This is a genomic window from Sphingobacterium multivorum (assembly GCF_900457465.1).
Lineage (GTDB): Bacteria > Bacteroidota > Bacteroidia > Sphingobacteriales > Sphingobacteriaceae > Sphingobacterium > Sphingobacterium multivorum.
Genome location: NZ_UAUU01000009.1, coordinates 519,041 through 576,711, shown reverse-complemented (window position 1 = coordinate 576,711; position 57,671 = coordinate 519,041). Strand labels below are relative to the sequence as shown.

The following is a 57,671-nucleotide window of genomic DNA, read 5'->3' as shown; positions in this document are numbered from 1 at the left end:
ACGTTATGCTTGATGGCGCTCTAAAGGGTGTGAATCTTACTTCACTGCAGATCAGTCCGGCCATTTCACCTCTGCGGCCTTGTAGTAAAGCCTCTACCGCTGCAACTCCAAGCCTGCTGGCCAATACGCGGTCCATGCAAGTAGGGCTTCCGCCACGCTGAATATGTCCTAAAATAGATAATCTAACGTCGTAATGCGGGAAATTTTCCTTGATTTTTTCCGATACCACCATACCGCCTTCTTTGTCGGCCTTCAGCAACAATAATAATGCGGGATGATTTATTTTTACGGGCTTTTGTCAAGTCTTTTCATAATCGCATCATAGTCTACCTCGAACTCAGGAACCAGAACTGCCTCAGCACCGGTACTGATACCAGAACGGACGGCGATAAGACCAGAGTCGCGGGCCATCACTTCGATCACAAAAAGTCTATCGTGAGACTCGGCGGTGTCGCGAATTTTGTCTACGGCTTGGATAACTGTATTAATGGCTGTATCATAGCCAATAGTGAAGTCTGTGCCGGCCAATCGTTATCGATTGTGCCCGGAAGACCGATGATAGGAAAATCGAATTCTTCGATAAATTTGGATGCGCCGGTAAATGTACCATCGCCACCGATAACAACCATGGCATCAATACCGTGGCTGCGTAAATTTTCATAAGCCTGCTTACGTCCTTCAATTGTTTTGAAAGCCTCGCTGCGGGCTGTTTTTAGGATAGTACCACCACGTTGTATGATATTGGCTACAGATTTAGCATCCATAGGGATAATCTCACCATTAACTAGACCATCATAACCTCTGCGTACCCCAAATACTTCAAGATTATTGTAGATCCCCGCTCTAACAACAGCGCGGATACCAGCATTCATTCCTGGAGCATCTCCTCCAGATGTCAAAACAGCAATTTTTTTAATGTTACTCATACGTACTCAAACTTAGCTATTTTTAAGCGTATATACAATTATATTTCCGTTATTAGAAGTCGCCAATATCGCTATTAAGAACAAGCAATCGCTTTATTAACTGCAATTCATCTAAGTGTGAGCTAAAGATAATGCAAATTTAATAATTGCTTGTTCTCTGCTGTTAATCTCGACGGATACCTTCTGCTGTATACAGGCTATTTTTTTGCCTTAAATGCATCAATTCCGCTCTGTAAAAACGCTTTATATTGTTCAATATTTCTATTTGCACCAGACTGAGGTACCAATACCTTTCCAGTGTCGTCTACAATAACATATAACGGTTGTGAATTGCTATTGAACGTCGATGCTTGGAAATCACTGTTTTTATTTCCTATCGTTTTAATCTTTTTGCCACTGTATTTTGATACGAATTGTTCGTTTGCAGGTAATTCTGTTTTATCATCGACAAACAATTCGGCCATAACAAATTCTTCCTTCAATAGTTTGGCAACCGCAGGATCAGTCCAGACATTTGCTTCCATCTCCCGACAGTTAACACAGTTCCAACCTGTAAAATCTATCAATACAGGTTTATTCAGTTCTTTTGCTGTTTCCAAGGCCTGATCATAATCATAATATGGATCAAATCCTTTTGGTGTACCGCGTTCGTGAAAAATCTCCGCGTATTTTTTGACTTTACCATCACTGTGTGCGGGAGCGGCTGCTATTCCTGCCGACAGGTCAAAGTCCTGTGTTGCCGAGGGTGGCAAGAAAGCTGAAATTGATTTTAGGGGAGCTCCCCATAGCCCCGGTACCATATAGATAACGAAGGAGAATACAATGATAGCGAGAATAGTTCTCGGTACGGAGAGGAATTTTAATTCACTGTCATGTGAAAATTTAATCTTTCCAATAAGATATAAGCCCATCATACTAAAGATGGCAATCCATAGCGATAAGAACACCTCCCGATCCAGCCAATTCCAATGGTAGGCCAAATCTACATTTGATAAGAATTTCAGTGCCAGTGCAAGCTCTAAGAAGCCGAGTACAACCTTCACCGAATTTAACCAGCCACCAGATTTTGGCAGGGATTTTAACATCGAAGGGAACATCGCAAATAAGCCAAAAGGAATTGCAAGTGCTATAGAAAAGCCAAGCATACCGATTGCGGGACCTAGGCGTTCTCCTTTTGAGGCCGCTTCGACCAATAAGGTGCCAATAATGGGGCCAGTACAGGAGAAGGAGACCAGTGAAAGGCTGAATGCCATAAAGAAAAGCCCTACGAGACCGCCTTTGTCGGATTTGGCATCCATTTTATTGACAAAAGAACTCGGTAACGTGATTTCAAAAGCACCAAAAAAGGATGCGGCGAAAACAACTAATAAGAGGAAGAATAGGAAGTTAAATACCCCATTTGTGGATAAAGCATTCAATGCATCCGAACCAAAGGAAATGGTAATAATCATTCCTAAAGCGACATAGATCACAATAATAAAGAGACCGTAGAGGAGTGCCTTGCTGATACCGCTTGCGCGGCTTCCAGCCTGTTTTGTAAAATAACTTACGGTAAGTGGGAGCATTGGAAATATACATGGCATGAGTAGCGCTGCGAAGCCGCCAACTAATCCTGCGATAAAGATACTCCAAAGTGATTTTTTACTTGATTCTTGCCCGGAGGGAGCGTTTGCCTTAACAGGAGCTATTTTGCTGCTGTCCTGACTAACCATTGTGTCAGGTGAAGCTGTAAAATTTAGATCCTCAGGTACCGCTTCAACAGCGGTAGCTGTATCCGGTGATGATTCAAATTGAAGTCCTTCTGTACTTGTTAAACTATCTTGTGCGGAGGCAAAAGTTGCTGTCGTTAAAGAAAGACTGAAAAAAGCAATTAAAAGTAGAATGAATGTGTTTTTTAACATGCGTATGAATTTCTGATGTTATGGTCAAAAATAAAAAAAGGCGATGAGAATCGCCTTATTAATTTATCCGTGTAGAATCATTTTTACTATTTGATTGTCACAGCAAAAGCATATTCGTCTGGAGGAAGACATTGTGATGCATCACATGCTTGCCATTCAACAGTGCCTTTAACGGTGGCAGTTCCTTTGTTTAAAGTTACTTTTTGTTGGAAAATTACCTCGTTTGTAAAATAACCAACATCCATCTTAAATACATCCTCGTGTTTTACTTTTGGTTTCGGCTCTGCAGTTTTACCTACCAATGTATAATCTGCCGCTTTAGCAAAGTTGAAAGAAGTTGGAATTGGGCCACCATCTTTCACATTTTGTGAATATATGTGCCATCCATTTTGGATTGTAGCTTTTACATAAACTACAGCTTCTTTGTTATTTAACTTTTTGCTCGCCACAGTCCATTTTACCGGTTTGTGAATCTGAGCGAATGCTCCCGTAACTGCAAAAATTACCACAGTCATTAACAGTATTAACTTTTTCATCAGAATTTAATTTGTTCTTTCCTTTTTCACTACAATGATTGCAGTGTGTTCTTGTTCTTTGATACTTCGGGTGAATAAAGGTTTAATCACGCTGTTGACAAATTTAGAACAAAGGTTTGACAATCCTAAAATGGGTTATCCTTTTTTTGTAAAGATTAAGTAATAAGATGTGTAATTTCTTTGATATCAAATTCGCGCAAGGTGTCTTCCAAAAGAACCAGTAGCTTCCCGTCATTAGACACCTGTTGAATAATGCCAGTTTTTTTGATGCCGTCGACTAGGAATGGTCTTTCTTCACCTCTCCAAAACAATAACGCGTTGTAGCGGTTTAACTGATATTGAGCCCCCTCCTTATACAGGTTCAGGTACTCCTGTTGGATCACTTGGAATAACTCCTGTGCCAGTTCCTTGATGTTGTAATCCTGTCGATCGGTCAGGCAGGCGAGCGAGGTTATTGTTGTTGCTGTGTCAAAATTAATTTGATTAATATTTACACCAATGCCAATAATTGCGTGGTCTATTTTACTGCCTTTTAATTTATTTTCTATTAAAATGCCTGTTATTTTCTTTGAATTGACGTAAATATCATTGGGCCATTTCACGGCTACAGGCTGCTCGGTTTTGCTTTTCAGCCAATTGACGGTTGCAATGGCGATTGTGGCGGAAAGCGCAAATTGTTCCGCTATGGGCAGGAAATGAGGCTTTAAGAGGATCGATGTTGTTAGATTTTTCCCTGGTTCACTGACCCAGGAGCTTCCACGCTGCCCCTTGCCCTGAAATTGTTCTTCTGCTAAAATGGCAGTCCCCTCAGCTAGTGGCTTGAAATTTGACAATAATTCCCTGAGATAATCGTTTGTAGAGGCGACTTTGTCAAGATATATTGTATTTTGACCGATGATAAGTCCCGAAATATTGTTATTTTGCAAACTGAAAGTATTAAATAAATATTAAGTCAAAACTATCACATTTTTTAATGAGTAAAAATAAAAGTTCAGAATTGTCCCAACGTCTATCAGAAATTATCGTTTATGGTATGCAAGAAAAGAAAGCAAACGAGATCGTTCGCTTGGATTTAAGAGATCTTCACAGTTCTGTTTCCGATTATTTTGTGATTTGTCATGCCGATTCTAACATTCAGGTGAATGCGATAGCAAAGAGTGTCGAAGAAGAAGTCTATAAGGCATTTGGTCAAGAACCCCAATATAAAGAAGGACAATCCAATGGTGAATGGTTGATTTTGGATTTTGTGGATGTGGTTGTACATATCTTTAAGACCGAAAAAAGAGCGCATTATGGTATCGAGGATTTATGGGGAGATGCAGAAGTACAGCATTTCCAAAGCGCTTAATTGTCCTCAACGAAAAAATTTATAAAGAAAATATAATTACGATATAATGAAAAAAATCCCGAGTAGTAAGGTAAGCCCGAAACCGCCAAAATTCAATTTTGTGTGGCTTATGATTGCCATGTTTTTAGGTTTTTTTGCCTTACAGTACGTTTTTGGAGAAAGCCCAGCTAAGGAAGTTAGCTATAGTGATTTTGAGACACGTATGTTGAATACAGGCGCTGTAGAGCGTCTCGTCGCCTATAAAAAGAATGATCTTGTCGAAGTGGAGGTCTATCTAAAAAAGGGCTGGAAAGATAACCCAAGTTTTAAAGACGCTACAAAAGCTGCTGATCCGCTTCCAAGTCTATCAGGACAGGAAGACAAGGGTCCACAATATATTTTTAAGGATGCCTCTCCCGATGTTTTAGAAAAGAAATTAGCTGCATCGCAAGCGGAATTAACGCCAGGTACACCAAAGGTCCAGTTGACTTATGATGATCGTTCCAACCCTTGGGCAAGCTGGTTTATCACGTTTATGTTGCCGTTGTTGGTATTGGCTGCAATCTGGATCTTCTTGATGCGTCGTATGGGCGGTGGTGCTGGCGGCGGTGGCGGTGCGATCTTTAATATAGGTAAATCCAAGGCGACGTTGTTTGATAAAGAATCGCAGATCAATATCACATTTAATGATGTTGCTGGTCTTGAAGAAGCGAAACAAGAAGTTATGGAGATTGTGGATTTCTTAAAAAATCCACGTAAGTATACCAATCTAGGGGGTAAAATTCCGAAAGGCGCTTTGCTTGTAGGGCCTCCAGGAACAGGTAAGACTTTATTGGCTAAAGCTGTAGCCGGAGAGGCTCAAGTGCCATTTTTCTCGCTATCCGGATCTGACTTTGTCGAAATGTTTGTGGGTGTAGGTGCATCGCGTGTTCGCGATTTGTTTAAGCAAGCGAAAGAGAAAGCGCCATGTATCATTTTTATCGATGAGATTGACGCTATAGGTCGTGCTCGTGGTAAAAACTCGATGATGGGCGGTAATGACGAGCGTGAAAATACATTGAACCAATTATTGGTGGAGATGGATGGTTTCGGTACGGATTCAGGCGTTATTATTTTAGCGGCTACTAACCGTATCGATGTACTGGATACAGCATTGTTGCGTCCAGGACGTTTTGACCGTCAAATTTCTATTGATAAACCGGATTTGATTGGCCGTGAGCAAATTTTCAAAGTGCATCTAAAGCCGTTGAAATTATCGGCTGAGGTCGATGCAAAAAAATTATCGGCGCAGACACCTGGTTTTGCGGGAGCTGAAATTGCCAACGTGTGTAACGAAGCAGCCCTTATTGCTGCCCGTAAAAATAAACCCGAGATTGATATGCAGGATTTTCAGGATGCCGTTGATCGTGTGATCGGTGGTCTTGAGAAGAAAAACAAAATCATCTCTCCGGAAGAGAAACGTATTGTTGCTTATCATGAGGCTGGGCACGCTATTGCGGGCTGGTTTTTAGAGCACGCCGATCCTTTGGTAAAAGTGTCTATTGTACCACGTGGTGTCGCTGCTTTGGGTTATGCACAGTATCTTCCCCGTGAGCAGTTCCTATATACGACAGAACAGCTTATAGACAGTTTATGTATGACTATGGGTGGTCGTGTCGCTGAAGATATTACTTTTGGAAGAATTTCAACAGGTGCTCAAAATGACTTAGAGCGTATCACGCAACTTTCTTATGCGATGATTGCAATCTACGGTATGAATGATAAAGTTGGAAATGTTTCCTTCCGAGATAGTTCTGAGGCATCTTTCCAAAAGCCGTATTCTGACAAAACGGCAGAGCTGATTGATGCAGAGGTACGTAACTTAATTAATGACGTCTATGCACGTACCAAACAGTTATTGCTGGATAAACGTGAGGGTTTGATTAAAATAGCAGAAAAGCTATTGGAAAAAGAGATTCTTTTTCAGTCGGACTTGGAAGAGATATTAGGTAAACGTCCATTTGAAACCAAGACTACTTACGAGGAGTTTGTGAATGGTGCTGATGGTGGTGGAGTTCCACAGACAGATTTACCGTTGGATGTTCATCCGGACGAAGCGCGATCTAACGAAGGGCAGAGTTCAGAAACACCCTCCAATAATTTGAATTAATTTGAATGCTGCAGCGCTAGAGTGATCTAGCGCTGCATTTATATATATTTGCGCCATGAACGTGAAGAACGCAACAGCGAAAGAGATAATGTTAAAACGGGTACGTCAGGCATTACTACAGAAAAACGATAATCCACATCCCAATTTCAAAGAAACGCCGCTTTATAAAGAAGAGGATGAGTTGGTGGATATTGTTTTTGTTCGCGAATTGACTGCTGCGGGAGGCAAGTTTCTGTATTGTGATGGCGAGATCGGTCTGATTGAAAATCTGATTTTATTGACCGAGGAGAATAATATCAAAAATATATACGCTTGGGAACAAGGTGTTCAAAATTTACTCAGTCCATATGGTTTCCCTTTTTTAAAAACAGCGGAAGATTTTGAATCAGCAAATGCGAGCATTACCTCATGTGAAGCATTGGTTGCACGTAATGGAAGTGTTATGGTGAGTAATGCAAATGCTTCAGGACGCAGGTTGAGTATATATCCTCCAATTCATATTGTCATTGCCAAAGCTTCGCAATTGGTTTGGGATCTAAAGGATGCTTTAGCCTATATGCAGAAGCGTTACGGTCAGGAAATACCGACAATGATTTCGACAATTACCGGCCCCTCCAGGACGGCTGATATTGAGAAAAGATTGGTTTTGGGTGCACACGGACCAAAAGAACTTTACGTTTTACTTTTAGAGGATCGATTCTAGGAATTACTATGCTATTATATTATCTAACAGAAATGCCTATTGCGAGTATTATTTTCTTTTTTACGCTCGCTACCAGTATCTATACGTTTTCACATGAACAACTTTACGGTAAACTGATGTTGCATCCGTATAGTATCGCACGTAATCGAAAATGGTATACCATCCTTACCAGTGGCTTTGTGCATAAAGATTGGGGGCATCTGCTGTTTAATATGCTTACCTTCTATTATTTTGCATTTGGTTTGGAGCGCATACTTGCAGAAGCAAGTCCATACGGTCATATTTTATTTGCCGTAATCTATGTCGGTAGTTTGATCTTGAGCGATATTCCAACAATCATCCAGCAAAAAAATAACCCCGGTTACTATAGTTTAGGCGCTTCAGGTGCGATTTGTGCGGTTCTGTTTAGCTACATTCTTTTCGATCCGAAAATTACCATTGGTGTGATGATGATTATACCGATGCCGGCTTATCTGTTTGCATTTTTGTTTTTAGGTTACTGTGTGTGGGCGTCAAAAAAAGCGCAAGATGGTATAAATCACGATGCTCATTTCTTTGGCGCATTGTCGGGTCTGATCTTGACGATTATCTGTTTCCCTTGGGTTATTAAGCATTGTTTGGCTCAGTTTTAAAATTTTCCACCCCAGGTTTCCCGATCTAAATTTCTATACTGGATCGCTTCGGCGAGATGATGATTTTCGATCATTTTACTTTGCTCCATATCAGCGATTGTTCGAGCAACTTTGAGTATTCTATCGTATGCTCTTGCAGATAGGCTCAGACGTTCAATAGCCGTTTTAAGTAACTTCCTTCCGGGCTCATCAATCTGACATATTTCTCGGGTCAATTGTGTACTCATCTGGGCATTACAATGGATGTCTGGGAAGGATTTAAAACGTTCTTTCTGGATTTCGCGTGTCTGAATGACCCGACGGCGTACCGTGCGGCTATCATCTATAGAACGTGTTGTATTCAATTCATCAAATAGCACGGGGGTGACTTCGATGTGGAGGTCTATACGGTCTAAAAGTGGTCCTGATATTTTGCTTAGATAACGCTGAACGGTGTTAGTGCCGCAGATGCATTCTTTCTCGGGGTGATTGAAATAACCACAGGGGCAGGGATTCATGGCAGCAATGAGCATAAAACTTGCGGGGTACTCGACGGTAAGTTTAGCTCTTGATATCGTAATTTGACGCGATTCAAGTGGCTGACGCATGACTTCGAGGACGCTCCGTTTGAATTCTGGCAATTCGTCAAGGAATAATACGCCATGGTGGGATAAAGAAATTTCACCCGGCAATGGATTTGAGCCGCCCCCTACCATGGCCACATCGGATATTGTATGATGTGGAGAACGAAAGGGCCGTGCAGTGACGAGGGAGTCTTTCGCCTTTAGATTTCCAGACACAGAGTGTATTTTGGTCGTTTCCAGCGATTCGGTCATATTGAGTGGGGGAAGGATCGTTGGTAGTCTTTTTGCCAACATGGTTTTTCCTGCTCCTGGTGGACCTATTAAAATAAGGTTATGTCCACCAGATGCTGCGATTTCCAGCGCTCGTTTGATATTCTCCTGTCCTTGTACATCAGAGAAATCGACGTCATAAATGGCCGTATCATCCTGAAAAAATGTTTGTATGTTAACTTTTGTAGGCTCGATTGTTACAGTATGATTGAGAAATTCCACTACTTGGGTCAGATTTTCTACACCAATAACATCGATTTCAGTGACGATAGCTGCCTCTTTTGCATTGGCTTTAGGTAATATTATTCCTTTAAACCCTTCTTTGCGCGCCTGTAATGCAATTGGTAGAACACCACGTATGGGCTTAATACTTCCGTCTAATGATAGCTCGCCTAAAATAAGATAGTCTTCCAGACGGATATTTGTGATTTGGCCGGAAGATGCTAATATGCCTATTGCAATTGATAGGTCGTAACTTGAACCTTCTTTACGAATATCTGCGGGTGCCAAGTTGACAACGATCTTTTGGCGTGGCATGTGAAGTTGACAGGAATTAATGGCACTTTCGATACGTCTTAAGCTTTCTTTAACGGCATTGTCAGGCAGGCCAACGATATAATAATGGAGGCCAGTAGATACGATTACCTCGACGGTAATAGTGCAGGCATTTATCCCATAGACGGCGCTGCAATAGGTTTTATTTAGCATAATTTTCATAATCGACTGATTTAAAGATACTAAAAAATTGAGTAAGTTAATAATTGTCGGGTGAAATATTGATGGAGGATCTAAGATTACCGAAAAAAATGATTATATTGTTAATATAGTTCCTTATTAATAAAGGATAAAAAGCATTGTTTGGCAAACGATTTGCTTTGTTAATTGTATTATTAACGAGGACTAGATTCTTCGTAATAGATTTAGAACTTTAAAAGAAAAAGAAATGAATGACACAAGTAAAGTAGCTTTGGCGTTATTAGCCGGTCTTGCCGCGGGTGCAGCTTTGGGAGTTTTATTTGCTCCAGACAAAGGGTCGGATACAAGAGATAAAATAAATGATTCATTAAGCGATTTGAGTGATGCTATTCGGGAAAGAGCAGAGGAGCAATTTGATCAGTTGAATGATTTCAAAGAGAAGATTGTTTCTACGTTAAAAGGGAAGTTAAATCAGGCAGAAGAAGTGCTGGATGATGATATCATCGAACATGCATAGTTCGCAGATTATTCAAAAGAATAATTGGTGTAGAGTACATATTATCAGGCTATTTCGCGAGATAGTTGTTTTTACGATAGCTGCGCGCTCTTCATGGGTATAGAGTAGTGCTGTGTTGCGGTTATAAGATACAGCGTTTTCGTTTTTTTAGTTATGGGCTGAAATAGCCTGAATAAATTTTAGATGCATGGAAGAAGAAAAATTTTCACTAAGTGGTACGTTTCAAAAGACCAAGGAGTATATTGACTCCCAATTTAAACTTGTTAAATTAAAAACAATTGAACGATCATCTCGTTTAATTGCAAGCTTAGTGGTAGATGCAACTAAGCTTATTTTTACTTTATTTGTTCTGTTTTTCTTATGCTTAGCACTAGGTTTTTGGCTGGGAGAGTTATTGGGTAGTTATTCATTAGGTTTTTTGGCAACAGCAGGTATCTTCTTAGTGATCATTATCCTAATCCGCGTTTTTGAGCCTATGCTGGAATCAAAATTTATGGATCTCTCCATTCGACGTTTTTTGGCTAAATGGAACGATGAAATTGAGGAAGAAGAGGAAGAACTGCATAAAGAAAAACTTGATAGAGAAAGGGCTACAAATGAACAATAAACAGACCAAAATACGTAATTTACAGGAACTTAAAGCTGAAATATTGCGCTTAAAGACATTAAAGAATGAGCAGGAGCTATATCTAAAGGCTCAATTTACATTGCTTAACAATAAAATAGAGGCCCCCATCCGTTTTTTTAATTCCTTAAAAAATAATATCCCGGGTGCGAATATTATACAGCAGATGTTTGCCAAAAGTAATAATCCAGATTCTGATTGGTTAACGAAGATCTTACGTATTGGGGTTCCCTTTGTTATGAATAGGTTGTTCCTAAAAAATACGGGCGTTTTAAAGAAAGCGCTGATGTTGCTGTTATCAGAGCGTGCTGTCGGCCAGATCAATCAAGATAAAATCACCGGCCTCATCGGTAAATTAACGAGCTTTATTCGTCCCAAGAAAAAGAAGAAAAATAAAGCTGCGGAAGCTGAAAATGCAGTGATCAAGGATGAGGTTAACGAGTACGGAATTCCTTCCTATAGCGAGACCTACTAATGCGATCGCGTTGGATTTATTCAAAAGCATTTGCTTCTTTCTTCAAAAAATCCGCATAAGCTAGTTGAATGCCTTCCCGAAGGTTAACTCGATGTTTCCAGCCCAGCGCATGTAGTTTTGAGACATCCATGAGTTTTCGCGGTGTTCCGTCAGGTTTGGAACTGTCGAAGGAAATAGTTCCCTGGTAACCAATGACGTCTTTAATCAATTCGGCAAGTTCCTTAATGCTTAAATCTTCGCCAATGCCAATGTTGACAAATTGTTTCTCGTCGTAATTATTCATTAAGAAAACGCAGGCATCTGCCAGGTCATCGGAAAAAAGAAATTCCCGTAAGGGGGTCCCTGTTCCCCAGATCATAACTTCAGGGAGCTGATTGATTTTAGCTTCATGAAATCTTCTGATCAAGGCCGGTAAGACATGTGAATTTTGCGGATGGTAATTGTCGTTAATTCCGTAAAGATTTGTTGGCATAACGGAGATATAATTGCATCCATACTGATCCCTGAAAGCTTCCGCCATTTTTATTCCCGCGATTTTAGCAATTGCGTAAGGCTCATTTGTAGGCTCCAGAGTACCCGTGAGTAGCATGTCTTCATTCAAAGGCTGCGGAGCCATTTTTGGATAGATACAGCTTGAGCCTAAGAACATTAATTTTTTAACCTTATTATCGTAGGAAGATTTGATGACGTTATTCTGTATAGCCATATTCTCGTAGATAAAATCAGCGCGATAGGTGTTGTTCGCCATGATCCCGCCAACTTTGGCTGCGGCTAAGAAAACATAGTCCGGTTTTTCCTGATCGAAAAAATCAGCCACTGCTTGCTGATTGCGCAGATCTAATTCGGAAGATGTGCGTGTGACAATGTTGTTGTACCCAAGCTCCGATAGTTTGCGATGAATTGCCGATCCGACCATTCCACGATGGCCTGCTATATAAATTTTAGCGTCTTTCTCCACGATAAGTTATTGATTCCTGCAAACTTAGATAAATTGCTTTTTATATGCAATATAATTCGCCCGTGTGGATGCAATTTATGCATTCCTGTGTCTGCTACAGGACTTCAGATTGTTCTGTAATTACCGGTATTCGTGCTGTCTCTCAGATTTATTTTTTTTAGCGGGAATATAAGGTTATTTTTGCGGGATATTTATTAAAAAATGGGAAAGGACAAACTACGTAAATTTGCTGAAGTTGCTACTTTTGAAAATGTAATCCAACTCGACGCAGGCAAAGAATATAAAGGAAAATGGGCTGAGAAGCAATTTGGTAACAATAATCCAGTTGTTTTGGAGCTTGCTTGTGGTAAAGGTGAGTATACTGTTAATCTAGCGAGATTGTTTCCGGAGAAAAATTTCATCGGTATCGATTTTAAAGGTAATCGTATTTGGCGAGGAGCCAAAACAGCTTTGGAGGATGGAATTCGGAATGTTGCTTTTCTTCGGATACAAATTGAGACTATCCTTGAACATTTTGCTGAAAATGAAATTGATGAGATCTGGATTACCTTTCCGGATCCGCAACCGCAAGATAGCCGAGAAAAGAAACGATTGACCGGGCCAAAGTTTTTGGAACGTTATAAAATCATTATGAAGCCTGAAGGAATGATGAATCTGAAAACAGACAATGACGGTTTTTATGCTTACACACTAGAGCAGATCGATTTACAGGGTTTGAAAAAATATAAGGAAACGACAGATCTTTACCATTCAGACTTGGTTGATAACGTTTTATCCATTAAAACATATTACGAACGGAAGTATTTGGCGCATGACAAGAACATTAACTATGTGAAGTGGAGTTTCGAGAAGGCTTAAGCCTTAACGCTTCTATTGTAATAAAGAGCCCAACGAAAGTTTGGGCTCTTTTTGTTTTCTTCAGTATTGCGGATACTGAAGCTTTGATCACCCACTTTTTACCCCAGTTGGCAGCTGTGTCTACGGTTATTTACTCTTGTCGTAGTTTTACATGAAAGTTACCGTATACTTCCAGTATAGTTACGGTATTGTTTTAGCATGGATATAGTAGTTATGTAAAATACTAAATAGCTACTTAAAGGGGGGAGTAAATTTACTTAAAACATCCTAGAATCCTCCTTTCGGGCCCTTTCCGACGGTCTTATAATTCCTAAAAGACTAAGTAATTCTTGTTTTTTTTATTTTAATATGGGCTTTTAAATAATTTCGATTTATTTCGTTTTTTAAATATTATTAATTATTTTCGATTTGTAAATATAAAATAACCAAAGAAAGATCGCTTAAAAGCGTGCCTAATGCATGATAATCCCTTCAGGGTGAACTTCAAAGCATTTTATTAAAACGGTAATAGTATGATAAAAGGAAATGCTATTCGAAACAATTGTTAACAAAAAGAAAACATTAAGTTAAAACAAACTTTTTGTTAAGAATATATTTTTGTGCCAAATTGAAAATTAACAATTTACACCAATAACTATGTTTAGTATTAACCCTATCCAAATTAATCTAAGGCACTCCTCCTCGAAAGTGCTATTTGTGGCATTAGCAATTGCCTGTAATATGGATTTTACAGCAATGGCGGCTCCACTAGGATCTGATCAAGCTGTGCATGCAGTTAAGCAGACCAAGATTAGAGTAAAAGGGCAAGTTGTCGATAATCAGACGAAAGAACCTTTGGCATCCGTATCAATCCTTGCAGCGGGTGTAGTTAAAGGAGCGACGGACAGAAATGGTAATTTCGATATTGAAGTAGAATCAGGGACAGCAATCCGTTTTCAGCTAATCGGTTACGAAGCGGAAACGCAAACTTTTTCGTCAGCCCAATTGAATGCTAAAATTTTTTTAAGTTCGAGATCGGAGGCGCTCAATGAAGTCGTTGTGACAGCACTAGGCATACAGCGAGAAGAGAAGGCATTAGGCTATTCCATAAGCACGGTCAAAGGCGAGGAATTGACGAATGCAATTTCAAACAATTGGACGGATGCTCTAACAGGAAAAGTCGCTGGTTTGAATTTGGTAAAGTCGGGTGCGGGGCCATTGGGATCCAATCAGATTATTTTAAGAGGGGAAACATCTTTTACGGGCGATAATTCCGCATTGATTGTTGTGGATGGTGTTGTCATGGGAGGAGGGACGCGGATGACCGGTAATGGTAGTTCCAATTATTTGGATAGTGATTCTCCTGTAGATTTTGGAACATCATTGGCGGATATTAATCCGGATGATATCGAGTCCGTTTCAGTATTGAAAGGACCAGGCGCTTCAGCGCTCTATGGTTCCCGTGGCGCACATGGCGCGGTGATTATTACCACAAAAAAGGGAAAAGGGGCTAAAAATAAAATTGGTGTATCCGTTAATTCGAATACGGCAATTGGGACAATTAACAGATGGCCCGATTATCAATACGAATATGGTCAAGGTGCGATTGATCAGGATCTTTATTATTCCTACGGACAGTCAGAGGATGGTGCAAGTACTTTAAGTACGTCTTCTGCTTGGGGACCCAAATTTGATGGACAGTATTATTACCAGTACGATCCTAATTTCTATCGTTTGACACCTCCAGAGCGGACTTTATGGAGACCCTATGAAAACAACCGAAAGGATCTTTTCCAAACGGAGCTCACGTCTACCAATTCGATCAGTATTTCTGGTGCCACAGAAAAGACCAGCTCAAGGTTTTCTTATACGAATGTGACGAATAAATGGATTATTCCCAACATGGGCTATAATCGGAATACCATCGCGATGCAGTTCAATAATAAGATTACGGATAAGTTGAGTCTTTCAACAAAAATTAATTTTAATAATAGAGGATCAGACAATTTACCAAATAGCGGTTATAACAATCAAAGTTACATGTACTTTGTACGGGGCATTGTGCCGAATGTGAATGCAGCTTGGCTAGAGCAGAATTGGATTCTAGGAAAGGAAGGAATTGAACAGATGACTCCGTTTTCAAACCTGTTGGATAATCCAAGAACCATATCTTATGATATGATCAATGCGCAGGATAAAAACAATATTATTGGAAATTTACAGGCCGATTATAAATTCAATAAGGAGTTGAATTTGATGGTGCGGACAGGAATCGATTGGAGCTATGATAAACGCAAACAATCGAGACCATTTGATACCTATAAGTACGCTTATGGCTATTACCGGGAGCAGTCCATCAATAACCAGGAAATTACTTCCGACTTTTTATTGCAATATAACAATCAACGGAACAATCTTCACAAATTTGGCGCATCGGTTGGAGGTTCATTGATGCACAATAAGTATATTAAAGATGATGCTTACGCTAATAGTCTTATTTATCCAAACCAATATAATTTTGCCAATGCGAGGGAAAAAATCGTTTATTTACCTTACCGCGAGGAATATGCAGCCAATAGCTTATATGCCTTACTAAATTATAGTTATAAGGATATGATTTTTGTCGATGCAACGAATCGTATCGACTGGGCGAGTACATTAGCATCTCCGAAACGGAATGAAGTTAAACCATTTATATACCCTTCGCTTAATACAAGTTTTGTTATTTCCCAATTGCTAAACCTGCCAAAAGCGATAAATTTTTGGAAAGTCAGAGCATCGATTGCTCAAGTCGGAGGTGGAGGAAAACGGGCTTATCTAAACTCTTATGGTTACCGTAGTGTTGAGGGGACCACTGGAGGGCTTACAAATCCAACCACCGTTCCAGATGAAAATCTGACGTTCGAAAGTACGCGTTCTTATGAAGTAGGAACAGATTTTAGAATGTTCAGAGATCGACTTAGATTAGATCTTACTCTGTATTCAAACTCGACATTTGATCAGATTATTGAGTCTCCGCTGGATCCTTCAAGCGGTTTCAGAAATCAGATTACGAATGCTGGAGAGGTACGGAATAGGGGGATAGAGATTGCGCTTTCTGGCGATATTATCAAGAAGAAAGATGGCTTAAATTGGAATATGTATGGAAATTTTACGAGCTATGATTCGAAAGTTATTTCCATACCTGCAGATCTGCAAGGAGAATTAGTGCTATCCACGTTGTTTGGAAGTAGAGGAACAATTGTGGCCATACCTGGTAAACGATTTGGTGATATCTATGGACTCGGATATGAGCGAAATCAGGATGGTCAAATTATTTATGAAAATGGACTTCCTGTATTGTCCCAACAGAACATGTATATCGGTAATCCAAATGCAACGACCAAATTTGGTTGGGGGAATGAATTTAAATACAAAGGATTTAGATTTAATTTCTTATTTGATGGTCAATTCGGCGGAGTGGGATATTCGTTGACGCATGCCGTATTGATGGAAGAGGGAAAATTAAAAAAGACAATTCCGGGACGATATAATGGTATTATCGGCGATGGTGTTGTGAAGAATAGTGATGGAAGCTACAGCAAGAATACAGTTGTTGCGTCTGCTGGAGATTATTATGCTAAACATTTTAACCGGGATAATATAGAATCAAATACGTTTTCCACGGACTTTATAAAGCTTCGTGAGGTCAGATTTGACTATACATTACCTAAGTCTTTTGTTGAACGCTTGAAAATTGAGCGCGCATCAATTGGCGTGTACGGAAGAGATCTGTTTGTCATGACCAAATGGCCTTCATTTGACCCAGAGTTTGGATCGCTAAATTCAAGCGGTATTGAGAAGGGCGCAGAGATTGCCCAGTTCCCTTCAACCCGCACAATGGGTGTCAATTTATCATTCTCATTTTAAATCCAGCGTATTATGAAAAAGAATATAAGAAAAGCTTTTATTTTGTTGGCAGCCTGTGGGATACTACAGAGCTGTACAAAAGATTTTGTCGCAATAAATACAAATCCAAATGCAATTTCTGCGGCAGCGCCACAAAGTCTCATCGCGCCAGCTTTACTCAATGTGTTAAACACAAATTTATCACGGAATATGCGCATCAACAACGAGCTTATGCAAGTGACTGTAACGGTGAATGATGCATTGGAGATTCAACGGTATGAAATCAGACCGTCAGAAGCGGAATCTACCTGGTCCGGATGGTACGTACAGTTGACGAATATACGCGACATTTATCAGAAGGCAGGGGAAGGGCAGCAGAAGGGTTACCAGACATACCAGGGTATTTCGCTTATATTGGATGCTTGGGTGAGTTCGTTAATAACTGATATGTATGGTGATGTACCTTATACAGACAGCAATAAAGGGTATAGTGATAGTAATTTAACTCCTGTATTTGATAAACAGTCCGATATTTATGCGGATATCTTTAGAAAATTAGAAGAGGCCAATACGCTTTTGAAAGGTAAGGTTGCTGTCGAATCGACCAATTTAGCGATGGATCCTATATTTAATTCAGATCCTGGAAAATGGCAGAAATTTGGTAATTCTTTATATCTCCGATTATTGCTACGTATAGCACATAAGTCAGAAACCAATGCCGTTGCAAAGATCAAAGAAATATTAGAAACGAATGCCGCTGAATATCCGGTGATGCAAAGCAATGCAGAAACGGCTGCTTTATACTACACCAATGTACAGCCTTATATGAATCCTTATTTTAATAGCCGTGACATAGATTTTAATGGAAACAAAGGCTATTCAGAGTTTTTTATCAATAATCTGCTGGACCTTTCAGACCCACGATTAAAAATTTGGGCCACTGAAGCCACATTAGGAGTATATGGCGGTATGCAGTCCGGATACCAGAGAGGAAATGTCCCCGAGCAACAATCAACGCTTTTAACAAGTCTAAAAGCCGACTCGCATATGGGGAATATCATGAATTACGCCGAGTTGCAATTTATTATTGCTGAATGTGGTATGAGAGGGTATGCTCAGGTTGATGCGCCTGGAGCCTATTTAAAGGGGGTGAACGCGGCTATGGAATACTGGGGGCTAACAGCGCCAGCATCTTACCTAAGCAGTGCAAAGGTTCAGTTGCTGCCCACAGATAGTGATCATGCGAAATTGAAAAAGGTGCATTTGCAAAAATACTATGCGATGCTATTTACGGATTTCCAACAGTGGTACGAATATCGTAGAACCCAATTATTGGATTTATACAAAGGTCCGGGCTTGTTGAATCAAGGGAAAATGCCAGTACGTTTAAATTATCCAACAATTGTACAATCTTTAAACAAAGTAAATTATCAGGATGCTGTGAGTCGTATGGGGGGAGACGGGATAAATGAAAAAATGTGGTGGCAACCTTCAATCAACTAATCAATGAAAAAGTTAAAATCAATACTATGCAGTATGTTGGCGATGTCAGCATTGCTGTCCGGCTGTATCAAAGACAACGTCAATGAATCGATAGGGACGCTAAATCCTGAAATATCGTTGTATGCGCTACGCAGTCTATATAAAAATGCCGATTTACAGCTTAATGCGTCTTCGCTACAAGGGGCAGAACATATCAAAGTAGTGGTCGTTTCGCATGCGGAAAATAAGAATTTACCAGAAAAATACACTTGCTGTACAGAATATTTGGCGAAATCAACGCCGTGGAATATTAGTTCAGGTACCCAATGCGTCTGAATTTAAATTTGGAGATTCGGTTCAGATCAATATTAGCGGTTCAAAACTGATTAAAAAAGATGGCTTATTAGTTCTTTCAGTCGATAATAATCAACAGCTTAAAGTCTACTCATCTGGTAATACTATTGCCCCATTACCTGTTGCTGTTTCCAGTCTAAAGTCGAAGTTTGATGAGTTTGAATCAACCTATATCGATATTACAGCCGATGTTGAACCTGAACCCGCAGCTGGGACAGCGTTGAAAGGAGATAAAATCTTAATGGATGGTGATAAAAATGAGATTATATTGCATACACAAGATAATGCGACATTTGCTGGGGAGTCCATCGCTCCAAGTGCATCATTCAGAGGAATTGCATTCAAGGAGGGCGAAAAGCTACAAGTTAGGATGCAGAGTTATGCTGATATGGCTTATGCCAGCGGTAAGTTATATGCAGGTTGGCCTGAAACTTTTGATGCTGTAGATGCGAGTGTGAAAGGTAGCTATGATATGAAGGATAAAAACGCGGTCTCCTTTCCAACGGGGCAATGGAACCTGTATCAGGCTATTCTAGGAACAACTGCTGGTCGTGATCGTATCGTTTCTGGAAAAAATGCCATCCGTATGCAGCAGAACTTAAGTGTTGATGGTTATGTGCAAATGAATTTTGATGTGCCGAATGGGGCCTCAAAAGTAACGCTTTGGTATGGTTCGTATTACACCGATCGTTCGTGTACGTTCAAGTTGGAATACTCGACCGACGGAGGAACGACATGGAAGCAAACAGGCGAGCCTATTTCGGACGCGCATACAACGACAGAGAGCATGAATTCAAAACAGGCTGTATTCTTAATGAATATTCAGGGGCCGGTTCGTTTTAGAGTTACCAAACTTGGATTAGGGACAAGTAACAATGTGATTAATAACGGAAGGTTGGGATTGGACGATATTGCTATTTATAAAAGTTATTAATTTGAAAAATTGATTTTCAAATGGCCCCATTGGATTGTGTAATCCAATGGGGCTTTTTTATCATCAGCTATTATCTCAACTCATCAAAAAAAATCGTTATCTTCATTATATAACTATAAACGAAGACTTATGAACTTAACAGATTTAGTTACAGGTGGAGTAGGCTCTAAAGCGATAGAGACTATTTCAAAAATTACTGGTATCAGCGAATCCAAGGCAAAATGGATTGTAGCAGCGGCAGTTCCTTTGATGATTGCAGCATTGAATTACAATGCCAAAAACAAGGGGCAGGCGGAAAATATTGATAAGGCTATTGACCAGCATAGCAATAGCGGGATACTCGATAAAATTGGAGATTTCTTTGGACAGGGTGGAGCAGAACAGGGCGGTGAGCAAAATGTTTCTGAAGACGGCAATAAAATTGTCAACCATATGTTCGGCCAAAATACCGAAGTCGTGACACAGCATATAGCAGATAAAGCAGGCTTGAGTTCTTCTCAGGTCACCGGAGTATTGGCTACACTTGCTCCGATAGTAATGGGGTATCTAGGACAACAAAAGCAGGCTTCAAGCGGCGGTGGGATTGGTGATCTGATCGGCTCTGTGCTTGGTGGTGGAACACAACAAAATGCAGGTGGCGGTATGTTGGGTGGTATATTAGGCTCTTTCTTAGGCGGTAGCCAAGAAGAACAAGCGCAAGCAACTGAGCAGCCGGCATCGGGAGGTAGTGTTACCGACATGTTGGGTGGATTGGCAGGCAGTTTTTTTGATAAAAATAACGATGGGCAGGCAAAGGGCAATATTCTTGATTCAATCGCCGGTATGTTTGGCAAGTAAGCTGTGTTCGGTTATTATTTTTCTTGATAAAAAGCTAGTATGGGATGAAGCTAAGATGGTGCAGATCCTAAACAGGAAGCGGTCGGAAGTTCTACACTTCCGACCGCTTTCTGTTTGTTCAATTTGTATTAATCTTCGGCCGATACTTTCGGTGGAAAATTTTTATGTTTTCTTTTGCTGATTTTGTCAATATTGACGGGTTGAGGTACCTTGACATAATATCCTGTTCCGTCATATTCACGTTTATTGGGATTTTCCTTACATGCTGGCGAACAGCATCCATCCATCTCCCAGCCGCACTCATCACATTGTGTGAAATGTTCATTACAAGTTGGGTTGGCGCAGTTGATCATTTTAGTGGTTTGCTTGCCACAGTTAAAACAAGTTGATACCACGGATGGGTTGACAGAATTTACATCGACAGTAACACGATTGTCAAAGACGTAGCATTGACCTTCAAAATCTTCACCACCTGCTTCCTTTCCGTATTTGATAATGCCGCCATGTAATTGATAAACATCCTCGAAGCCTTCTTTTAACAAGAGAGCAGATGCCTTCTCACATTTGATACCGCCTGTGCAGTACGTTAATATTTTTTTTCCTTTATATTGTTCGAGCTCTTTGATTTTCTCCGGAAACTCGCGGAAATTGTCAATATCTAGGGTAACAGCATTTTTAAAATGACCAACATTGTGCTCGTAATTTGAGCGTACATCCAATACAACCACATCCTCTTGGTCTTTCATGGCTAAGAAATCCTTCGGTTCAAGGTGCACACCGGTTTGACGGTTGGGGTCAATTTCTTTTGGATCTCTCAAACCAGAGTGAACAATTTCGGCTTTGTAGCGGCAATGCATTTTAATGAATGATGGTTCATCTACATCGTCAATTTTGAACTCTGTTTTATTGAAACGACCATCGGCATAAATGGCATCCATATAGCTTTTACAGGATTCTACAGTACCCGAAACAGTTCCATTAAGACCTTCATCAGCTACAATGATACGGCCGACTAAGTTCAGTGATTTACAAAATTCTAAATGATCTGATGCGAATTTTTCGGCATCCTCGATAGGGCTGTAACAATAGTACAGCAAAGTTTGATATTGTGTCATGATATTCATTGATACCGCTGCAAACGGCGTTTAATGCTAAAAATAAATTTAGTGCAAAGCTACGAAAAATAATAAGTGGAATAAAATGACCCTCGTCACCTTTTCTTCAAAGGTTCGAGGAGGTATTCCAAGCCATTCAGCTTTATTTCATAGAGTGTTGCTAACTGCTGGCCTAGTTTTCCCTTTGGAAAGCCTTTTTGGTTATACCACACGAGATAGGGCTCAGGAAGATTACATAAGGTGTATCCCTGGTATTTGCCAAATGGCATCTTGACTGTAACAAGTTCGGTTAAAATTTCAGGATTCAACATTAGTCTTGAGGTTTTCCATAATTGAGACGGTACCAAACTGCTTTTAGCGCAATGATGCCATGATTGAATAAATTGGGAATGGCTCCATAGTAGCGTTTGAATATCGCAAAACGCTCTTTCAAGGATTCCTGATGTCTTTGTTTTGACATCCCGCCAACAAGATACCGGGCAACATATTGCTGTGCATTGACCGTTTTTTTTGCCTTTTTGGCACAACGGATAACCCAGTCAATATCAGCGCATAATTTATAATTGAGATCGTATGGCTCGGCGATTTCCCGCTTGATGTAGATCGCCTGATGACAGATATTCATACCGTAGCGAAAGCTTTTCCAGTCGAAATGAGCCGGAACCTTGTGCCGCCGTTCACCAATAATATTCCTGTTGTCGTCCACGAGGATTGTTTCGCCGTAAAGAATATCTGCGTTATCGCTCAGTTTGGCGAGGTTCTCAATGCTATTCAGATCATAGATCTCGTCTCCAGAATTTAAAAAAAGAACATAATCGCCTGTTGCTAAGGCTAAACCCTTATTCATGGCATCATAGATACCCTTATCCTTTTCGGAGAGGATGACGGCGATTTTATCCTTGTATTTTTGGATGATCTCTAACGTTCCGTCGGTTGATTGTCCATCAATGACAATATACTCTATATGACCATAGCTCTGATTGACAACAGATTTCAGGGTGTGTTCTATGTCACGCACATTGTTGTAAACGACAGTTATAATCGAAAATTTAGGATGAGCAGACATGTTTTTTATGTATCGAATTTATTTATTTTCTTCTTCAGGAATCGGATGCCACGGTTGAATAAAGATCCTTTCCGATGGGCGTAGAAATACTTGATGGCTTCATAAGCTTGCTTGTTTTCTGAAATTTCCGTCGGAAAATACCGTATAGGACTTTCCGCTAGTGTAACCTGATACGTAGCTTCTGCAGCTGTATGTGTACCCGATCCATCGTTACCAATATTTTGTATCATTGAATTCCTTGGATACAAAACTAATCCATTTTTTTTGAATACAGAAGCGTACCAGCGTATGGCCCAAGAGTTGATCTTTCCGGCTTTAAATTCTTGCACTTGCTTCCAGAAGTTTTCTTTTCCCTCGATACTGAATTGGTGTATTTGGTCGGCGGTAAAATCCGATACAAGTTCATCAATATTGGGATTGAAATGTTGCCAGGCGCGGTCCCAGGTTGCCCAGCCCCAACTATTGGCGACCCGAAAAAAGAAAGTCTCCGGCAATTTATCTAAATCTTTTAACGGATAACCATAACCGCTGATCTCCATGACCCGATCTTGATCTTTATAGCGCTCCAGTGCCTGATTGAAATAGTCTAGTGCAAACACCGCAGTTTCCAGATCGTCTTCCAAAACAATAATCTTTCCATGGGCATTGACCACTTTTGTAACACCATCGATCACATTGGCTGCCAAACCCCAATTTTCTGTCCTTTCTACAACAATAACCTCTTTAAAGTTCCATTGCTTATTGATAATCTTTCGTACTTCAGTAACTGCCTGAACAGATTTTTCGTTTTTTGCAGCATCCGAATAGATATATAGCGTGGTCTGGTCTGCTAATATATTATTTTCTAAAGCTGAGAGTGTTCTTATTGTATGATCAGGACGATTGTACACAAAAAGTATGACTGGAGCAGTATTGTTCATTTATCAATAGATTTTGTTGAAGGCTTTTTTGTTGGTCACACGGGTACGGTAAACTGCTCCTGTTTTGCCCAGCAATCTAAAAGCAATGTTTAAGTAGCTTTTTGCTTCAAAAGCATGACCTTTAAAAAATGAAGACGCCATTTTCTTTAGACTTGCCAATATTGCCATGGAAAAAGCTTTTACAAAAGTATAATTGATATTGCAATATTCTGTCAAATGATAGACAAATTCGCTTTTCAGAAAGGCCTTGCGGTCTGTTTTACGTTGTTGCCTATCGTGGTAGGCTTTGGCTCCTTCAGTGAGAATAATGCTTAATCCGTAGTACTTGATGCGGTTGGCATAATCTTTATCTTCTCCATAATGGAAAAAGATCGGTGCGAAACCACCGACTTTTCGGATCACCAGATTGGGGATAAACCAAAATGCAGCATTGACGAACGTGCAAATTCGATTAGAATTTTCGATGATGGCGTTTTTTGTATAGACAGCAAAACCATAGTCCAGTGTTGTTTCGGTTCCATCGTAGTGAATAGGTGAGATAATTCCGATATTGTCTGCGTTGACTTTCACTAAGTTGGCAATACAGTCCCGATCCAGCCAGGCGTCCTGATTGACCAAAAATGCATAATCATACTTTTCTTTCAAAACGATGTCAAGTCCAATGTTGTTGGCCTTTCCAAAACCCAAATTTTCGGAACTTTCTATGAGTCTTACTGATGGATACTTTTCTTTTATGATCTGTGTTGTATTGTCCCCCGAGTTGTTGTCGACAACTAAAATATCTGTTGGGTAACTCGAATCCAATAGGCTGGGTAAGCACTTGTGAATCCAAGGCTCAAAATTATAAGAGACGATTATGGTGAGAATCCTGGCCATCTATTTTTTTCGGATAACTGTTAGGAAATAGTGGTATAATTCCAACAAAATACTGGGTTTAAAGATTCTATTTACGATGATATAACTGCATACTGCAATTCCAATTGTACTTGCAAACCGAAGATAGAGGTTGGCGATGGCTGCGGTGGCATAATGTGCTGCTAAGCAGCTTATCGCTGCCAATAGTGCATAAGCAAAAATATCTGTTAGCAGATAACGAAATGAATAGTTCATATAAGGTTTGGCTGATATGTACCAAACGAATATCCAGAGGGCATTTAATGCCGAGGTCAATCCAATGAGCAGTTCTAGGCCTAATGATTTGCCGAAAAATAGGATGGCAATTTGGAGTAGGCCAAAAACAATGATATTCCGCATATAAACTTCAGGTTTCCCCTTGCTAATGATTAAGTTAGAGAAAACATTGCTTACAGAATCAAATGCGGCACCAATACAAAATATTTGAAGAAATATGGCGCTTTGCGCCCATTTGTCGGTGATCGCAATAGTAATAAAATCTTGTGCTACCGTGGTTAAACCCAATAACATTGGAAAGGCTAAAAAGGCTGTAAAGGAAATCAGTTTGCGAAAAACCCGAACTTGTCTATCCTTATCATCTTCTATTTCTTTTAAAATAGGCTGTGTCACATTATTGACCATATTAGTCAATATATTCTGGGCCATGATGCTCCAACGATTTGGATTCACGGTATACCCCAGTTCTTCAGCGGTATAATGCCGGCCTAAGATCGCTGCATATATATTTTTGTTGATATTGATAAAAATGTTGGTGACCAATATTTTGCTGCTAAATCCTAAAATGTCACGAATAGGTTTAAGATCGAACTGGAAAGTAGGTCTGAATTTGGAAAAATACCAGAATCCGAGCATATTGAAACCACTATAGGAAACAATTTGGATCGCGTATGCCCAATAAGCATAGTCCTTATAGGCTAAATAAACGCCGACTATATTTGATGCGATAAGAGCAAAGGTTCCCGTGATGACCCTTTCTTTGATTTTTAAATTCCGGAAGAGGTAAGCATTGTGTGCAATACCAAAACTACCTAACCAAAAGGACAAAAAGGTAAATCTGCTGAGCTCTACTAGTACTGGTTGATTATAGTATAAAGCGATAAGAGGAGCTGCAAAAAATAGAACGATATAAATAAATGTTCCAATTCCTACGCTTGTCCAGAATACCGCGTTATAATCTTTATGTTCAACATCTTTTTTATTGACAATCCCATACACAAATCCACTTTCTTGAAAAGCAGAAGCGAGAACAGAAAAGATGGTGATCATAGCGACTAAACCATAGTCTTCTGCTGTTAGCTTACGGTTTAGTAAGATGCCGAAGCCGAAGCCCAAAAACTGCTGGATGATACTGGCCATACCACCCCATAGCAGTCCTTTTGTTGTTTTTGATTTTAAAGAGTCATTTTTCGTTTGCGATGACATGCTAAATTAAATGAGCGGCAATATTAAAGTATTGCAATTGTATTCGCAAATTCTTTTAGGGAAACGTCAGTTGGATTGACATCGGTAATCAAATAAGAAATATCACGTAACGGTACAACTTTCATTTTTTGAACTGAATTAAGTTTTTCCGCAATGCTCAGAATAGCTACTTTTTTTGAGCATTTAATCATCGCACGTTTGATTTGCACCACTTCCCAGTCTGAATCGGTCACCCCATCTTCTACGGAAAGAGAATTTGTTCCCAACAAACAAAGATCGACTTTAAGATCGGCCAGTTCATTAGCGACTTGGGCTCCCGAAACAATGTTTGTATTGCGTGAAAGTTTTCCGCCAACTAAAATGACTTCAAGATTTGGCTTTTCGGCCAATTCTAGTGCAACTAATGGACTTATAGTAAAAAACGTACACTGAAGATGATCGGGTATTGTTCTCGCTAATTCAATTAAGGTTGTCCCGCCTCCGACTAAAACAGTCATTCCATTGGAGATTAAAGTGCTTGCTTTCTTGGCAATTTCTTTCTTTGCCTCCTTGGCATATACGTTTCCATCCTGAAAAGGGAACTGAAATGATTTTGATAATGCTCCACCATAGACTTTTAGAACTTTACCATTCTCAGCAAGTTCGTTCAAGTCGCGTCTGATTGTATCTTCAGACACATTCAGCTGAACACTGAGGTCTGAGGATAAAACTTTATTATGTAGGTTGATCTGATGTATGATGAATGCTTGTCTTTCTTCCTTTAACATTGGTCTTTTGGTTTTTAATCGGAATTTTAAAATTAATTGAGAAATCAGTCTAAATGTAGTGAAAATTATTCTTCCTTTTTATCAATTTTTGTTATGCCAGCTTTGAACCTCGGTTTGAAGCCTGTAGGCTTGCTGGCAGCAGGTTCCTGTGTTTCTATGCTGTCGTTTTCAGGTTCAGCCTTTACGCTCGCATCTAACTTAATTTCGTCTTTCGTATCGGGCAGCTGTGTTTGTTCAGCAGTTTCTATTTTGGTTACTCCGGCTTTAAACCTCGGTTTGAAGCCTGTAGGCTTGCTGGCAGCAGGTTCCTGTGTTTCTGTGCTGTTGTTTTCAGGTTCAGCCTTTACGCTCGCATCTAACTTAATTTCTTCTTTGGTATCGGGCAGCTGTGTTTGTTCATCAGTTTCTGTTTTGGTTACTCCGGCTTTGAACCTCGGTTTGAAACCCGTAGGTTTACTGGCAGCAGGTTCCTGTGTTTCTGTGCTGTTGTTTCAGGTTCAGCCTTTATGCTCGCATCTAACTTAAGTTCGTCTTTCGTATCGGACAGCGGTGTCTGGTCAGCAGTTTCTGCTTTGGTTATTCCAGCTTTAAACCTTGGTTTGAATCCTGTAGGTTTTGGAGCCGATGTCGATGCTTCGTCGGTCGTTTCTTCGGATGCTGGAGTGCTTGCCGCTGCGTCAGGAGCTTTGGTTACTCCAGCTTTAAACCTCGGTTTGAAACCCGTTGGTTTTGGAGCCGCCGTCGTCGCTTCGTCGGTCGTTTCTTCGGATGCAGGAGTGCTTGCCGCTGCGTCAGGAGCTTTGGTAACTCCGGCCTTGAACCTCGGTTTGAAGCCTGTCGGTATTGAATCTGGAGTGGATTCCGCTGAATCAGCTATTTCCTGTTTGGATGTTGCTTGAGCTTCATCTTTTACAGCGGCAGAAGGAGCCTTGAATCGCGGTTTAAAGCCTGCTGGTTTTGCCGTAGGAATACTGGAGGTCTCGGATGATGCATCTGGGGTAACCTGCTTTTCAACAGGTTTTGCAATAACAGTTTCCTCCTCTGCTAAATGGAAACTTTTTCGAAGCTTGTTGAACCAAAACTTTTTGCTGTGGTCAAAACTCTTTTCTCCCATAGCAGAATAATGTGCTTTGAACTCTTCAAATAAAGGTTCATCTGCAGCTTTTAAAGCTTTTAAATCAATTTTCTTTTTTATGAAAAATTCTTCAAAAGTCATTCTGGTACGAGTTTGATTTAGTCTATTACAAATGTAGTAATTTTTCTGACGGGGCTAGGCGGTGCTTTAAATAAAAAAGAGCGACAAGCGCTCTTTTTTATAGTTTTATAGGTTCAATAGCTTAAGCCATGTTATGGTAAACTGCTTGAACATCGTCATCTTCTTCGATTTTATCGATCATCTTCAATACATCAGCAGCTTGTTCTTCCGTAATATCTGAATGCGATAATGCGATACGTTCCAATTTTGCAGATGTTACTTCAATTCCCTTTTCTTCCAGTAATTTTTGCATATTACCAAAGTCTTCAAAGGAAGTTTGAACGACAGCAATATCATTGCCTTCTTCATCAGATTCTACGTACAATTCTTCTAAGCCTCCATCGATCAACTCTAATTCAAGCTCTTCTAGGTCCAGTTCCTCTGTTGCAGCAAAACGGAAAATGGATTTACGATTGAAAATAAAATCCAATGATCCTGTTTTCCCCAATGAACCACCTGCTTTTGTGAAATAGCTACGGATGTTTCCTACGGTGCGGTTGGTGTTATCTGTTGCAGTTTCAATTAATACAGGTACGCCATGAGGGCCGTAGCCTTCGTATACATATTCTTCGTAACCTTTTGAATCTTTTTCCGAAGCACGTTTGATTGCGGCTTCGATACGATCCTTTGGCATATTTACTGCCTTGGCATTGTGTATTGCTGTACGAAGTCTCGAGTTAGTTTCAGGGTGAGGGCCGCTTTCTTTAACCGCCATAGCGATTTCTTTACCTAAACGTGTAAATTGAACGGCCATTTTGGCCCAGCGTTTGAATTTCCGCTCTTTTCTGAATTCGAAAGCTCTTCCCATTGTTATATTTTGTTTTTAAGATTTTCAATCATGTCGACTGTCATCTTCTGGATGTCAAATTCCGGCGTCCAGTTCCAGTCTTTTCTTGCATAAGAATCGTCTAGACTAGCAGGCCATGAATCGGCAATCTGTTGTCTTGGATCGTTCTCGATGTAAGAGATTGCAAAATTAGGAAGAATTTTTTTAATTTCTTGCGCAAGTTCTTTTGGAGTAAACGTAATTCCACCAAGGTTATAGCTGTGGCGAATGCTTAGGCTTTCTTTGGGTGCATCCATTAATTCGAGTGTACCACGGATGGCATCCTCCATATAGAGCATTGGTAAGGCCGTGTTTTCAGATAAGAAGCAGGCGTAAGTCCCGGTTTTCAATGCTTCATAAAAAATATCGACTGCATAATCCGTTGTGCCACCCCCTGGTTCTGTTTTCCAAGAAATGATACCTGGATAACGGACACTGCGAATATCCAGACCACGGTGTTCTTGATACCATTCTATAAGGCGCTCACCTGCAAGCTTGCTGATGCCATAAATTGTGTTCGGATCCATTACGCAATATTGTTCGGTATTTGTTTTCGGAGAATGCGGTCCAAAAACAGCAATCGAGCTTGGCCAAAATATCTTTGAAACTTTATAGCTCACGGCTAGATCAAGCACATTCAACAGACCATTCATGTTCAATTCCCAAGCCTTCTCAGGGTATTTTTCACCTGTAGCTGAAAGCATGGCAGCTAATAGATATACTTGAGTAGGTTTATATTGTTGAAATAATGTCTCGAGTCCATTTTTGTCAAGGACATTAGCGATTTCGAAATTTTCGTCAGGGCTTTTAATCTGTGGTTCTCTAATGTCAGTGGTTACAACATTCTCTGCACCAAATTTTTTGCGCAAGGCGATAGCTAATTCTGTGCCGATCTGGCCATTTGCACCAATGATAATAATGCTTTCTTTCATTTGTAAGTTTTATTTTAGGAAGCTCCTGCTTTCACTATAATGAGTGTTTATGCTCAAAAATATAAATGAATCGCTTCGCTCGTTTCTTCCTATCGATATGATAGGATCTAGCCTGACATAATTTACGTTTCATCATGTAATGAAAAATGAAATTTCAACCATGGCGGTTTATGATGCAAATATAAAGGCTTTTCAGTATCTATCAACTTTGTGGTCTTTTAGGAAGCCGGGAAAAAATGTTAATTTTTAGACTCTTTGGACTGTTTTTATGAGATTTTAAACTGTTTCAATCGTTTGTTCTTTTTTTTGAATAAGCGGTGAAAATTTTTATTTTTTTTGAATTGCTTTAATTCTAATTTTATGGCATGAATCAAAGAACTTAACGATTCCATTTTAGCAATTTAGGAGGGGAAATGCTAAATGTTGTGACATTTTTAGCTAAGCGCTTAATATTTTGTTATTTTAATAGTGGAATTGGGGAATATTTTTTAAATTTGAAGAATTCATTCTTCGAGAATCAACTAAAAACAAAATCAAATAACAATTTTAATATACACAATTTAAACACAGACAAAAATGAAAGTGGCAGTAGTCGGCGCAACAGGCCTTGTAGGTACTGAGATGCTAACCGTGTTGGCGGCGCGAAATTTCCCAGTAACAGAATTAATTCCAGTAGCTTCAGAGCGTAGTAAGGGTAAGGAAATTGAATTCAAGGGAAAGAAGTATAAGGTGGTTACACCATCTGAGGCTATTGCTTTGAAACCTGATGTTGCGTTATTTTCTGCTGGCGGTGATACCTCGAAAGAATTTGCCCCTCAATTTGCAGAAGCTGGAATTACAGTGATCGACAATTCTTCAGCATGGCGTATGGATCCAACGAAAAAGTTGGTTGTTCCAGAAGTAAATGGTGATGTGTTATCTGCTGAAGATAAAATTATTGCAAACCCGAATTGTTCAACTATACAAATGGTGGTGGCTTTAAAGCCATTACATGATAAATATAAAATCAAACGTGTTGTCGTTTCTACCTACCAATCTGTAACAGGTACAGGTGTTAAGGCCGTTAACCAATTGATGGATGAACGTGCTGGAAAAGATGGTGAAAAAGCTTATCCTTATCAGATTGATCTGAACGTGATTCCGCATATTGATGTTTTCCAAGAAAATGGATACACCAAAGAGGAGATGAAGATGATTTTGGAAACAAATAAAATCATGCGTGATGATTCTATTAAAGTAACTGCAACGACAGTGCGTATTCCTGTTATGGGAGGACACTCTGAATCATTGAATATCGAATTTGAAAATGACTTTGATTTGAATGATGTACGTGCAGCTTTAGCCGCGCAAAGTGGCTGTATTGTTGTTGACGATCCTGCGTCACTACAATATCCAATGCCGAAGGATGCACACGGTAGAGATGAGGTTTTGTAGGACGCATCCGTCGTGATGAATCTCAGCCAAATACGCTCAACATGTGGGTAGTAGCGGATAACTTACGTAAGGGTGCTGCAACAAATGCAGTTCAGGTAGCGGAGTTATTGGCTGAAAAAGGATTGATCTAACTCAAGTAGATTCCATAATAAATATTGAGCCCCCATGAATTCGTTCATGGGGGCTCTTTTTTGTTCCATTAGCAAATCACAATTTAGATACTTATGATTTGGTCCTTGATGTCGGGGCTATAAATTATGGTGTCAATGTTGTGGGGTGGATCGAAAATTCAATCTTGTCATTCAACGGAGCATAGCTTTCTTTGCTTTGCTCTTCCAGTCGATCTGGAAATAGAATGCCGAAAAGATGATCCGTTTCGTGCTGTAAAATAACAGCAGTAAAACCCTCGATATTTTCTTCAATAACTTTACCTTCTTTATTGATGTATTGCAGGCGGATCGCATAACTCCGTAATACATCTTCTTTACGGTTGGGGATAGAAAGACAGCCTTCTGCACCTTTACGCTTCAGTTTGGAGCGCCATAGAATTTTAGGATTCACATAGAATTCAAATGGCTGATCCGGTTTGTCAAATCGCTGTACCCAGATTAAATTTTTATTGATTCCGATCTGTGGCGCTGCGATGCCTACACCGGGGTGATTGGGATCACGTACAGTCGCGAACATTCTTTTGGAAAGAGACTCAATCAATGGGTCGTTGTATTTGACATCACTGCTTGTCGCTTTTAAAACTCTCAGATCTTTATCGTCTGTTGTTTGCAATACGCGAAGAATTGCATTTTCATCTCCTGATAAAATGATTTTCTTGTCGGCAGCACTGAACTCCTGTCCTGCGTTAAGATTGACTGGTCTTTCATTCTTTGACTTATGAAATGCTTTTTCTCCGGCCATAATTTTTGTTTCTAAATTGTTCTCGACTGGGGGTACTGGGCAACGGTACCCGTTGCTATAGGCACAGTATGGGTTGTAGGCTTTGTTAAAGTCTATCTCAACATCGTTTCCTTTAATGTCGTCTGTGGATAAATCAATATACCGGCCCCCACTGTAGCTTTCCTGACCATTTGTTAAATCTAAAAATGGTAAAAATAAATGTTTTTTGTATGCAGGATTTTGAAATAATGCGACACTTGGTAGACATTCAACGTATGTTCTTTTCCATGAAGCGTAAATGTTATAATAGCATAACGTTTGTATTCGTTGCTTGTGCCGTCGTAGGTCGGCATCCGGAATACCGGTTCATCAAATAGGACTTCAACTTTGGCGTTGACTTTATAACTGGCGTCTACAGGAAAGTAATCCAAAAACGCTACCTGATCTGATTTCAATGGGCCGTATTGTTCTTTCGCCAATTCAGCGGCTTTTTCTTCACGAAGAGCAGTAATGTGTTGCTCGTATTTACTTTGGGCATGCGTATTCAAGCATAAGGCCAAAAGGAAACTGGCAATAAGTGTTTTTTTCATTTGTTTGCATATTTATTTGCCCGATTTCATACAGCCCAATGCCCTGTTGCTTTTGCTGTTATTTTGATCCGTTTACTTATAGGGTAAGTCGGTAGACCCGCTATGATCGGATTGAATTCGGTGATCTATTGCCCCAAAAAGCAAGTTAGTTTGCTTTTGTTAAATAGTCTATCAAAGTTATAGTTTTTTTTGATTAAAAAGTCAGAATTAAAAGATCAAAAATGAAAAGGGCATGTATTGAAAAGAAGTGTCCAATTGAAATATTACATCTTCCTGTGTAATACTCAGGACTACTTTGTATTTTTGTGAAAAATATATATCCATGAGATTGATGGCCTTTGATTACGGTACAAAACGAATAGGGGTTGCGGTGACCGATCCAATGCAAATTATTGCTACAGCATTGACGACGGTACACCCGCAGGATATCTGGACATACTTAGCCGATTATTTACAGACAGAACAGGTGGAAACTTTTGTTGTAGGCAAGCCACGGCAACTGGATGGGACCGACTCTGAATCCGCACAGCATGTTGTCGGGTTTATTCGAAAACTGAAAAAGACTTATCCCACAATTGCTGTCGCTGAAATAGACGAGCGTTTTACTTCTAAAATGGCTTCTGCAGCGATCGCACAAAGTGGCAAAAAAAAGAAGGATCGTCAACAAAAAGGGCTGATTGACACGGTGTCTGCAACGATTATTTTGCAAAGCTACATGGATAGCCGTAATTTTTAGATACACAGCGACTAATACGTCAAAATAAGAATGAATAAAAAATAGAAGGATGAAGAGCATATTATTTTTTACCGAGGATACGGATTTCAAATTAAAAGAAAAGGGAAAGATTCGTCAATGGATTGCTGATGCCATCAAAGGCGAAGGATTTAAGCGTGTGGGCGAATTGAGCTTTATCCTTTGCTCGGATGCTTACTTGCTTGAAATCAATAAGCAATATTTAAATCACGACACCTATACTGATATCGTTACTTTTGATTCTTCCGAATATGAGGACACCATCGCCGGCGATATTTTTATCAGTGTGGAACGTATTCAGGAGAATGCCGAAAAATTTAAGGTTGATGTGCGAGACGAGCTTCATCGGGTGATCATTCATGGTGTAATGCATCTGTGCGGTTATCCGGATAAAAAGCCGGCAGATAAAGCCAAGATGACCGCCAAGGAGGATGAGTATCTCGGTAAAAGAAACTTTTAATATACTCCTTCGTGCATTCATTAGGACCCACAGTTCGGTGAACCGACTGAAGATTCTATTTTACTCGAGAGAAGGAAGCAATACATAAAAAAAGCGCTTTACAATTTGTAAAACGCTTTTTTTATGTTGTTTCTAACGACTAGAATCTTTCAAATTGAGAGAAGAAGAAGTTTCCTTCAATAGCAGCATTCTCATCTGAATCCGATCCATGTATAGCGTTTGCATCAATAGATTTAGCATATTTGTTACGGATTGTACCTTCAGCTGCATCAGCAGGATTAGTCGCGCCGATCAATGTGCGGAAATCCTCAACAGCATTATCTTTTTCCAGGATTGCAGCAACGATAGGACCTGAAGTCATAAAGTTTACCAACTCACCATAGAAAGGACGCTCTTTGTGTACTGCATAGAATGCACCTGCTGTCTCTTGAGAAAGTTGGATGTATTTCATTGCAATGATTTTAAAACCACCAGCAATGATATCGTTCAAGATTGCACCGATGTGACCGTTCGCTACTGCGTCAGGTTTGATCATCGTAAAAGTTCTGTTAGTTGCCATTATTTTAATTTTTTTGCAAAATTAGATAAATTGCTTTTCATATGCAATATCATTACGCCTCAATATAGACACAATTATTGATAAGCCGACTAGCTGATGTCACCCTTATCGCTAAATTATTGGTTTTTGTTCCCGGATTTGTGCCTCTACTGAAATAGATGTTTCCTTTTGTTCCCAGCCCAATGTTTTTCTCTGTATGTAACAAAACTTTGTATCTGGCCGTTTATAGAAAAGTAAAAAAACAATTGATCTAAGTTCAATACGAATATGTAACTTTGTGTTATTATGGCATTAAATCTAACAGTAGACATCGATAAAGATTCAGGCTTTTGCTTTGGAGTGGTATACGCTATTGATATGGCAGAGGAAATTTTGGAGGAAGAGGGTTATCTTTATTGTTTGGGAGATATCGTTCATAATGACGAAGAAGTTGCCCGATTGAAAGCAAAAGGCTTACGCATTATCGATCATGCCGCCCTGCCGACCTTGAGCAATGAAAAGGTATTGATCCGTGCTCATGGTGAAGCCCCCGAGACTTATCGTGTTGCTTTGGAAAATAACATTACCTTGATAGATGCCTCTTGTCCTGTAGTGCTCAAACTACAGAACCGTATAAAAACGTCGTTCGATCAAGAGGAGAAAATTTTAATCTTTGGGAAGCACGGGCATGCTGAAGTGATCGGCTTGCAGGGGCAGACAAATAATGAAGCCTTAGTTTTTCAGGATATTTCCGAATTGGATCAAGTCGAATTGCCCGTCTCATTTACCTTATACAGCCAGACAACAAAAAGCGTGGATAAATTTTATGCCATCAAAGACGAACTGATCAGGCGAGGGTATGAAGTGAAAGCTAATGATACCATTTGTCGACAAGTTTCCAATCGATACGAAGATCTTGGCGCTTTCGCCAGACAATATGATAAGATCGTTTTTGTCTCAGGTAAGAAATCCTCCAATGGAAAGGTGCTGTTTGAAGTTTGTCAGAATGCCAATCCCGCTAGTTATTTTATTTCTGATCCTGCTGAATTAGATGCATCAGTCTTTGCTGAAAATGACCGTATTGGTATCTGTGGTGCCACTTCAACGCCAATGTGGTTAATGAAAGATGTAAAAGCAAGTTTAGAAGCATTATAAGCACAATTACCCGTCACAGATATTTCATAATTCCGCGGTTTAGATCCGGAGTGCATTCTTTTTTGCGTAGCTTTGTAAGCTATGAGCAATAAAGGCAAAAAAGGTATTCTTTTAGTACAATTGGGTACACCTGATAGTCCCACTACTCCAGATGTAAAGAGATATTTAACGGAGTTCCTAATGGATCCGCGAGTTATTGATATTCCTTATTTTCAACGCACCTTATTGGTCAAGGGAATCATTGCACGTACACGTGCGCCCAAATCGGCAAAAGTATACGAAACGATTTGGGATAAAGAAACGGGATCACCTTTGATGCACTACAGTATTTTGCAACGCAATCTGCTTCAAGAAGCGTTGGGTGAAGAATACCATGTGGAATTAGCGATGCGTTACCAAAACCCATCGATTGAGGCTGCATTGAAAAATATGGAGGGTCTATTTTTGGAGTCCATTCGTGTCATTCCTTTATTTCCACAGTACGCTTCAGCAACATCGGGTTCGGTCATCGATCGTGTCATGGAGCTTATTCGCAAATGGAATTATCTGCCAGAAATCAGTTTCGTAAGCAATTTCTGTACGGACGACTTAATGGCAGAAACTTATGCGGATCATGCCCGTAGGCACGATTTGGAAAGTTTTGACCATTTTGTCTTTAGTTATCACGGCCTTCCTGTGCGGCAGCTTGGAAAAGTAGATCCGACAGGTCAGCTTAAATGCCCCGAATCAGGCTGTGATTCTTGTAAAATGACAGTCAATTCATATTGCTATCTTTCGCAATGTTATGCGACAACACGGACGATAGCTGCCAAGCTCGGGTTGAAAAAAGAACAATATTCGCTCTGCTTTCAATCCCGTTTGGGTAAAGAACCCTGGATACAGCCCTATACCTCCGATTTACTGCATGATCTTGCCGCTAAGGGTTATAAGAAGTTATTAATTTTTAGTCCTGCTTTTGTGGCGGATTGTATCGAGACCATTGATGAAATTGGCGTGGAATATGCTAATGAATTTAAACATTTAGGGGGGGAGGAAGTGTGTTTGGTAGAGAGTCTTAATGATGATCCCAAATGGATCGAATCTTTAAAACAATTGGCGCTTAATGCCTAAAACTAAAATCGATAAAAGATGTTGTTAGTAAACGCGTGTGTATTACTCATATTGGATTTTTATATTTTCTTTGCGCTCCGTGCAACGAAGATTAAATTTCCCAAAACAAAAGTATTTTCCATTCTCTGGTGGTCTTATTCTGTTTTACTGCTATTGGGCGTTTTTATCTCAGCACAATATAGTATTCCTTTAATCGTACGGTCGGTTATTTTAGTCGCCTTTTTTCTGACAGCGGCGTCAAAGATATTTTTCTTTTTGATTTTGTTGATTGATGATATCCGACGTGGGGGGGTATGGTTGAAGCGTCTGTTCGCAAAAAAGAGATCTGTTGAGGATTTAGTCGACGATGCCGGAGACCCTTTACCAGAGAATCCAGTGAAAGGGATTAGCCGATCCGAATTTTTGACCAAAGCTGGTATTCTAGTTGGTGCCTCACCCTTGATACCCTTGAGCTGGGGAATTATTTCAGGAGCCTACGACTATCGTGTAAGGAGAGTCCCCTTGTATTTGCCAAATTTGCCCAAAGCATTCCATGGAATGACCATTGCGCAGATTTCAGATGTGCACTCAGGATCTTTCTATAATAAAAAGGCTGTCAGCGGTGGTATTGATATGCTTTTAAAGGAAAAAGCGGATGTGACATTTTTTACCGGTGATATCGTGAATGCCCAAGCTTCTGAAATGCGTGGTTATCAAGATATTTTTGCGCGTGTGAAATCTGATTTAGGTGTGTTTTCTACATTAGGTAACCACGATTATGGTGACTATTATTATGGTAAAGAAGATTCTCCTGCAAAGCGTAAGAACCTCCAGGATGTTATCGATGTGCATAAAATCATGGGCTGGGATCTTTTAATGGATGAAAATCGTAAGATTAAGGTCGACGGTGAAGAGCTTTGTATTGTCGGGGTCCAGAATTGGGGGACAGGTCGTTTTCCGAAACATGGTGATATCAAAAAAGCATTAATGGGTACCGAAGAGCAACCTGTTAAGTTGCTGTTATCGCACGATCCGTCGCATTGGCGGGCTCAGGTATTGGATACCGACGTGGATGTGATGTTTGCCGGACATACACATGGTATGCAATTTGGTGTAAGGTCCGAGATGTTGCAATGGAGTCCGGTACAATATATCTATAAGGAATGGGCAGGGCTTTATCGTGCGCAACAGAACAAACGATTATATGTTAATGTCGGCTATGGCTTTTTGGGTTATCCAGGACGTGTTGGAATTCTGCCTGAAATTACCATATTCGAATTGCTAAAAGCGCAGGACCCAAAGTTTAAAGCCTAAAAAATCCCCTTTGACTTTTGAGTTAATATAGCTATAATTGTGTATTCTGTACACCAGTTATACATAACATGCAATCAACTTTAAACTTTGGGGACTCTCCCCACACACGTGTTAATATTCTTACCGGGGAAAAAGTACTTGTGTCTCCGCATCGTAGTAAAAGACCATGGCAAGGGCAAGTAGAAGATCTTCCCGGGGATAATAGACCGGAATATGATCCCCAATGCTATTTGTGTCCGACAAATAAACGAGCAGATGGTGATATCAATCCAGATTATAAAGAAAGTTTTGTCTTTGTGAACGATTTCTCAGCTTTATTAAAAGATACAAGCCAGCAGGAATTTAATGAAGATGAATTATTTATCGCCGAAACCGAAAAAGGAATCTGTAAAGTAATTGCATTCACCCCGCGGCACGATCTTACACTACCCGAAATGGATCAGGCTGCAATCAAATCGGTGGTCGATCTTTGGCAAAAAGAGTTTGTCGAACTTTCGAAGGTTGACTGGATCAAATACATTCAGATTTTCGAAAATAAAGGTGCGATTATGGGCTGTAGTAATCCGCATCCCCACGGGCAGATCTGGTCACAAAATCATTTGCCTGTAGAAATCCAGAAAGAATGCGTTCAGCAACAGCACTATTTCAATAAATATCAACGTACCATCCTGTCAGATTATGTTAAAGCGGAGTTGAGAAAAGAAGAGCGCATTATTGACGAAAATGATTCTTTTGTTTCGCTAGTCCCTTTCTGGGCCGCCTGGCCTTACGAAACGATGATTGTGAGCAAACGATCTATCCAAAACATTGCCGGCTTTGACGAGAAGGAAAAGTCGGATTTTGCCGCTATCCTCAAGTTGCTGACGACGCGTTATGACAATCTCTTCAAAACATCCTTCCCCTATTCTGCAGGAATGCATCAGTCCCCAGTAAATGACGGTGACCACCCGGAATGGCACTGGCATATGCACTTCTATCCACCACTGTTACGTTCTGCTACCGTTAAAAAGTTTATGGTTGGTTATGAAATGCTAGCGAATCCACAACGTGATATCACACCGGAGGTTGCCGCAGAACAGTTGCGAAATTGTTCGACAGTACATTATAAAGCTAAATAAGATGATAACAAAAGATACAATTGTAAATAAATTTAAAGAACTCTACCAAGAAGAACCTCTTGTCGTTACTTCACCCGGCCGGATTAATATCATTGGAGAACATACGGATTATAACGATGGATTTGTGTTGCCTGCTGCAATTGACAAAGCAATATATGTTGCTGTAAGCAAGCGATCGGATGATAACATTGTGCTTTACGCGGAAGACTACAAGGAACGTCATGAGGTCAAGCTAGCGGCTATTGCTATTTCTGAGAAACATTGGCCAAACTATATTTTGGGTGTTGTTGACCAGTACTTGAAACGTGGGGCAACACTAGGTGGCTTCAACCTGTATATTGATGGTGATGTGCCACTGGGTGCTGGATTATCGTCTTCAGCAGCCGTTGAATGTGCCGTTACCTTAGCACTCAGCGAACTGTTCGATTTGCAGGTCGAACGACTCGATATTCCACAGATTGCTCAAAAGGCCGAACATACGTATGCTGGTGTGATGTGTGGTATCATGGATCAGTTTGCTTCAGCCTTTGGTAAAGAAAAAAATGTCATCAAACTGGATTGCCGCACCTTGGGTTTCGCGTATGTTCCACTTGATCTTAAGGGTTATGAAGTTGTATTATTGAATACAAACGTAAAGCATTCATTAGCTTCCACAGCTTACAATACACGTCGTGAACAATGTGAACAAGCTTCTGCATGGGTGCAGGAGAAGTACCCCGCTGTAAAGAACTTGCGCGATGTAACCATAGCGATGCTTGATGAATTGGTGAAAGATAAAGATGCCGATATCTATGCGAAAGCAAGCTTTGTGGTTCGTGAGAATGAACGCGTAGAGAAATCCTGTGATGCACTACGCTCGGGAGATGTTGTTCAGCTTGGACAGTATATTTTTCAGAGCCATGAGGGATTAAGTAAAGTGTATGAAGTCAGTTGTCCGGAACTGGATTATCTAGTGGATTACGTCAAGCAGTTTCCTGAGGTGATCGGTGCCCGAATGATGGGTGGCGGTTTCGGTGGATGTACAATCAATATCGTAAAAGAAGGCGTACTACCTTCAATTTTGCCAACACTTGAAAAAGAATACAAAGAGAAATTTGATAAAGAACTTTCGGTCATTCAGGTCAGGATTGCCGATGGTACCCGCGTACTTTAATAAAAAATAGGTGTGCAGTAAGGGGAATAACATTCACGTGCTATTCCCCTTCTTTTTTTGCCTTTTTTGATAAGGACTTACCACATAAGTCCTAGTCAAGCTGATCCAATGCCTGTTTTAAGTCGGCGATGAGATCATCGGCATGTTCGATACCAACAGAGATACGCAACATCCCTAGCGTGATTCCCGAAGCTTCTTTCTGTTCCTTCGTATGGTGACCTCCCCACATACTCGCAGGGTGTACAATAAGCGATTCGACACCCCCCAAACTGGCCGCGTTAATAAATATGTGCAGTCCATTGATGAGTTTCTGTGCATTTAAAAATGCATCCTCTTCATCTTTACCATTGATATCGATGCAAATCATACCCGAAAATCCACTCATTTGTTGGGCTGCGAGCTCATGTTGTGGATGATTGGGTAATCCAGGATAACTGACTTTATTGATTTTTGGATGTTGATCCAGAAACTCGGCTAGTTTTAGCGCATTTGTATTGATCTGTTTGACGCGTAGACTTAATGTTTTTAACCCCCGTAATAATAACCAGGAATCAAGCGGTGCGAGTGATGCGCCCAAAGCGACGGATCGTTTCCATACGCTGGCGATATAGTCCTGCGTACCGCAGACGATACCAGCAGTGAGGTCACTATGTCCACCTAAGTATTTCGTGGCACTGTGGACAACGACGTCTATTCCAAAATCTGTCGGTGTTTGATTGATAGGGGAGGCGAATGTATTATCGACCATGCTCTGAATCCCATGTTGTTTAGCGAGTTCCCCGATCGCTTTTAGGTCTGTGATATGGAGATTAGGGTTCGATGGAGTCTCTATATAAATCAGCTTGGTATTTGCCTGAATAGCTTCGCCAAACGCTGAAACGTCGGTCTGGTCTACGGCGGTAACCGTGATGCCGTAATCTGTTAAGAACTCTTTAAAGAAAATAGCTGTTCCGGAATAATGTGCATGTTGGGCGATAATGTGATCCCCTGATTTAACGATGGCCAATATGGCCGTGCTGATCGCTGCCATACCTGTTGCAAAGACCAGTGCATCCTCCGTTTTTTCCAATTTTGCTAGGATGGAGGCTACTTGGCTATTCGTCGGGTTGCCATGACGATGGTAAAAATAAGGGTGTTTCGGTTCGGTAGCAGCTTTGATGTATTCCGTTGGATCAGGATCTGCAATGTAGGTGGATGTCTGATAGATTGGCGTAGTTACTGCAGATGTCTGGTTGAATTGCTGTCCTTCATGGACGAGTATCGTTTCGGTATTGGTAGTCATACTAATAATGTTGATTGATGCTTGTATTGCCTTAAGAGTCTATAATTCGATCTTGTCGAATCTTTGATCGTAAGGAACCCTTCGCTCGTTTGAAAGCATTGTTGGTGCTAATAGCGCGAAGACGGTTTATCTTGTATCTCAAATATAAATAAAATCTACTCAATATGTAGATTTTATTTATATCGGGTGCATCAATATGGCTTACAACATTAATACGTCTTACAACATTTCTTTCAGCAGGCTCAACGCATACCCAATGGTATTCACATTGTTTAACGCTAAACGAAGCTGGCCTTTGACTTCTTTGAGGTTGCTGATCTCGGGATGGCTTTGTACAAAGGACAGCACACGGCCGAATTGATCTGATTCAAAGTAGCTGGATTTGGGGTTATTGACAAAATAACCTTTCAATGTATGCTTTTTATACGCTATTTTTTCAAACCCGATCGTCTTCCCAAACCACTGTAAACGGAGTGTATTGAATAATTCAAAGACTTCGCGTGGGATAGGGCCAAAGCGATCTTCAAGTTCTTTTTCAAAGGCTGCCAATTGCTGCTCGTTTTCCAATTTGGAGAGTTCAGTATACAGATTATACCGTTCTGTAATATTGGTTACATATTCATCAGGGATCAATACCTCAAGGTCAGTGTCAATCTGCGTAAAGGACACATATTTTCGTTCTTTCTCATCCGCGAATACTGCCGAAAACTCGTCCTCTTTTAGTTCCTGAATAGCTTCGTCTAAGATTTTATGATACATTTCGAAACCGATCTCGGCAATAAAGCCCGATTGCTCGCCTCCCAAGAGATTTCCCGAGCCACGTATATCTAAATCGCGCATGGCAACATTAAATCCAGAGCCCAGTTCCGAAAACTCTTCTATTGCAGAAAGTCGTTTATAGGCTTCCGGTGTTAAGGTCGACAATGGCGGACTCAGTAGATAACAAAAAGCTTTCTTATTGGAGCGGCCCACCCGACCCCGCATTTGGTGCAGGTCGCTCAGGCCAAACATATGGGCGTGATTGATAATGATCGTATTCGCATTTGGGATATCAAGACCCGCTTCAATAATCGTTGTTGCAATTAAGACATCAAAATCGTGATTGATAAACTTAAGCATCACATCCTCGAGCTCATCACCCTCCAGTTGGCCGTGTGCAACACCGACCCGTGCTCCAGGAACCAGCTTGCGGATCAAATTGCCCAGCTGCGGTAGATCTGCAACACGATTGTGGATAAAGAATACCTGCCCGCCACGATCAAGTTCGTAACTGACGGCCTCTCCGATTAGTGTTTCATTGAAAACGTGGAGTTCGGTCTGTACGGGCTGCCGGTTGGGTGGTGGAGTCGAGATGATACTCAGATCGCGGGCCCCCATCAATGAAAAGTGCAATGTTCTTGGAATTGGCGTTGCTGTCAATGTTAGCGAGTCTACATTCGCACGCATGACTTTCAATTTTTCCTTGACCGAGACCCCAAACTTTTGTTCCTCATCGATAATCATCAGGCCGAGATCTTTGAATTTGACATCTTTGCTAACAAGGCGGTGTGTACCAATGATAATGTCTATTTTTCCTTCAGCGAGCCTGGCTAAGGTATCTTTGATCTGTTTGCTCGTCTTGAAACGGTTGATATAGTCGATCGTGCACGGAAGACCCTTTAGACGCTCCGAAAATGTCCGGTAATGCTGTAATGCCAGGATAGTCGTCGGTACCAGGACAGCAACTTGTTTACTGTCTGCTACAGCTTTGAAGGCTGCACGGATGGCAACCTCCGTTTTTCCGAAGCCTACATCCCCACAGATCAATCGGTCCATCGGATGTGGCGATTCCATATCTTTTTTCACATCGGCAGTAGCCTTTTCCTGATCGGGTGTATCTTCATAAATAAAGGAGGCCTCCAGCTCATTCTGTAGGTAGCTATCCGGTGAGAACGCATTTCCATGCTGTGCCTTTCGTTTGGCATAAAGCATGATCAAGTCGCGCGCAATATCCTTGACTTTTTTCTTGGTCGTCTTCTTGAGTTTGTCCCAGGCGTCGGTACCCAATTTATTCATTTTGGGAACAGTTCCCTCCTTACCGGAATATTTGGAAATACGGTTTAAAGAGTTGATGTTCACATACAAAAGATCATTGTCCGCATAGATCAAGCGGATCATTTCCTGAGACTTACCGTTGACATCTACTTTCTCCAAACCTCCGTAGCGGCCGACACCATGGTCAATGTGTGTAATGAAATCGCCCGGTTTAAGATCTCGTAGATCTTTGAGCGTAATTGCCTGTGAGCGCTCGTAAGCCTTCTTACGTTTATATTTATAATAACGGTCAAATATCTGGTGATCCGTGTAACAGGCTAACTTTAAACTGTCGTCTCTAAAACCTTCGCGTAACGCTTTATGAATCGGAATGAAGGTGGCTGATTTATCGAGATCTTCCAGAATCGTATAGATGCGTTCGACCTGTTTGGTCGAATCTGAAAAGATCAGATTCTGAATTCGCTGGCTCTCATTCTCTTTGAAATTATGGATTAAGAGATTAAAATCTTTATTGAATGAAGGTTGGGGATGTATATCGAACTTGAACGTGGCTTCAGCTTTATAAAAGAACTGTTTGCCGAATTCGATGATGGGAAACTCAAAAAATAACGCATTGAGGTTTTTCTCGTCTGTAAATTCATAGGCTGGATTATGCCATTCCGGATTATCCTTTTTCTGCTTATCGGTTAACCCCGCCCATAATTTTTCCGCTTTCTTTAACCCATCTTTCACAATATCTAACGTAAATTGAGCGTCTTTGATCCAGATTGTAGCGTCCTGATCTACATATTCCAATAAAGAAATGTGTTGGGATGTCAGGAACTTCGCTTGAACATTTGGTACAATGGTTACTTTGTGGATTTTTTTGACAGACAGCTGCGATTCAATGTCAAATGTACGTATGCTTTCGATGTCGTCGCCAAAGAATTCAATACGGTATGGGAGGTCATTCGAAAAAGAAAAGATATCTACAATGCCACCGCGTATCGCAAATTGTCCTGGTTCATACACAAAGTCGACACGTTCGAAATCATATTCGATCAAAAATTCGTTGATGAAATCAATACTTAGCGCCGTGTTTTCTGTTATTTCTAAGGTGTTTTTATCCAGGTCGTTGCGGTTGATCACTTTCTCCGCGATAGCCTCTGGATAAGTAACAACCATTTTCGGTAATTCCGACGTATGATTGAGCGAACTTAATGTCTCCGCACGTTGCAATACATTGGCGGAGTCCGTTTGCGTAAAATCAAATGTTTTGCGATAAGACGAAGGGAAAAAAAGAACCTGCTTATCCAACAGGCTTTCCAGGTCACTTAAAAAATAAGAAGCGTCTTCATGAGTCGGTAAGATAAAGACCATTGGACGTTCCTGTAAGTTGTAAGAAGATACGGCTATGAATGCATCCGAAGAACCAATAAGCCCTTTCAACTGAATCTTGGGGTTTTTGGATTGTAAAGCCTTGGTAAGCGACTGAACAGTTTCGCTTTGGCTGTATTTTTCTAATATTTCTTGAATTCCCACGAGCAAAAATTTCGAATAAGTGCGAATTTAACGAAATAGTATCAAGTATCGGGTATGAAGTACTAAATTTTTTGGTAAAAAAATAGCTGACTTGCTCGTTAAGAAGGAGATGACTTTGTGAAGCTCAAAAGCTATAATAGATGAATCTGTGCAGGGGCTTATTTCGCGAGGTAAAAAGTATAGGCAAAAACGAGCAACACCAATAAGGTGGCCAGGTAAATTAATTTATATTGCTCATAAGCTGTAACATGAAAGGATCCAATTTTAACGCGATTTTTGCTGTTTCTCATAACTAATTTAGGTCGAGGTCAATCTTCTGTTCACTAATATAGCTTTTAAGTGTTGTATTACCAAAAGCATCCAGTGTATTTTGAAAATCTTCCCGATAGTCAAATTGAAAGTCTTCATGAAGTTTACTGTATTTGCCCACCGCATGCTTGATACGCCCTGTTATATATTTATGTAATTTATGGGCAGCAGACTGATAGGAGGAGGCGAAAAGCCTGTCGTAATCAGCGATGGCTCTCTTTAGGATATAGCATCTGAATTCTACTTCACTGATTTTATCCTTCGTGACTTTTTCGTGCTCATTCACTAAACCGCTTGCTTTTTTGATAAGCTTGTTAAGCGCAATAAAATTACTGTGTTGTGGCGTATTACCAATTTGACTCAAACCACTATCGAACAATTGTTGCAGCTGCTTTCGTAGTTTTTCAATACGTTCCTCTAAATCCTCCGCATTCTCCAATAATTGGAAATGCAATTGCTTGATCAGCATTTTGTCCTTGCTTATCAGGCGTACGAGGAGTTTGTCTTTTTCCTTTTGGGGTAGGTCAAGGACAGCTTTCTTTAGTTCGGCATCTTGATGTAAGGACATAATCTGTGTGTTTTAGTGTAAAGAGAGTTATTGAGCGAAAATTCAGGCACGCTGTCAGTGTGCCCGAATAAATTGCTCGTTTCATCAGCCGGAGTTTATGTACGCAATAGCTGCCCCACATTTACCGTCGCTTGCTATTAATACAATATTCTGAACTTAATTGTATTGTCGATCTGTTTGAGTTGTTTCAATAGATCTTTATCATATTCACCTTGTATATCGGTTACCGCATAGCCAATGTCACTTTTGGTCATTAGAAATTGTGCAACGATATTGATGTTATTTTGGGCATAGACCTTATTAATCTGAGCCATAATTCCGGGAACATTTTGGTGGATATGCAGCAATCTTGTGACCTGTTTTACTTTTGGTAAAATTAGATTTGGGAAGTTGCGACTTAAATAAGTATCACCATTGTTGATAAAATCGGCCATTCGACGCGGAATAAACTCTGAATTTTTCTTTTTATTTTTCTTGTCGTCGAAAACGACAATACCTTTTGCATTGCAGATATCCTTATTGATATGCCCTTTGATATCGCCCAAATATCCGATTGTTTTTAATTTGTCGGCCTGTTGAAGCTGTTCATCACTGATGTCGATATTGTCGCCCAAGAGCAGCATCCCTACATCCTTTACATACTTTTCTTCGAATGTATCTTTTGTGCGGATAGAAAAACCGTCTCTTTTTAAGATATGAGCCGCTATTTCTGGTACATCTCCCACGATCAAACAAAGGATACGATTTTTAGGATAAGAGATGGCACGGGGCAGATCATTTACATATAAGAACTCATCAAAACTAGGTGTGATAAAGTCTGCTTTCTCAGTGACACTTTTACGTTGGATATTCTCTGTGAATGCAAAGAATTTTTCAATTAATCCCGATTCCTTCAGTTGAAAATCTGAATAACCGTCACCAATGCCAAACAGTCTTCCTTCAATATTTAATTGTTTTAATAATTGCACTTTTCCACCTTCATTTGATAATGGATTCTCTTCGTCAAAACCGATAATATTACCGTCTTCATCAAATCTGAATGTATTGGCATAGATATTTTCGGTCTTGATATGATACGGTGTAACAACAGGTGTAATAAACTCCTTAAAACCTCCTGAAACGATCCATGCGGTGTCGGCGTGTTTCTTGAAAAATTCACGATTTCGGGAAAAAGAGGTTGAAACTTTTTTCTTAAGATGTGAAACAAGTTTATCCAGATGAGATTTATTGGCATTTAATAGTTTTACGCGACCAGCCAAAGCCTCACGGAAAGATAGTTTACCCTCCATGGCAAGATTGGTGTACCGCTCAATTTCGTGATAGATAGATTCGCGATCCGGATGGTTCTCAAGAGAGATTCGTGCAAGTTCATCAAGTGCCTCTACTTGTGTAAATGTACTATCAAAATCAATGATGTAATAGTTTTTCATCTTGTTATTTTTTTATGAAACGATCGTGAGAGTGCTGAATGCTAATCTCCGATATCGGTAGGTGCCGATGGTTTCAAGGTTCGGTTGTTTGTTATGTTATCGTTTTATTGTTTGTTATATAAATCTGCAATTTCCTTCAGCGTTTGTTCCAAAGGCCGATAACTGTGGTTTAGGAGCCCCTGGATTTTAGCGTTGGAATACTGCAATTTGGCACTTGAAGCCGCCGCAGTTTCTTTTGTCAATGTTGAATCCGATTTTTTAAATACGGAAAGCATGCTGGAAACAGTAGAGGCAATTTGGAGTAAGGTCTCGGAAACTTCGATTGTCGGTTCTGGCTTGTTCATTAATACACTTGCAACGCTCAACAGATCCTTGTTGCTTATATTGAGATGATTAATGATATAGCGTTCAGCAGTAATATCGTCTCGCTCCATCAATTGAATCATGATCGCGGCAACATCCTCTACATCAACAACACCAACACTTCCTTTTGGGTAAAATCGTAGCCCTTTATTGATCATTGAAAAAATAGCTCCAGAGCCTTTGTCGTTGGCCGAAGCACCTAAAATTACGGCGGGGTTGACAATAACTGCATTTAGACCCTCGGTAATGCCACGCCATACCTCCATCTCCGCCTGATACTTTGATAACGAATAGTTGGATGTTAGTGCATTGTGCTCCCAGTGGTCTTTCTCGGATACCGGCAGGTTGTCTCTATTTGTCCCTAAAGCTGCGATTGAGCTGACATGGAGTAAGCGAATGCCCTTTTCAAGGCAAAGATTGACCACATTTGTCGTTCCTTCCACATTCACTTTAAAAAGCGCTTTAGCATCTTTCTTTTGGTAGGAAACCAATGCTGCACAATGGAACACTTTAGTAACGCCTTCAAGAGCATCTTCTAATTCAAAATAATTGTTGATATCAGCGTCGATCCATTGCACCAACGAAGAAGATAACAACGAGGCCGGAATAGTCGATTGAGCTCTTTTGATGGCTATGACGTCAATTCCTTGGTCTATCAACTGTCTGATTAGTGTAGACCCTAAAAAACCTGTTCCTCCAGTTATTAATATCACTTGATAAAGATACTGTTAAAAATAATGTTTTCAAAAGTTAGTTAATAAATGGATATTTGTGTGAATTGCATCCTGAAAAAACCTTCATGCTTTCGCGTGTATCAAATACCATGAAAGCCAAGGTAGATTCTTTCAGTCCAATTAAAACAGTCGCTTTCAGAACAAATAGGAGATTTTACAAATTATAGCTTATGTCATCACTGTCCGTATTCTTTAGCCCGATTTCAATTACAGGTTTTGCTCCTGAGCATGGGTTCTTGAGTTCTCAACTAGGAAACGTTATTCAAGCCTATGAAACAGATTTTCCGAGCTGGGAAACGGATAAACAGCCTCAGTTGGCTATTGTCGGTGTGGAGGAAGATCGTGCATCCATCAATAATAATGGAACGGATAAAGCGCCGGATGCTGTTCGAAAACATCTTTATGCACTATATCAGGGCGATTATACGATGAATATCGTTGATTTGGGAAATATCAAAGCAGGTAATACGATTCAAGATACCTATATCGCTTTAAAATCTGTCGTGGAGGAACTGGTCAAAGAGAATATTCTTCCGATTATCATTGGCGGTGGACAGGACCTTACCTATGCACAATATTTGGGGTATCAAAATTTAGAACGAAAGATCGAGCTAGCGATTATAGATGCTCGGTTTGACCTTGATGAGGAGAACGCCGAAAATGTAAGCCTGAATTCCCGATCTTATGTGAACCATATTATTTTGCATCAGCCTGACTATTTATTCAATTTAAATGCCATAGCTTATCAAACTTACCTCGTCAGTAAAGAGTCTATCCATATGTATGATAAACTATTTTTTAATGCAACACGAGTCGGTATGATTGCGGGTAAAATGGACCAATCAGAGCCTTTGATCCGAGCAGCGGATTTGATTAGTTTTGACATAGGAGCCATTCGGGCCTCTGAGGCGCCTGGAAATGCCAATGCAATGCCAAATGGTTTATTTGGCGATGAAGCTTGTCAACTTGCCCGCTATGCGGGGATGTCGGATAAATGTTCTTCCATCGGTTTTTATGAATTCAATCCAACATTTGATCCAATGGAACAGACGGCTATGTTGGTCTCGCAAATGATTTGGTGCTTTATTGATGGTTATTATAATCGGAAACAAGATACGCCGTTGTATCCCAAATCATCTTATATCATTTATCGCACCACACTGGAAAACGAGGAGCATGAATTGGTCTTTGTGAAAAGTAAAAAATCAGACCGCTGGTGGATTCAAGTGCCTTATTTTGGATCTAAATCAGTCAACGAACGCTATTACCTCGTGCCTTGCCGTTATGAAGACTATCAATTGGCTGTCTCAGGTGAAATGCCCGATCTATGGTGGAAAACACACCAAAAATTGCAATAAAGCTTCGTTGAACGGTACATTGCTCTGATTCTGCTTCGATGGCGAAGCGGATGATGCACCTTGTAAATTGACAACAGCTTGCCAACTGACTACAGACTTTTTATAAGTGTTTTTAGTCGTGCAGATCCATTAAGTTTGAGATGTTATAGGTTTAATTAAATGCAATGATGGTTAAACAGACCTGCTCAGGTAAGCATACACCATCTTCAGAAAATACAAATCATGGAAATATTTTTCTTTGCGGGAATCGTATTGTTATTGGTCATTTTGATCGTATTGGTATTAAAAAAGAATACCGATTCCAGTGCTGGTCCTGCATACAATAAAGAGGTTGAAACACTAAAAATTGAGCTTGCCAGATCGCAACAGCGGGAACAAAGTTTGCTGGAAGAACGCCTTATGCTAAAAAATGAATTGGATAAGGAACGGGAGAATCTTCTGGTCGCAGAGCGGTCTTTAGAAAGTACACGTTCATTTTATGAGGCGCAGCTCGATAAATTTCAGGAACAGAAGAATGAAATCGCCGAGATTAAACGGCAGTTCAACAATGAGTTTCAGGTTATTGCCAATAAAATATTGGAAGAGAAGACACAAAAGTTTACAGAGACCAATCATCGTTCCCTGGGGTTGATTTTGGACCCATTGAAGGAAAAAATCAAATTGTTTGAAGAGAAAGTCGATAAAAATTACAATCAGGAGGCAGCGGAAAGAAATTCTTTAAAGGGAGTTGTCCTTCAGCTGGTCGAACAGAGTCTTAAAATTAAAGACGAAGCCAATAGCCTAACCAAGGCATTAAAAGGGGATACCAAAAAGCAAGGCAATTGGGGCGAGGTAATTTTAGAGCGGGTCCTGGAGCGTTCTGGACTGATGCGCGATCGCGAATTTAGATTACAGGTGTCTCTTATGGATGCCGAAGGAAGAAGAATGCAGCCCGACGCGATTATCGACCTTCCTGAAGATAAACACCTGATTGTGGATTCAAAAGTTTCGCTGATTGCGTACGAACGTTGGGTCAACGCCGACACGGATGAGGATCGTGCAATTTTCGCAAAACAACACGTACAGTCTGTGGAAAATCACGTGAAAGAACTTTCCGCAAAAAACTACCACGAGTTGTATGGTATAGAATCGCCAGAATTTGTATTGCTATTTATGCCTATAGAATCGGCTTTGAGTATGTCTGTGGCGCAAAAACCGGATTTGTTTAGTGAGGCTTGGGATCGAAAAGTCGTTATTGTAAGTCCTTCTACATTATTGGCAACCCTGCGTACCATAGCAAGTATCTGGAAACAGGAACGTCAGACCAGGAATGTAATTGAAATAGCAAAGGAAGCCGGGAGCCTTTACGATAAATTTGTGAGCTTTCTGAACGATATGGAGCAGGTGCAGAATCAGTTGGAGCGCGCATTAAAAAGCCATGAAGATGCAACTAAAAAACTTTCTACAGGAGCTGGGAATGTGATTGGAAAAGTAGAGAAATTAAAACGTTTAGGAGCTAAAGCAAATAAACAGATCGATTCCAAATTTTTAGATGAGGAAGATTAACGATGAGGAAGATTAACAAAAACGGACTTGCCGAAAGGTAAGCCCGTTTATAATTTTTAGCTTCGAAATGCAAAACCTACTTTGCTAACTTCTGCTAGCGGTTCTACTAAAGCTCTTTCATGCGCTTATTGATGGAAACATCAACATACGTATCCTTTAAACGGTCTACGGCTTCTTTTTGAACAGTGACATTGGTGTCTGATTCATAATCATGAATAGTCCTTTGATTTTGGATTTCATTATCATAAGGATCCTTTCCTGCCAAAAGTTTGACGATTACCGGAAGACATTCGAGGAAGACAAAAAGCAACGCAATAAAAAATACAGCATTTGCATTGGACTCGTTAACCTTTCCATTGGCATCGTACCTTAGATTGCCCAGCGCAGAGTTGCGGTCTGCAAAACCAGCGACATTGACGGCGCTGTCCAAAGAAGCGTTGGATAAAACTTTTTGGTCCAATATCCCTTCAAATTTCTGTTTCTGGCGTATAGCGTTTTGCTGGGTCGTTATCTTGTTCCGTAAAGTGTCCAAATAGCCCTCTTTTTTCTTCAGCTCTTCTTCTTTCATTTTGGCATAAGGGCCATACCCCATGACACCGGACGTTTCAGTTGTTTTGTTACCGAATATCTCGTAGTTCAATTTTGTACGGTCATTTTTAATGCTGGATTCCAATGAGTCACGTTCTGTCGTGGTTGCTTTCAAAAGTGCAACTTCATTGGCATATTTCTTATTGAAAGTACTGTTGAGCGTGTCAATTTTAGCGCGTTGGTCGGCAAGAAACCGTACACGGAGGTTTTCCCGGATCTCTTTATCGAAGATTTTTAACTCCAATGGCCTAGAGATAACCAACCCGATCAAAATAGCCAATAAAATTCGCGGCAGGGCCTGCAGAAGCTGCATAAAGCCACTTTTGGATTTATTAATACTGAGCACAATATAGCGATCCATGTTAAATATCGCTAAACCCCAAATAATACCAAATACAATAGCTAAAAGCCAGTCAAATGTTCCCCCACTAAAGACGAAATACATGGCATAACCACCCGAAAGGCTGGCAAACAATCCCGTAAAAAAAATAGTAGCACCTATGGCTGTGTACTTACTATGTTCTTCCGGATATTTTTCAAGAGTTTCTTGATGTACCCCCGCACATCTCCAAAAGAAACGGTTAATATCGCTCATTAATATATTTTTACTCAAATTGACAGATTATTTTTAACAAGATTTATGAATAAGTTTTTGTTTTACAATAGGATGACTGTTTTCATGCTCCTTTGTAACGCCTCCCCCAGAAGACACAGCATTTGCCTAATTTTATTATCTTTGAAAAAAATCAGGAATAATCAGATAATATGAAGAAAAGACAACTTTTGCCATTCTTTGCGATAGTGGCAACTGCATTTGTTGGTTGTGAGGAAAAAAAAGTGATGACAGATAATCCTCTTTTATTGGCTTACGAAACCCCATTTAATGTACCACCTTTTGACAAGATCAAAACAGAGCATTTTAGGCCAGCGTTTGATGAAGCAATAAAAATACACAATTTGGAAATTGACACAATAGTCAACAATTCGGATAAAGCAACATTTCAAAATACGATAGTCGCCTTAGAAAATGCGGGTGGATTACTGAATAATGTATCAACTGTATTTTATAATCTCAATAGTGCCAATACGAATGACAGTATTCAGGCAATAGCGAAAGATCTGGCCCCCATCTTATCGAGTCATTCGGATGAAATCTCGATGAATACCAAATTATTTGACCGTATCAAAACAGTTTGGAGCAGCCGAAATACACTTGGACTGGACGAACAGGATAATAAACTGTTAGAAGAAACCTATAAGAGTTTTGTTCGTTCTGGCGCAAATCTAAAGGATGCGGATAAGGAAAAAATGAAAAAAATTAATGCTGAACTTTCAACATTAACAACACAATTCGGACAAAATTTGCTTGCTGAAACCAATGCTTATACATTGGTCGTTGATTCCGCGAGCCAATTGGAAGGCTTGCCGGAATCGTTGAAAACGGCAGCGGCTGAAGAAGCCTTAGCAAAAGGAAAGAAAGACAAATGGGTCTTTACCTTACAGAATCCGTCCATTATGCCCTTTCTTCAGTATGCAAAAAATCGTGAGTTGAGAAAACAGCTTTGGGAAGCCTATCAGTTGCGTGGCAATCAAGATAACACCAACGATAACAAGGCAATCATTCAAAAAATTGTTAATCTCCGTCTTCAAAAAGCAAAATTATTGGGTTATTCTTCACATGCAGCTTATGTACTCGAGGAATCCATGGCGAAGAATCCGACCAATGTCTATGCACTGTTAAATAAACTTTGGACTCCAGCACTTGTTAAAGCGAAAGGCGAGGAGGCTGATATCGCACAGGAAATTAAAGCTGAAGGCGGCAATTTTGCTGTCGCTCCTTACGATTGGAGATATTATACAGAGATTATTCGCAAAAAACGTTTTGCATTGAATGAAGACGAAATTAAACCTTATTTGAGTCTTCCGGCAGTTCGTGAAGGAGCATTCGGTGTCGCCAATAAATTATATGGTTTGACATTCGTAGCCTTAAACAATGTCCCAACCTACCATAAAGACGTAGAAGTGTATGAAGTTAAAGACAAAGACGGTTCACATTTAGGTCTCTTATACGCTGATTTTTTCCCGCGCGAATCAAAAAGAGGCGGTGCCTGGATGACTTCTTATCGTAATCAGTCGACAAAAGATGGAAAACGTGTTGCTCCGGTAATTTCCATCGTATGCAATTTCACAAAACCAGTGGGAAAAAATCCTGCCTTGTTGACATTTGATGAAGCAACTACCTTGTTCCATGAGTTTGGACATGCGTTGCATGGTCTTCTTTCCAATGTAAGATACCGCTCAATGGCCGGAACTTCTGTACCACGTGACTTTGTTGAGTTACCTTCACAGGTGATGGAAAATTGGGCAGCAGATCCAGAGGTATTAAAAACATATGCTAAGCATTATAAGACGAAAGAAGCGATGCCAGATTCATTGATTCAGAAAATGGAAAAGGCCGGTACCTTTGATCAAGGATTTGCAACCGTTGAATACCTTTCTGCTGCGTTGTTAGACATGGATTATCATGCTACCACAAAAGAAATTTCAAAAGATATTAATGGCTTTGAAAAAACGGCAATGAAAAAAATAGGTATTATTGATGCTATTATTCCGCGCTATAGAAGTACATATTTTCAACATATTTTCGCAGGTGGGTATTCTGCAGGTTATTATGCTTATATCTGGTCTGAAGTATTGGATTCGGATGCTTTTGCAGCTTTCAAGGAAAAATCATTGTACGATCAAGTGACAGCAGATTCTTTCCGTAAGAATATTCTTGAAAAAGGAGGTACAGATGATCCTGCTAAGATGTACCGTACGTTTAGAGGTGCGGATCCAGATCCAAAATATCTATTGAAAAAGAGAGGTTTGAACTAATACTCACTAATCAAAAAAAGGCGATATAGAAATATATCGCCTTTTTTTTGTTAAGGTACTTGTTATTCTAAAAACTATTCTTACATTTGAATATTATTTATAATGAGTCTAAATAAATAAAGATGCTATGTGTGACACAAAAATTCTAAGCCAAAGAGGAGATACCCATATTAGTGTTTGCCATAAGTGTCAGACCTATTATATCTGGCAACAAAGTTTTGTACTGACATTTACGAAGAAAAAATTCTTCGACTTCTTGAATATTACGAAAAGTAATGGTGATGAACTCTTTTTTAGCACATTTCCAGATGGTGAATTTCGATTGATCATGAAAACACCTTATCCAGATATCGTATTTTCATTTGACGAAGAACAATGGCAGAATTTCAGAGATGCGCTCCAAGAATCTTATTACATGAATGAGTTTTATGGAATGCTGAATAATTAAGATAAAAAGTCCTGTTGCATCGCTTGTGTTTCATCTCTCTTTCCTTATGCGTTGACAACAGGCACAAACAAAACCCTCAGTTATAGCTGCATAAGTGTACGCAACTGTATCCTGAGGGTTCTTTTTTACCTATATATTGATTACTCGCCTATCGCGTAATATTTAAAATCAAGGTCTTCAAGTTCCTTACGGTTCAATAGTTTACGGCCATCGAACACAAATGCAGGCTTTTTCATGTGCTCCTTGATTTTGGCCCAGTCATAGTTCTTAAATTCATCCCATTCAGTCAATACTGCAATTGCATGTGCATCATTGCAAGCCTCATAGGCGGTATTGACCACCTTTACCAAGGCCCTGTTTTCTTCCGAAGATCTGGTGTTCAGATAATCGAGGTCGGCATAGATGCGTTCAGCAGAAACTTTGGGGTCATAGACCGTGATTTCAGCTTGTTCACTCAATAGATAATCAGCCACATAGATCGCCGCAGATTCACGCGTATCATTCGTGTCTTTTTTGAATGCCCAGCCTAAGAAAGCAATCTTTTTGCCCGATACAGTATTATACAATGTTTGGTTAATGTTGTCCGCAAATCGCTGTTTTTGATAATCATTCATCAAAATCACCTGATCCCAATACTCGGCAACCTCTGTGAGACCGTAACTCCGTGCGATATAAACTAAATTGAGGATATCTTTTTGAAAACAAGAGCCTCCAAAACCTACAGAAGCTTTCAGAAATTTGGATCCAATTCTGGAATCCATACCGATTGCCTTGGAGACTTCATCGACGTTCGCGCCTGTTTTCTCGCATAGTGCCGAGATGGAATTAATGGAGGAGACGCGTTGTGCTAAAAAGGCATTTGCGGTTAGTTTTGACAGTTCAGACGACCAAAGGTTTGTTGTGAGAATCTTGTCGCGACTTACCCAATGTGCATAGATATCGACCAATGCAGCAATAGCTTCATCATTCTCTCCACCTATAAGCACGCGGTCCGGATTGATTAAATCCTGTATCGCTGTTCCTTCAGCCAAAAATTCAGGGTTGGAAAGAATATGGAAATTAACACCATTACCCGTGTTATCCAGGATACTTTTTAAAGCTGCCGCTGTGCGAACGGGTAAAGTCGATTTTTCAACGACAATTTTGTCGTTTTTGGCAACCGCTGCGATCTGCCGTGCACAAAGTTCAATATACTTTAAGTCCGCAGCCATCCCCTTGCCTTTTCCGTAATTCTTAGTCGGTGTATTGACCGAAATAAAAATCATGTCGGCCTCGTCGATAGCTTTTTCGATATCGGTTGAGAAAAACAAATTGCGATGACGCGCTTCCGCAACAATCTCTTGTAAACCGGGCTCGTATACAGGAAGATTATCGAGATTTTCATCATTCCAAGCCGCGATACGGGCTGCATTGACGTCGACGATCGTAATCTCAATATGTGGACATTGCTTTGCAACAACTGACATGGTAGGTCCACCAACATAACCAGCACCGATACAGCATATTTTCTTGATTGTTTTGCTCATTTTGATTATCTTAATCAGCTATAAATTGAAGAACAAACTTAGATAAATTGCTTTTGATATGCAATACAAAGCACAGCATATCAAAACAATTTATTTATAGGAGCTGGCTCATCACTTGTTCTGCTTTCTATTTGCATAATTGCCCTTATGCAATGCTATTAAAGAAGCCATTTCGTAGTGGAGATGCAAAAGATTTATTCTAATTTTACATTAAAAAAGAAACGTTTTGATAAAGCAGGAAGTTATTGATAAGGTACTGGAAACAGCACGGATAGAAGAGGTGGTGGGAGACTTCGTTGATTTAAAGAAACGGGGAACTTCTTTGATCGGAAATTGTCCTTTTCACCATGAAAAGACACCTTCCTTCCACGTTTCTGTTTCGAAGGGTATCTATAAGTGTTTTGGTTGTGGTGTCGGTGGGGATTCCCTCAAATTCGTCATGGAACTGGAAAAGTTCTCATACCCCGAAGCCATTCGTTATTTAGCCGATAAATATTCCATTCAAATTGAAGAAGTCGAGCGTTCTCCAGCCCAGCTTGCCGCGCAGGATAAACGGGAAAATCTATATGTGCTAAGCGCTTGGGCCAGTAAATTCTTCGCCGAGCAACTCTGGAAAACTGAAATGGGGCAGGTGATCGGACTCAACTATTTCAAGGAGCGCGGCTACCGTGAGGATATCATCAAAAAATTTGAATTGGGTTATTCGCCTGAGGAATGGACGGCATTGGTCGATAAAGCACAGGTAGCGGGTTTTCACCCAGATT

At 40.2% G+C, this 57,671-nt stretch carries 50 protein-coding genes and 3 pseudogenes (2 of these 53 running past the window's edge); 26 read left to right on the top strand and 27 right to left on the bottom strand.

Features of this window, described 5'->3' with window-relative positions:
* The 4 genes and pseudogenes from pfkA to DTA23_RS14000 all read right to left on the bottom strand — a co-directional run.
* Window positions 1-926, bottom strand: a pseudogene (gene pfkA, locus DTA23_RS14015) (6-phosphofructokinase) (it extends 49 nt beyond the left edge of the window).
* Between the two features lie 197 nt (window positions 927-1,123).
* A complete protein-coding gene (locus DTA23_RS14010; protein WP_112375079.1) occupies window positions 1,124-2,827 on the bottom strand; it encodes a protein-disulfide reductase DsbD family protein in 1,704 nt (567 codons plus the stop codon).
* Between the two features lie 86 nt (window positions 2,828-2,913).
* On the bottom strand, window positions 2,914-3,363 hold the full coding sequence (locus tag DTA23_RS14005) for a protein-disulfide reductase DsbD domain-containing protein (RefSeq protein WP_070561447.1): 450 nt from the start codon (window positions 3,361-3,363) through the stop codon (window positions 2,914-2,916).
* Between the two features lie 155 nt (window positions 3,364-3,518).
* Window positions 3,519-4,289 carry a biotin--[acetyl-CoA-carboxylase] ligase gene (locus DTA23_RS14000; RefSeq protein WP_083295773.1) on the bottom strand — a complete coding sequence of 257 codons (771 nt, stop codon included), beginning with the start codon at window positions 4,287-4,289 and terminating at the stop codon, window positions 3,519-3,521.
* 47 nt (window positions 4,290-4,336) lie between these two features.
* Between DTA23_RS14000 and rsfS the strand changes: the two genes are divergently transcribed.
* The 4 genes from rsfS to DTA23_RS13980 are packed head-to-tail and all read left to right on the top strand — an operon-like array spanning window position 4,337 to window position 8,174.
* Window positions 4,337-4,711, top strand: a complete 375-nt coding sequence (gene rsfS / locus DTA23_RS13995) for a ribosome silencing factor (protein ID WP_046673130.1) — start codon at window positions 4,337-4,339, stop codon at window positions 4,709-4,711.
* A 46-nt stretch (window positions 4,712-4,757) separates the two neighbouring features.
* Window positions 4,758-6,839 (top strand): ATP-dependent zinc metalloprotease FtsH, encoded by a 2,082-nt coding sequence (gene ftsH, locus DTA23_RS13990; RefSeq protein WP_112375078.1) that lies wholly within the window; start codon window positions 4,758-4,760, stop codon window positions 6,837-6,839.
* Window positions 6,840-6,894: 55 nt separating this feature from the next.
* The gene (locus DTA23_RS13985) at window positions 6,895-7,542 is read left to right on the top strand and encodes a LutC/YkgG family protein (RefSeq protein WP_070561445.1); all 648 of its coding nucleotides are present in this window, start codon (window positions 6,895-6,897) and stop codon (window positions 7,540-7,542) included.
* A gap of 8 nt (window positions 7,543-7,550) precedes the next feature.
* Window positions 7,551-8,174, top strand: a complete 624-nt coding sequence (locus DTA23_RS13980) for a rhomboid family intramembrane serine protease (RefSeq protein ID WP_070561442.1) — start codon at window positions 7,551-7,553, stop codon at window positions 8,172-8,174.
* Here DTA23_RS13980 and DTA23_RS13975 read toward each other — a convergent pair.
* Window positions 8,171-9,715 (bottom strand): YifB family Mg chelatase-like AAA ATPase, encoded by a 1,545-nt coding sequence (locus tag DTA23_RS13975; RefSeq protein WP_070561518.1) that lies wholly within the window; start codon window positions 9,713-9,715, stop codon window positions 8,171-8,173. The two genes, DTA23_RS13980 and DTA23_RS13975, sit on opposite strands and share 4 nt — an antisense overlap.
* Before the next feature lie 235 nt (window positions 9,716-9,950).
* Between DTA23_RS13975 and DTA23_RS13970 the strand changes: the two genes are divergently transcribed.
* From DTA23_RS13970 to DTA23_RS13960, 3 genes are all read left to right on the top strand, one after another.
* Window positions 9,951-10,220: a YtxH domain-containing protein gene (locus DTA23_RS13970; RefSeq protein ID WP_070561440.1), complete on the top strand. Its 270-nt coding sequence runs from the start codon at window positions 9,951-9,953 to the stop codon at window positions 10,218-10,220.
* Window positions 10,221-10,407: 187 nt separating this feature from the next.
* On the top strand, window positions 10,408-10,827 hold the full coding sequence (locus DTA23_RS13965; protein ID WP_070561438.1) for a hypothetical protein: 420 nt from the start codon (window positions 10,408-10,410) through the stop codon (window positions 10,825-10,827).
* Complete coding sequence (locus tag DTA23_RS13960) at window positions 10,817-11,320, top strand: hypothetical protein (RefSeq protein ID WP_070561436.1); 504 nt, start codon at window positions 10,817-10,819, stop codon at window positions 11,318-11,320. The genes DTA23_RS13965 and DTA23_RS13960 overlap by 11 nt, the downstream gene beginning before the upstream one ends.
* 16 nt (window positions 11,321-11,336) lie before the next feature.
* On the opposite strand, the gene fcl is transcribed toward DTA23_RS13960, so the two are convergent.
* Window positions 11,337-12,278 carry a GDP-L-fucose synthase gene (gene fcl, locus DTA23_RS13955; RefSeq protein WP_070561434.1) on the bottom strand — a complete coding sequence of 314 codons (942 nt, stop codon included), beginning with the start codon at window positions 12,276-12,278 and terminating at the stop codon, window positions 11,337-11,339.
* Between the two features lie 201 nt (window positions 12,279-12,479).
* On the opposite strand from fcl, the gene trmB reads away from it, so the two are divergent.
* The 6 genes from trmB (at window position 12,480) to DTA23_RS13930 (ending at window position 20,610) form a co-directional block, all read left to right on the top strand.
* Window positions 12,480-13,136, top strand: a complete 657-nt coding sequence (gene trmB / locus DTA23_RS13950; protein ID WP_070561432.1) for a tRNA (guanosine(46)-N7)-methyltransferase TrmB — start codon at window positions 12,480-12,482, stop codon at window positions 13,134-13,136.
* A gap of 696 nt (window positions 13,137-13,832) precedes the next feature.
* Complete coding sequence (locus DTA23_RS13945; RefSeq protein ID WP_172462419.1) at window positions 13,833-17,024, top strand: SusC/RagA family TonB-linked outer membrane protein; 3,192 nt, start codon at window positions 13,833-13,835, stop codon at window positions 17,022-17,024.
* Between the two features lie 12 nt (window positions 17,025-17,036).
* Window positions 17,037-18,506, top strand: a complete 1,470-nt coding sequence (locus DTA23_RS13940) for a SusD/RagB family nutrient-binding outer membrane lipoprotein (RefSeq protein ID WP_070561428.1) — start codon at window positions 17,037-17,039, stop codon at window positions 18,504-18,506.
* 3 nt (window positions 18,507-18,509) lie between these two features.
* The gene (locus tag DTA23_RS27150; protein ID WP_172462418.1) at window positions 18,510-18,821 is read left to right on the top strand and encodes a hypothetical protein; all 312 of its coding nucleotides are present in this window, start codon (window positions 18,510-18,512) and stop codon (window positions 18,819-18,821) included.
* Window positions 18,721-19,773 carry a DUF5689 domain-containing protein gene (locus tag DTA23_RS13935; RefSeq protein WP_112375077.1) on the top strand — a complete coding sequence of 351 codons (1,053 nt, stop codon included), beginning with the start codon at window positions 18,721-18,723 and terminating at the stop codon, window positions 19,771-19,773. Before DTA23_RS27150 ends, DTA23_RS13935 begins: the two co-directional genes overlap by 101 nt.
* 129 nt (window positions 19,774-19,902) lie before the next feature.
* On the top strand, window positions 19,903-20,610 hold the full coding sequence (locus DTA23_RS13930) for a DUF937 domain-containing protein (RefSeq protein WP_070561423.1): 708 nt from the start codon (window positions 19,903-19,905) through the stop codon (window positions 20,608-20,610).
* A 128-nt stretch (window positions 20,611-20,738) separates the two neighbouring features.
* Here the strand turns inward: DTA23_RS13930 and trhO are convergent, their stop codons facing one another.
* The 10 genes from trhO to DTA23_RS13880 all read right to left on the bottom strand — a co-directional run bounded on the left by trhO (window position 20,739) and on the right by DTA23_RS13880 (window position 29,828).
* Window positions 20,739-21,725, bottom strand: coding sequence for an oxygen-dependent tRNA uridine(34) hydroxylase TrhO (trhO, locus tag DTA23_RS13925; protein ID WP_070561516.1), 987 nt, complete (start codon window positions 21,723-21,725; stop codon window positions 20,739-20,741).
* A 95-nt stretch (window positions 21,726-21,820) separates the two neighbouring features.
* On the bottom strand, window positions 21,821-22,036 hold the full coding sequence (locus DTA23_RS13920) for a DUF3820 family protein (RefSeq protein WP_046673143.1): 216 nt from the start codon (window positions 22,034-22,036) through the stop codon (window positions 21,821-21,823).
* Entirely contained in the window at window positions 22,036-22,791 is a 756-nt protein-coding gene (locus DTA23_RS13915) for a glycosyltransferase family 2 protein (protein ID WP_070561421.1), read from the bottom strand. Before DTA23_RS13915 ends, DTA23_RS13920 begins: the two co-directional genes overlap by 1 nt.
* A 5-nt stretch (window positions 22,792-22,796) precedes the next feature.
* Window positions 22,797-23,711, bottom strand: coding sequence for a glycosyltransferase (locus tag DTA23_RS13910; RefSeq protein ID WP_070561419.1), 915 nt, complete (start codon window positions 23,709-23,711; stop codon window positions 22,797-22,799).
* Window positions 23,712-23,714: 3 nt separating this feature from the next.
* On the bottom strand, window positions 23,715-24,587 hold the full coding sequence (locus tag DTA23_RS13905; protein ID WP_070561417.1) for a glycosyltransferase family 2 protein: 873 nt from the start codon (window positions 24,585-24,587) through the stop codon (window positions 23,715-23,717).
* Window positions 24,588-26,048, bottom strand: coding sequence for a lipopolysaccharide biosynthesis protein (locus DTA23_RS13900; protein ID WP_070561415.1), 1,461 nt, complete (start codon window positions 26,046-26,048; stop codon window positions 24,588-24,590).
* Between the two features lie 23 nt (window positions 26,049-26,071).
* Entirely contained in the window at window positions 26,072-26,815 is a 744-nt protein-coding gene (locus DTA23_RS13895) for a DeoR/GlpR family DNA-binding transcription regulator (RefSeq protein WP_046673148.1), read from the bottom strand.
* A 415-nt stretch (window positions 26,816-27,230) separates the two neighbouring features.
* Entirely contained in the window at window positions 27,231-28,031 is an 801-nt protein-coding gene (locus tag DTA23_RS13890; protein WP_112375076.1) for a hypothetical protein, read from the bottom strand.
* A gap of 121 nt (window positions 28,032-28,152) precedes the next feature.
* Window positions 28,153-28,878, bottom strand: coding sequence for a YebC/PmpR family DNA-binding transcriptional regulator (locus tag DTA23_RS13885; protein ID WP_070561411.1), 726 nt, complete (start codon window positions 28,876-28,878; stop codon window positions 28,153-28,155).
* Window positions 28,879-28,880: 2 nt separating this feature from the next.
* A complete protein-coding gene (locus DTA23_RS13880; RefSeq protein WP_046671586.1) occupies window positions 28,881-29,828 on the bottom strand; it encodes an NAD-dependent epimerase/dehydratase family protein in 948 nt (315 codons plus the stop codon).
* Between the two features lie 576 nt (window positions 29,829-30,404).
* Between DTA23_RS13880 and DTA23_RS13875 the strand changes: the two are divergent.
* Window positions 30,405-31,393: pseudogene (locus tag DTA23_RS13875) on the top strand (aspartate-semialdehyde dehydrogenase).
* A gap of 124 nt (window positions 31,394-31,517) precedes the next feature.
* On the opposite strand, the gene def reads toward DTA23_RS13875, so the two are convergent.
* From def to DTA23_RS29170, 3 genes and pseudogenes are all read right to left on the bottom strand, one after another.
* A complete protein-coding gene (gene def / locus DTA23_RS29180) occupies window positions 31,518-32,174 on the bottom strand; it encodes a peptide deformylase (protein ID WP_256603761.1) in 657 nt (218 codons plus the stop codon).
* A 45-nt stretch (window positions 32,175-32,219) separates the two neighbouring features.
* Window positions 32,220-32,453, bottom strand: a pseudogene (locus tag DTA23_RS29175) (DUF1684 domain-containing protein); the annotation flags it as partial.
* A complete protein-coding gene (locus DTA23_RS29170) occupies window positions 32,354-32,743 on the bottom strand; it encodes a DUF1684 domain-containing protein (RefSeq protein WP_256603759.1) in 390 nt (129 codons plus the stop codon). The pseudogene DTA23_RS29175 and the gene DTA23_RS29170, both read right to left, overlap by 100 nt.
* A gap of 322 nt (window positions 32,744-33,065) precedes the next feature.
* On the opposite strand from DTA23_RS29170, the gene ruvX reads away from it, so the two are divergent.
* Both ruvX and ybeY read left to right on the top strand, forming a co-directional pair.
* Window positions 33,066-33,479: a Holliday junction resolvase RuvX gene (gene ruvX / locus DTA23_RS13865; RefSeq protein WP_070561409.1), complete on the top strand. Its 414-nt coding sequence runs from the start codon at window positions 33,066-33,068 to the stop codon at window positions 33,477-33,479.
* 49 nt (window positions 33,480-33,528) lie between these two features.
* The gene (ybeY, locus tag DTA23_RS13860) at window positions 33,529-33,957 is read left to right on the top strand and encodes an rRNA maturation RNase YbeY (RefSeq protein WP_070561407.1); all 429 of its coding nucleotides are present in this window, start codon (window positions 33,529-33,531) and stop codon (window positions 33,955-33,957) included.
* A 139-nt stretch (window positions 33,958-34,096) separates the two neighbouring features.
* On the opposite strand, the gene DTA23_RS13855 is transcribed toward ybeY, so the two are convergent.
* A complete protein-coding gene (locus tag DTA23_RS13855) occupies window positions 34,097-34,516 on the bottom strand; it encodes a nucleoside-diphosphate kinase (RefSeq protein ID WP_046672716.1) in 420 nt (139 codons plus the stop codon).
* 285 nt (window positions 34,517-34,801) lie between these two features.
* Between DTA23_RS13855 and DTA23_RS13850 the strand changes: the two genes are divergently transcribed.
* The 5 genes from DTA23_RS13850 (at window position 34,802) to galK (ending at window position 40,324) form a co-directional block, all read left to right on the top strand.
* Window positions 34,802-35,650, top strand: coding sequence for a 4-hydroxy-3-methylbut-2-enyl diphosphate reductase (locus DTA23_RS13850; RefSeq protein WP_112375075.1), 849 nt, complete (start codon window positions 34,802-34,804; stop codon window positions 35,648-35,650).
* Window positions 35,651-35,731: 81 nt separating this feature from the next.
* Window positions 35,732-36,760: a ferrochelatase gene (gene hemH, locus DTA23_RS13845; RefSeq protein WP_112375074.1), complete on the top strand. Its 1,029-nt coding sequence runs from the start codon at window positions 35,732-35,734 to the stop codon at window positions 36,758-36,760.
* Between the two features lie 18 nt (window positions 36,761-36,778).
* On the top strand, window positions 36,779-38,053 hold the full coding sequence (locus DTA23_RS13840; RefSeq protein ID WP_070561399.1) for a metallophosphoesterase: 1,275 nt from the start codon (window positions 36,779-36,781) through the stop codon (window positions 38,051-38,053).
* A gap of 68 nt (window positions 38,054-38,121) precedes the next feature.
* Window positions 38,122-39,171, top strand: coding sequence for a UDP-glucose--hexose-1-phosphate uridylyltransferase (locus tag DTA23_RS13835; protein WP_112375073.1), 1,050 nt, complete (start codon window positions 38,122-38,124; stop codon window positions 39,169-39,171).
* A gap of 1 nt (window position 39,172) precedes the next feature.
* Window positions 39,173-40,324, top strand: coding sequence for a galactokinase (gene galK / locus DTA23_RS13830; RefSeq protein WP_112375072.1), 1,152 nt, complete (start codon window positions 39,173-39,175; stop codon window positions 40,322-40,324).
* 91 nt (window positions 40,325-40,415) lie between these two features.
* Here galK and DTA23_RS13825 read toward each other — a convergent pair whose 3' ends face one another.
* The 5 genes from DTA23_RS13825 to DTA23_RS13805 form a co-directional block, all read right to left on the bottom strand.
* Complete coding sequence (locus tag DTA23_RS13825; protein WP_112375071.1) at window positions 40,416-41,606, bottom strand: trans-sulfuration enzyme family protein; 1,191 nt, start codon at window positions 41,604-41,606, stop codon at window positions 40,416-40,418.
* Window positions 41,607-41,825: 219 nt separating this feature from the next.
* Window positions 41,826-45,161, bottom strand: coding sequence for a transcription-repair coupling factor (mfd, locus tag DTA23_RS13820; protein WP_112375070.1), 3,336 nt, complete (start codon window positions 45,159-45,161; stop codon window positions 41,826-41,828).
* Window positions 45,162-45,453: 292 nt separating this feature from the next.
* Window positions 45,454-46,038 (bottom strand): hypothetical protein, encoded by a 585-nt coding sequence (locus tag DTA23_RS13815; protein WP_112375069.1) that lies wholly within the window; start codon window positions 46,036-46,038, stop codon window positions 45,454-45,456.
* A 137-nt stretch (window positions 46,039-46,175) separates the two neighbouring features.
* Window positions 46,176-47,468, bottom strand: coding sequence for an HAD-IB family phosphatase (locus DTA23_RS13810; protein ID WP_070561389.1), 1,293 nt, complete (start codon window positions 47,466-47,468; stop codon window positions 46,176-46,178).
* Between the two features lie 104 nt (window positions 47,469-47,572).
* On the bottom strand, window positions 47,573-48,544 hold the full coding sequence (locus DTA23_RS13805; RefSeq protein WP_070561387.1) for an NAD-dependent epimerase/dehydratase family protein: 972 nt from the start codon (window positions 48,542-48,544) through the stop codon (window positions 47,573-47,575).
* A 191-nt stretch (window positions 48,545-48,735) separates the two neighbouring features.
* Between DTA23_RS13805 and DTA23_RS13800 the strand changes: the two genes are divergently transcribed.
* Both DTA23_RS13800 and DTA23_RS13795 read left to right on the top strand, forming a co-directional pair.
* Window positions 48,736-49,923 carry a formimidoylglutamase gene (locus DTA23_RS13800; protein ID WP_070561385.1) on the top strand — a complete coding sequence of 396 codons (1,188 nt, stop codon included), beginning with the start codon at window positions 48,736-48,738 and terminating at the stop codon, window positions 49,921-49,923.
* Between the two features lie 222 nt (window positions 49,924-50,145).
* Entirely contained in the window at window positions 50,146-51,468 is a 1,323-nt protein-coding gene (locus tag DTA23_RS13795) for a DNA recombination protein RmuC (protein ID WP_046672705.1), read from the top strand.
* A gap of 106 nt (window positions 51,469-51,574) precedes the next feature.
* Here DTA23_RS13795 and DTA23_RS13790 read toward each other — a convergent pair whose 3' ends face one another.
* On the bottom strand, window positions 51,575-52,651 hold the full coding sequence (locus tag DTA23_RS13790) for a DUF4407 domain-containing protein (protein ID WP_070561383.1): 1,077 nt from the start codon (window positions 52,649-52,651) through the stop codon (window positions 51,575-51,577).
* Between the two features lie 170 nt (window positions 52,652-52,821).
* Between DTA23_RS13790 and DTA23_RS13785 the strand changes: the two genes are divergently transcribed.
* Both DTA23_RS13785 and DTA23_RS13780 read left to right on the top strand, forming a co-directional pair.
* Entirely contained in the window at window positions 52,822-54,933 is a 2,112-nt protein-coding gene (locus DTA23_RS13785; protein ID WP_070561381.1) for a M3 family metallopeptidase, read from the top strand.
* A 127-nt stretch (window positions 54,934-55,060) separates the two neighbouring features.
* Window positions 55,061-55,381: a hypothetical protein gene (locus DTA23_RS13780; RefSeq protein ID WP_070561379.1), complete on the top strand. Its 321-nt coding sequence runs from the start codon at window positions 55,061-55,063 to the stop codon at window positions 55,379-55,381.
* A 140-nt stretch (window positions 55,382-55,521) separates the two neighbouring features.
* Here DTA23_RS13780 and DTA23_RS13775 read toward each other — a convergent pair whose 3' ends face one another.
* Complete coding sequence (locus DTA23_RS13775; protein ID WP_112375068.1) at window positions 55,522-56,907, bottom strand: nucleotide sugar dehydrogenase; 1,386 nt, start codon at window positions 56,905-56,907, stop codon at window positions 55,522-55,524.
* A gap of 226 nt (window positions 56,908-57,133) precedes the next feature.
* On the opposite strand from DTA23_RS13775, the gene dnaG reads away from it, so the two are divergent.
* Window positions 57,134-57,671, top strand: the 5' end (the start) of a protein-coding gene (gene dnaG, locus DTA23_RS13770; RefSeq protein WP_112375067.1) for a DNA primase. Its footprint extends 1,466 nt past the window's final position; only the first 538 of its 2,004 coding nucleotides appear in the window; its start codon is at window positions 57,134-57,136; the stop codon falls past the right edge of the window.

Coding starts and splice junctions, on each gene's coding strand:
- DTA23_RS14010 (WP_112375079.1), bottom strand. CDS start 2,827: ATGTTAAAAAACACATTCATTCTACTTTTAATTGCTTTTTTCAGTCTT.
- DTA23_RS14005 (WP_070561447.1), bottom strand. CDS start 3,363: ATGAAAAAGTTAATACTGTTAATGACTGTGGTAATTTTTGCAGTTACG.
- rsfS (WP_046673130.1), top strand. CDS start 4,337: ATGAGTAAAAATAAAAGTTCAGAATTGTCCCAACGTCTATCAGAAATT.
- ftsH (WP_112375078.1), top strand. CDS start 4,758: ATGAAAAAAATCCCGAGTAGTAAGGTAAGCCCGAAACCGCCAAAATTC.
- DTA23_RS13985 (WP_070561445.1), top strand. CDS start 6,895: ATGAACGTGAAGAACGCAACAGCGAAAGAGATAATGTTAAAACGGGTA.
- DTA23_RS13980 (WP_070561442.1), top strand. CDS start 7,551: ATGCTATTATATTATCTAACAGAAATGCCTATTGCGAGTATTATTTTC.
- DTA23_RS13975 (WP_070561518.1), bottom strand. CDS start 9,715: ATGCTAAATAAAACCTATTGCAGCGCCGTCTATGGGATAAATGCCTGC.
- DTA23_RS13970 (WP_070561440.1), top strand. CDS start 9,951: ATGAATGACACAAGTAAAGTAGCTTTGGCGTTATTAGCCGGTCTTGCC.
- DTA23_RS13965 (WP_070561438.1), top strand. CDS start 10,408: ATGGAAGAAGAAAAATTTTCACTAAGTGGTACGTTTCAAAAGACCAAG.
- DTA23_RS13960 (WP_070561436.1), top strand. CDS start 10,817: ATGAACAATAAACAGACCAAAATACGTAATTTACAGGAACTTAAAGCT.
- trmB (WP_070561432.1), top strand. CDS start 12,480: ATGGGAAAGGACAAACTACGTAAATTTGCTGAAGTTGCTACTTTTGAA.
- DTA23_RS13940 (WP_070561428.1), top strand. CDS start 17,037: ATGAAAAAGAATATAAGAAAAGCTTTTATTTTGTTGGCAGCCTGTGGG.
- DTA23_RS27150 (WP_172462418.1), top strand. CDS start 18,510: ATGAAAAAGTTAAAATCAATACTATGCAGTATGTTGGCGATGTCAGCA.
- DTA23_RS13935 (WP_112375077.1), top strand. CDS start 18,721: ATGCGGAAAATAAGAATTTACCAGAAAAATACACTTGCTGTACAGAAT.
- DTA23_RS13930 (WP_070561423.1), top strand. CDS start 19,903: ATGAACTTAACAGATTTAGTTACAGGTGGAGTAGGCTCTAAAGCGATA.
- trhO (WP_070561516.1), bottom strand. CDS start 21,725: ATGACACAATATCAAACTTTGCTGTACTATTGTTACAGCCCTATCGAG.
- DTA23_RS13920 (WP_046673143.1), bottom strand. CDS start 22,036: ATGTTGAATCCTGAAATTTTAACCGAACTTGTTACAGTCAAGATGCCA.
- DTA23_RS13915 (WP_070561421.1), bottom strand. CDS start 22,791: ATGTCTGCTCATCCTAAATTTTCGATTATAACTGTCGTTTACAACAAT.
- DTA23_RS13910 (WP_070561419.1), bottom strand. CDS start 23,711: ATGAACAATACTGCTCCAGTCATACTTTTTGTGTACAATCGTCCTGAT.
- DTA23_RS13905 (WP_070561417.1), bottom strand. CDS start 24,587: ATGGCCAGGATTCTCACCATAATCGTCTCTTATAATTTTGAGCCTTGG.
- DTA23_RS13900 (WP_070561415.1), bottom strand. CDS start 26,048: ATGTCATCGCAAACGAAAAATGACTCTTTAAAATCAAAAACAACAAAA.
- DTA23_RS13895 (WP_046673148.1), bottom strand. CDS start 26,815: ATGTTAAAGGAAGAAAGACAAGCATTCATCATACATCAGATCAACCTA.
- DTA23_RS13890 (WP_112375076.1), bottom strand. CDS start 28,031: ATGACTTTTGAAGAATTTTTCATAAAAAAGAAAATTGATTTAAAAGCT.
- DTA23_RS13885 (WP_070561411.1), bottom strand. CDS start 28,878: ATGGGAAGAGCTTTCGAATTCAGAAAAGAGCGGAAATTCAAACGCTGG.
- DTA23_RS13880 (WP_046671586.1), bottom strand. CDS start 29,828: ATGAAAGAAAGCATTATTATCATTGGTGCAAATGGCCAGATCGGCACA.
- def (WP_256603761.1), bottom strand. CDS start 32,174: ATGGCCGGAGAAAAAGCATTTCATAAGTCAAAGAATGAAAGACCAGTC.
- DTA23_RS29170 (WP_256603759.1), bottom strand. CDS start 32,743: ATGAAAAAAACACTTATTGCCAGTTTCCTTTTGGCCTTATGCTTGAAT.
- ruvX (WP_070561409.1), top strand. CDS start 33,066: ATGAGATTGATGGCCTTTGATTACGGTACAAAACGAATAGGGGTTGCG.
- ybeY (WP_070561407.1), top strand. CDS start 33,529: ATGAAGAGCATATTATTTTTTACCGAGGATACGGATTTCAAATTAAAA.
- DTA23_RS13855 (WP_046672716.1), bottom strand. CDS start 34,516: ATGGCAACTAACAGAACTTTTACGATGATCAAACCTGACGCAGTAGCG.
- DTA23_RS13850 (WP_112375075.1), top strand. CDS start 34,802: ATGGCATTAAATCTAACAGTAGACATCGATAAAGATTCAGGCTTTTGC.
- hemH (WP_112375074.1), top strand. CDS start 35,732: ATGAGCAATAAAGGCAAAAAAGGTATTCTTTTAGTACAATTGGGTACA.
- DTA23_RS13840 (WP_070561399.1), top strand. CDS start 36,779: ATGTTGTTAGTAAACGCGTGTGTATTACTCATATTGGATTTTTATATT.
- DTA23_RS13835 (WP_112375073.1), top strand. CDS start 38,122: ATGCAATCAACTTTAAACTTTGGGGACTCTCCCCACACACGTGTTAAT.
- galK (WP_112375072.1), top strand. CDS start 39,173: ATGATAACAAAAGATACAATTGTAAATAAATTTAAAGAACTCTACCAA.
- DTA23_RS13825 (WP_112375071.1), bottom strand. CDS start 41,606: ATGACTACCAATACCGAAACGATACTCGTCCATGAAGGACAGCAATTC.
- DTA23_RS13815 (WP_112375069.1), bottom strand. CDS start 46,038: ATGTCCTTACATCAAGATGCCGAACTAAAGAAAGCTGTCCTTGACCTA.
- DTA23_RS13810 (WP_070561389.1), bottom strand. CDS start 47,468: ATGAAAAACTATTACATCATTGATTTTGATAGTACATTTACACAAGTA.
- DTA23_RS13800 (WP_070561385.1), top strand. CDS start 48,736: ATGTCATCACTGTCCGTATTCTTTAGCCCGATTTCAATTACAGGTTTT.
- DTA23_RS13795 (WP_046672705.1), top strand. CDS start 50,146: ATGGAAATATTTTTCTTTGCGGGAATCGTATTGTTATTGGTCATTTTG.
- DTA23_RS13790 (WP_070561383.1), bottom strand. CDS start 52,651: ATGAGCGATATTAACCGTTTCTTTTGGAGATGTGCGGGGGTACATCAA.
- DTA23_RS13785 (WP_070561381.1), top strand. CDS start 52,822: ATGAAGAAAAGACAACTTTTGCCATTCTTTGCGATAGTGGCAACTGCA.
- DTA23_RS13780 (WP_070561379.1), top strand. CDS start 55,061: ATGTGTGACACAAAAATTCTAAGCCAAAGAGGAGATACCCATATTAGT.
- DTA23_RS13775 (WP_112375068.1), bottom strand. CDS start 56,907: ATGAGCAAAACAATCAAGAAAATATGCTGTATCGGTGCTGGTTATGTT.